General features: G+C 70.7%; 50 protein-coding genes, 1 pseudogene and 1 riboswitch (1 of these 52 only partly in view). Of the genes and pseudogenes, 36 read left to right on the plus strand and 15 right to left on the minus strand.

The genetic code is table 11. The features are described from left to right. The first annotated feature begins 209 nt into the window (after window positions 1–209). From ACZ4U4_RS29045 to ACZ4U4_RS29090, 10 genes are all read left to right on the plus strand, one after another. Window positions 210–818 (plus strand): CDP-alcohol phosphatidyltransferase family protein, encoded by a 609-nt coding sequence (locus ACZ4U4_RS29045; RefSeq protein WP_467880343.1) that lies wholly within the window; start codon window positions 210–212, stop codon window positions 816–818. A 115-nt stretch (window positions 819–933) separates the two neighbouring features. Beyond that, entirely contained in the window at window positions 934–3,429 is a 2,496-nt protein-coding gene (locus tag ACZ4U4_RS29050; protein ID WP_467880346.1) for a sugar phosphate nucleotidyltransferase, read from the plus strand. Between the two features lie 75 nt (window positions 3,430–3,504). Then, window positions 3,505–4,443, plus strand: a complete 939-nt coding sequence (locus ACZ4U4_RS29055; protein WP_467880348.1) for a DUF881 domain-containing protein — start codon at window positions 3,505–3,507, stop codon at window positions 4,441–4,443. Beyond that, window positions 4,440–4,772 (plus strand): small basic family protein, encoded by a 333-nt coding sequence (locus ACZ4U4_RS29060; protein WP_030282870.1) that lies wholly within the window; start codon window positions 4,440–4,442, stop codon window positions 4,770–4,772. The genes ACZ4U4_RS29055 and ACZ4U4_RS29060 overlap by 4 nt, the downstream gene beginning before the upstream one ends. Window positions 4,773–5,068: 296 nt before the next feature. Beyond that, window positions 5,069–5,962 (plus strand): DUF881 domain-containing protein, encoded by an 894-nt coding sequence (locus tag ACZ4U4_RS29065; protein WP_467880351.1) that lies wholly within the window; start codon window positions 5,069–5,071, stop codon window positions 5,960–5,962. A gap of 130 nt (window positions 5,963–6,092) precedes the next feature. Further along, on the plus strand, window positions 6,093–6,893 hold the full coding sequence (locus ACZ4U4_RS29070) for an FHA domain-containing protein (protein WP_467880354.1): 801 nt from the start codon (window positions 6,093–6,095) through the stop codon (window positions 6,891–6,893). Between the two features lie 17 nt (window positions 6,894–6,910). Next, entirely contained in the window at window positions 6,911–7,657 is a 747-nt protein-coding gene (ftsR, locus tag ACZ4U4_RS29075; RefSeq protein ID WP_467880356.1) for a transcriptional regulator FtsR, read from the plus strand. A gap of 53 nt (window positions 7,658–7,710) precedes the next feature. Then, a complete protein-coding gene (locus ACZ4U4_RS29080; RefSeq protein ID WP_006606439.1) occupies window positions 7,711–8,184 on the plus strand; it encodes a bifunctional nuclease family protein in 474 nt (157 codons plus the stop codon). A 279-nt stretch (window positions 8,185–8,463) separates the two neighbouring features. Continuing rightward, on the plus strand, window positions 8,464–9,009 hold the full coding sequence (locus tag ACZ4U4_RS29085; RefSeq protein WP_467880538.1) for a MerR family transcriptional regulator: 546 nt from the start codon (window positions 8,464–8,466) through the stop codon (window positions 9,007–9,009). An 86-nt stretch (window positions 9,010–9,095) separates the two neighbouring features. Then, window positions 9,096–10,808, plus strand: a complete 1,713-nt coding sequence (locus ACZ4U4_RS29090; protein WP_467880360.1) for a DNA polymerase IV — start codon at window positions 9,096–9,098, stop codon at window positions 10,806–10,808. Window positions 10,809–10,855: 47 nt separating this feature from the next. Here the strand turns inward: ACZ4U4_RS29090 and ACZ4U4_RS29095 are convergent, their stop codons facing one another. Then, complete coding sequence (locus ACZ4U4_RS29095; RefSeq protein WP_467880362.1) at window positions 10,856–11,236, minus strand: PRC-barrel domain-containing protein; 381 nt, start codon at window positions 11,234–11,236, stop codon at window positions 10,856–10,858. A gap of 114 nt (window positions 11,237–11,350) precedes the next feature. Then, window positions 11,351–11,448, plus strand: a riboswitch (glycine riboswitch). A gap of 187 nt (window positions 11,449–11,635) precedes the next feature. Between ACZ4U4_RS29095 and gcvP the strand changes: the two genes are divergently transcribed. Further along, a complete protein-coding gene (gene gcvP / locus ACZ4U4_RS29100; RefSeq protein ID WP_467880365.1) occupies window positions 11,636–14,521 on the plus strand; it encodes an aminomethyl-transferring glycine dehydrogenase in 2,886 nt (961 codons plus the stop codon). 61 nt (window positions 14,522–14,582) lie between these two features. On the opposite strand, the gene ACZ4U4_RS29105 is transcribed toward gcvP, so the two are convergent. After that, window positions 14,583–14,789 (minus strand): DUF5999 family protein, encoded by a 207-nt coding sequence (locus tag ACZ4U4_RS29105; RefSeq protein WP_345082447.1) that lies wholly within the window; start codon window positions 14,787–14,789, stop codon window positions 14,583–14,585. Between the two features lie 371 nt (window positions 14,790–15,160). After that, entirely contained in the window at window positions 15,161–15,748 is a 588-nt protein-coding gene (locus tag ACZ4U4_RS29110; protein ID WP_467880368.1) for a hypothetical protein, read from the minus strand. Window positions 15,749–16,279: 531 nt separating this feature from the next. Between ACZ4U4_RS29110 and ACZ4U4_RS29115 the strand changes: the two genes are divergently transcribed. After that, window positions 16,280–17,854: a glutamate-cysteine ligase family protein gene (locus ACZ4U4_RS29115; protein ID WP_467880371.1), complete on the plus strand. Its 1,575-nt coding sequence runs from the start codon at window positions 16,280–16,282 to the stop codon at window positions 17,852–17,854. 556 nt (window positions 17,855–18,410) lie between these two features. Here the strand turns inward: ACZ4U4_RS29115 and ACZ4U4_RS29120 are convergent. Continuing rightward, complete coding sequence (locus ACZ4U4_RS29120) at window positions 18,411–20,198, minus strand: substrate-binding and VWA domain-containing protein (RefSeq protein ID WP_467880374.1); 1,788 nt, start codon at window positions 20,196–20,198, stop codon at window positions 18,411–18,413. Window positions 20,199–20,501: 303 nt separating this feature from the next. Between ACZ4U4_RS29120 and ACZ4U4_RS29125 the strand changes: the two genes are divergently transcribed. Both ACZ4U4_RS29125 and ACZ4U4_RS29130 read left to right on the plus strand, forming a co-directional pair. After that, window positions 20,502–21,245 carry a CPBP family intramembrane glutamic endopeptidase gene (locus tag ACZ4U4_RS29125; protein WP_467880377.1) on the plus strand — a complete coding sequence of 248 codons (744 nt, stop codon included), beginning with the start codon at window positions 20,502–20,504 and terminating at the stop codon, window positions 21,243–21,245. A 336-nt stretch (window positions 21,246–21,581) separates the two neighbouring features. Then, entirely contained in the window at window positions 21,582–22,913 is a 1,332-nt protein-coding gene (locus ACZ4U4_RS29130; protein WP_467880379.1) for a flavin monoamine oxidase family protein, read from the plus strand. A 352-nt stretch (window positions 22,914–23,265) separates the two neighbouring features. Here ACZ4U4_RS29130 and ACZ4U4_RS29135 read toward each other — a convergent pair whose 3' ends face one another. Further along, complete coding sequence (locus ACZ4U4_RS29135) at window positions 23,266–24,090, minus strand: PhzF family phenazine biosynthesis protein (protein ID WP_467880382.1); 825 nt, start codon at window positions 24,088–24,090, stop codon at window positions 23,266–23,268. Window positions 24,091–24,246: 156 nt separating this feature from the next. On the opposite strand from ACZ4U4_RS29135, the gene ACZ4U4_RS29140 reads away from it, so the two are divergent. From ACZ4U4_RS29140 to ACZ4U4_RS29155, 4 genes are all read left to right on the plus strand, one after another. Beyond that, window positions 24,247–25,023: a TnsA-like heteromeric transposase endonuclease subunit gene (locus ACZ4U4_RS29140; protein WP_467880385.1), complete on the plus strand. Its 777-nt coding sequence runs from the start codon at window positions 24,247–24,249 to the stop codon at window positions 25,021–25,023. Continuing rightward, window positions 25,020–27,101, plus strand: a complete 2,082-nt coding sequence (locus ACZ4U4_RS29145; protein ID WP_467880388.1) for a Mu transposase C-terminal domain-containing protein — start codon at window positions 25,020–25,022, stop codon at window positions 27,099–27,101. Before ACZ4U4_RS29140 ends, ACZ4U4_RS29145 begins: the two co-directional genes overlap by 4 nt. After that, complete coding sequence (locus tag ACZ4U4_RS29150) at window positions 27,098–28,141, plus strand: TniB family NTP-binding protein (RefSeq protein WP_467880391.1); 1,044 nt, start codon at window positions 27,098–27,100, stop codon at window positions 28,139–28,141. Before ACZ4U4_RS29145 ends, ACZ4U4_RS29150 begins: the two co-directional genes overlap by 4 nt. Before the next feature lie 1,264 nt (window positions 28,142–29,405). Continuing rightward, on the plus strand, window positions 29,406–30,068 hold the full coding sequence (locus ACZ4U4_RS29155) for a PadR family transcriptional regulator (protein ID WP_467880394.1): 663 nt from the start codon (window positions 29,406–29,408) through the stop codon (window positions 30,066–30,068). Window positions 30,069–30,180: 112 nt separating this feature from the next. Here ACZ4U4_RS29155 and ACZ4U4_RS29160 read toward each other — a convergent pair whose 3' ends face one another. Next, on the minus strand, window positions 30,181–30,609 hold the full coding sequence (locus ACZ4U4_RS29160) for a type II toxin-antitoxin system Rv0910 family toxin (RefSeq protein WP_467880397.1): 429 nt from the start codon (window positions 30,607–30,609) through the stop codon (window positions 30,181–30,183). A gap of 458 nt (window positions 30,610–31,067) precedes the next feature. Here ACZ4U4_RS29160 and ACZ4U4_RS29165 point away from each other — a divergent pair, with 458 nt between their 5' ends. Together ACZ4U4_RS29165 and ACZ4U4_RS29170 are read left to right on the plus strand one after the other, a co-directional pair. After that, on the plus strand, window positions 31,068–31,550 hold the full coding sequence (locus tag ACZ4U4_RS29165) for a peptidase (protein WP_467880541.1): 483 nt from the start codon (window positions 31,068–31,070) through the stop codon (window positions 31,548–31,550). A 218-nt stretch (window positions 31,551–31,768) separates the two neighbouring features. After that, window positions 31,769–32,746: an EamA family transporter gene (locus tag ACZ4U4_RS29170; RefSeq protein ID WP_467880399.1), complete on the plus strand. Its 978-nt coding sequence runs from the start codon at window positions 31,769–31,771 to the stop codon at window positions 32,744–32,746. Between the two features lie 194 nt (window positions 32,747–32,940). Here ACZ4U4_RS29170 and ACZ4U4_RS29175 read toward each other — a convergent pair whose 3' ends face one another. Continuing rightward, on the minus strand, window positions 32,941–33,600 hold the full coding sequence (locus ACZ4U4_RS29175; RefSeq protein ID WP_467880402.1) for an FMN-binding negative transcriptional regulator: 660 nt from the start codon (window positions 33,598–33,600) through the stop codon (window positions 32,941–32,943). 9 nt (window positions 33,601–33,609) lie between these two features. Then, window positions 33,610–34,338, minus strand: a complete 729-nt coding sequence (locus ACZ4U4_RS29180; RefSeq protein ID WP_467880405.1) for a pyridoxamine 5'-phosphate oxidase family protein — start codon at window positions 34,336–34,338, stop codon at window positions 33,610–33,612. A 35-nt stretch (window positions 34,339–34,373) separates the two neighbouring features. Between ACZ4U4_RS29180 and ACZ4U4_RS29185 the strand changes: the two genes are divergently transcribed. Beyond that, window positions 34,374–35,705, plus strand: coding sequence for an aminotransferase class I/II-fold pyridoxal phosphate-dependent enzyme (locus tag ACZ4U4_RS29185; RefSeq protein WP_467880408.1), 1,332 nt, complete (start codon window positions 34,374–34,376; stop codon window positions 35,703–35,705). Between the two features lie 79 nt (window positions 35,706–35,784). On the opposite strand, the gene ACZ4U4_RS29190 is transcribed toward ACZ4U4_RS29185, so the two are convergent. Further along, the gene (locus ACZ4U4_RS29190; RefSeq protein WP_467880411.1) at window positions 35,785–36,906 is read right to left on the minus strand and encodes a DMT family transporter; all 1,122 of its coding nucleotides are present in this window, start codon (window positions 36,904–36,906) and stop codon (window positions 35,785–35,787) included. Window positions 36,907–36,980: 74 nt separating this feature from the next. Here ACZ4U4_RS29190 and ACZ4U4_RS29195 point away from each other — a divergent pair, with 74 nt between their 5' ends. Next, window positions 36,981–37,931, plus strand: a complete 951-nt coding sequence (locus ACZ4U4_RS29195) for a LysR family transcriptional regulator (RefSeq protein ID WP_467880413.1) — start codon at window positions 36,981–36,983, stop codon at window positions 37,929–37,931. An 84-nt stretch (window positions 37,932–38,015) separates the two neighbouring features. Here the strand turns inward: ACZ4U4_RS29195 and ACZ4U4_RS29200 are convergent, their stop codons facing one another. Further along, a complete protein-coding gene (locus ACZ4U4_RS29200; protein ID WP_467880416.1) occupies window positions 38,016–39,554 on the minus strand; it encodes an acyl-CoA synthetase in 1,539 nt (512 codons plus the stop codon). 337 nt (window positions 39,555–39,891) lie between these two features. Further along, entirely contained in the window at window positions 39,892–40,386 is a 495-nt protein-coding gene (locus tag ACZ4U4_RS29205) for a pyridoxamine 5'-phosphate oxidase family protein (RefSeq protein WP_467880419.1), read from the minus strand. A 461-nt stretch (window positions 40,387–40,847) separates the two neighbouring features. On the opposite strand from ACZ4U4_RS29205, the gene ACZ4U4_RS29210 reads away from it, so the two are divergent. Both ACZ4U4_RS29210 and ACZ4U4_RS29215 read left to right on the plus strand, forming a co-directional pair. Next, window positions 40,848–41,516, plus strand: coding sequence for a cysteine hydrolase family protein (locus tag ACZ4U4_RS29210; protein ID WP_467880422.1), 669 nt, complete (start codon window positions 40,848–40,850; stop codon window positions 41,514–41,516). Window positions 41,517–42,171: 655 nt separating this feature from the next. Next, the gene (locus ACZ4U4_RS29215; protein WP_467880425.1) at window positions 42,172–42,768 is read left to right on the plus strand and encodes a restriction endonuclease; all 597 of its coding nucleotides are present in this window, start codon (window positions 42,172–42,174) and stop codon (window positions 42,766–42,768) included. Window positions 42,769–42,895: 127 nt separating this feature from the next. Here the strand turns inward: ACZ4U4_RS29215 and bla are convergent, their stop codons facing one another. Then, window positions 42,896–43,816 carry a class A beta-lactamase gene (gene bla / locus ACZ4U4_RS29220; protein ID WP_467880427.1) on the minus strand — a complete coding sequence of 307 codons (921 nt, stop codon included), beginning with the start codon at window positions 43,814–43,816 and terminating at the stop codon, window positions 42,896–42,898. 158 nt (window positions 43,817–43,974) lie between these two features. Between bla and ACZ4U4_RS29225 the strand changes: the two genes are divergently transcribed. The 8 genes from ACZ4U4_RS29225 (at window position 43,975) to ACZ4U4_RS29260 (ending at window position 51,617) form a co-directional block, all read left to right on the plus strand. Next, window positions 43,975–44,868, plus strand: a complete 894-nt coding sequence (locus ACZ4U4_RS29225) for a LysR family transcriptional regulator (protein ID WP_467880430.1) — start codon at window positions 43,975–43,977, stop codon at window positions 44,866–44,868. 192 nt (window positions 44,869–45,060) lie between these two features. Beyond that, on the plus strand, window positions 45,061–45,963 hold the full coding sequence (locus tag ACZ4U4_RS29230) for a serine hydrolase (protein ID WP_467880433.1): 903 nt from the start codon (window positions 45,061–45,063) through the stop codon (window positions 45,961–45,963). Window positions 45,964–46,854: 891 nt separating this feature from the next. Beyond that, on the plus strand, window positions 46,855–47,682 hold the full coding sequence (locus ACZ4U4_RS29235) for a HipA family kinase (RefSeq protein WP_467880435.1): 828 nt from the start codon (window positions 46,855–46,857) through the stop codon (window positions 47,680–47,682). Beyond that, complete coding sequence (locus ACZ4U4_RS29240) at window positions 47,679–48,074, plus strand: DUF3037 domain-containing protein (protein ID WP_467880438.1); 396 nt, start codon at window positions 47,679–47,681, stop codon at window positions 48,072–48,074. Before ACZ4U4_RS29235 ends, ACZ4U4_RS29240 begins: the two co-directional genes overlap by 4 nt. A gap of 246 nt (window positions 48,075–48,320) precedes the next feature. Further along, entirely contained in the window at window positions 48,321–49,085 is a 765-nt protein-coding gene (fabG, locus tag ACZ4U4_RS29245) for a 3-oxoacyl-ACP reductase FabG (RefSeq protein ID WP_467880441.1), read from the plus strand. 29 nt (window positions 49,086–49,114) lie between these two features. Beyond that, a complete protein-coding gene (locus ACZ4U4_RS29250; protein ID WP_467880444.1) occupies window positions 49,115–49,885 on the plus strand; it encodes an SDR family oxidoreductase in 771 nt (256 codons plus the stop codon). 212 nt (window positions 49,886–50,097) lie between these two features. Further along, window positions 50,098–50,778, plus strand: a complete 681-nt coding sequence (locus tag ACZ4U4_RS29255; RefSeq protein ID WP_467880447.1) for a uracil-DNA glycosylase — start codon at window positions 50,098–50,100, stop codon at window positions 50,776–50,778. Between the two features lie 176 nt (window positions 50,779–50,954). Further along, the gene (locus ACZ4U4_RS29260; RefSeq protein WP_467880449.1) at window positions 50,955–51,617 is read left to right on the plus strand and encodes a hypothetical protein; all 663 of its coding nucleotides are present in this window, start codon (window positions 50,955–50,957) and stop codon (window positions 51,615–51,617) included. Window positions 51,618–51,700: 83 nt separating this feature from the next. Here ACZ4U4_RS29260 and ACZ4U4_RS29265 read toward each other — a convergent pair whose 3' ends face one another. Next, the gene (locus ACZ4U4_RS29265; RefSeq protein WP_467880451.1) at window positions 51,701–52,159 is read right to left on the minus strand and encodes a hypothetical protein; all 459 of its coding nucleotides are present in this window, start codon (window positions 52,157–52,159) and stop codon (window positions 51,701–51,703) included. A 312-nt stretch (window positions 52,160–52,471) separates the two neighbouring features. On the opposite strand from ACZ4U4_RS29265, the gene ACZ4U4_RS29270 reads away from it, so the two are divergent. The 4 genes and pseudogenes from ACZ4U4_RS29270 to ACZ4U4_RS29285 form a co-directional block, all read left to right on the plus strand. Next, a complete protein-coding gene (locus ACZ4U4_RS29270) occupies window positions 52,472–53,395 on the plus strand; it encodes a Gfo/Idh/MocA family protein (RefSeq protein ID WP_467880454.1) in 924 nt (307 codons plus the stop codon). A gap of 69 nt (window positions 53,396–53,464) precedes the next feature. Next, entirely contained in the window at window positions 53,465–53,689 is a 225-nt protein-coding gene (locus ACZ4U4_RS29275; RefSeq protein ID WP_467880457.1) for a class I SAM-dependent methyltransferase, read from the plus strand. A gap of 578 nt (window positions 53,690–54,267) precedes the next feature. Next, a complete protein-coding gene (locus tag ACZ4U4_RS29280; protein WP_467880460.1) occupies window positions 54,268–55,167 on the plus strand; it encodes a collagen-like domain-containing protein in 900 nt (299 codons plus the stop codon). Between the two features lie 210 nt (window positions 55,168–55,377). Further along, a pseudogene (locus ACZ4U4_RS29285) lies at window positions 55,378–55,512 on the plus strand (gfo/Idh/MocA family oxidoreductase); the annotation flags it as partial. Here ACZ4U4_RS29285 and lnt read toward each other — a convergent pair. Both lnt and ACZ4U4_RS29295 read right to left on the minus strand, forming a co-directional pair. Next, on the minus strand, window positions 55,478–57,037 hold the full coding sequence (gene lnt, locus ACZ4U4_RS29290) for an apolipoprotein N-acyltransferase (protein WP_467880463.1): 1,560 nt from the start codon (window positions 57,035–57,037) through the stop codon (window positions 55,478–55,480). The pseudogene ACZ4U4_RS29285 and the gene lnt overlap by 35 nt on opposite strands. Window positions 57,038–57,219: 182 nt before the next feature. Beyond that, on the minus strand, window positions 57,220–57,237 hold the end of the coding sequence (locus ACZ4U4_RS29295) for an ABC transporter ATP-binding protein (RefSeq protein WP_467880466.1). The gene runs 1,896 nt beyond the window's last position; 18 of the gene's 1,914 nt are visible here — the last part of the coding sequence; its start codon lies off the right edge, out of view; the stop codon is at window positions 57,220–57,222.

Consider the following 57,237-nt stretch of genomic DNA (forward strand, 5'->3'; position numbering starts at 1 on the left):
CCGATGGTACTGCAGAGGGGACTCTGTGGGAGAGTAGGACGCCGCCGAACAATTATTCAGCTCCGGCCCCCGGAAATCAGTGATGGTTTCCGGGGACCGGAGCATTTTTGCGTTTCAGAGGCGATCTTCGGACCCAGAGCACACCCCGATCGGGCCGGCAGGTAAGGTCAGGGGGCATTGTCGGCACATTTCCCACAGGAGGCCCCCGCGTGGAGGTCCAGGAGACGCGGGTCCAGACGGATCGCGTCCTCACCATCCCGAATATTCTGAGCATGGCGCGCCTGGTCGGCGTGCCGGTGTTCCTGTGGTTGATTCTGTGGCCGGAATTCGGCGGGCCCAACGCCGATGGCTGGGCGCTGTTCGTCCTGGCCCTGAGCGGAGTCAGCGACTACCTCGACGGTAAGCTCGCCCGCCGCTGGAACCAGATCAGCAGCCTGGGACGCATCCTCGACCCGGCCGCGGACCGGCTGTACATCCTTTCCACCCTCGTGGGGCTCACCTGGCGGGAGATCCTGCCGCTGTGGCTCACCGCTGCGTTGGTGGCGCGGGAACTCATGCTGCTGGTCGCCGTCGGATTCCTGGGCCGGCACGGATACGGTCCGCCCCAGGTGAACTTCCTCGGTAAGGCCGCGACGTTCAACCTCATGTACGCCTTCCCGTTGCTCCTTCTCAGTGAGGGAAGTGGCTGGCTTCGTACGCTCGCTGCTGTTTTCGGATGGGCTTTCGCCGGATGGGGTACGGCGCTCTACTGGTGGGCAGGAATCCTCTACGTGGTTCAGGTCCGCAGGATCATCAGGGCGGACGCCACAGCCGACTGAGCTCGCCGAACAGGCAATACCAGTGCCACCCCGGCGCCCGTACGTGAGAACAGTGGGCGATCCAGACGGGTGAAGTCGGCAAGACCGTCGTCTCTTAGAGGAGGACGCTTCCGACATGAAGGCCGTTGTGATGGCCGGTGGCGAAGGCACACGTCTTCGCCCCATGACGTCCAGCATGCCCAAACCCCTGCTCCCCGTGGCCAATAGGCCGATCATGGAGCACGTACTGCGGCTGCTGAAGCGGCACGGTCTCACCGAGACCGTGGTAACCGTGCAATTCCTCGCCTCACTCGTCCGGAACTACTTCGGCGACGGCGAAGAGCTTGGCATGGAACTCACCTATGCCAATGAGGAAAAGCCGCTCGGCACCGCGGGCAGCGTCAAGAACGCGGAAGAGGCCCTGCGGGACGATGCCTTCCTCGTCATTTCCGGTGACGCCCTCACCGATTTCGACCTCACCGACCTCATCCGCTTCCACAAGGAGAAGGGCGCCCTCGTCACCGTCTGTCTGACGAGGGTCCCCAACCCCCTCGAGTTCGGCATCACCATCGTCGACGAGGCCGGCAAGGTGGAACGGTTCCTGGAAAAGCCCACCTGGGGCCAGGTCTTCTCGGACACCGTCAACACGGGCATCTACGTCATGGAGCCCGAGGTTTTCGACTACGTCCAGCCCGATGTCTCCGTCGACTGGTCGGGCGATGTCTTCCCCCAGCTGATGAAGGAAGGCAAGCCGATCTACGGCTATGTCGCGGAGGGGTACTGGGAGGACGTCGGTACCCACGAGAGCTATGTGAAGGCGCAGGCCGACGTCCTGGACGGCAAGGTCGACGTAGAAATCGACGGCTTCGAGATCTCGCCGGGCGTATGGGTGGCCGAAGGCGCCGACGTCCATCCCGACGCCGTACTGCGTGGCCCGCTGTACATCGGGGACTACGCCAAGGTCGAAGCGGATGTGGAGATCCGCGAACACACGGTCGTCGGCTCCAATGTCGTGGTGAAGAGCGGTGCGTTCCTCCACAAGGCCGTCGTGCACGACAACGTCTTCATCGGGCCCCGGACCAACCTCCGCGGCTGCGTCGTCGGGAAGAACACCGACATCATGAGCGCCGCCCGGATCGAGGACGGCGCGGTCATCGGCGATGAATGTCTCGTCGGTGAGGAATCGATCGTTCAGGGCAATGTGCGGGTCTACCCGTTCAAGACGATCGAGGCCGGTGCCTTCGTCAACACGTCGGTGATCTGGGAGTCGAAGGGGCAGGCGCATCTGTTCGGCGCCCGCGGGGTCTCCGGAATTCTCAACGTGGAGATCACACCGGAGCTGGCCGTGCGACTGGCCGGCGCCTATGCGACGACCCTCAAGAAGGGCGCCACGGTCACCACGGCACGCGACCATTCCCGAGGCGCCCGGGCGCTCAAACGCGCCGTGATCTCCGCGCTCCAGGCCAGCGCCATAGACGTACGGGACCTGGAGAACGTGCCGCTGCCGGTCGCCCGGCAGCAGACCGCGCGGGGTAGCGCCGGCGGCATCATGGTGCGTACGACGCCGGGGGTTCCCGACTCCGTCGACATCATGTTCTTCGACGCACGCGGCGCCGACCTTTCCCAGGCCGGGCAGCGGAAACTCGACCGCGTCTACGCCCGCCAGGAATACCGCCGCGCCTTTCCCGGCGAAATCGGTGATCTGAGCTTTCCGTCCAGTGTCTTCGACTCGTACACCGGATCGCTGCTGCGGGCCGTCGACACCGAAGGGCTTGCGGAATCCGGGCTGAAGGTCGTCGTCGACGCGTCCAACGGCAGCGCCGGGCTGGTTCTGCCGAGCCTGCTGGGCCGTCTCGGGGTGGACGCTCTCACGATCAACCCCGGCCTGAACGAGGCACGGCCGACCGAGACGGGCGAGGCCCGGCGGAAGGGACTCGTCCGGCTCGGGGAGATCGTCGCATCGGCGCGGGCGGCGTTCGGGGTGCGGTTCGACCCGGTCGGCGAGCGGCTGTCGCTGGTGGACGAGCGGGGCCGGATCATCGAGGACGACCGGGCGTTGCTGGTGATGCTCGACCTGATCGCCGCGGAGCGCCGCAGCGGCCGGGTGGCGCTGCCCGTGACGACGACCCGTATCGCCGAGCAGGTCGCCGCGTACCACGGCACCCAGGTCGAGTGGACGACGACGTCGCCGGACGATCTGACGCGGGTCGGGCGGGAGGACGGCACGGTCTTCGGTGGCGACGGCCGTGGCGGGTTCATCATTCCGGAGTTCAGCAGCGTCTTCGACGGCTCTGCCGCGTTCGTGCGGCTGCTCGGGCTGATCGCGCGGTCGCAGATCACGCTCAGCCAGATCGACGCGCGCATCCCGCGGGCACACGTACGGCGCCGGGACGTGGCGACGCCTTGGGCCGTCAAGGGCCTGGTCATGCGGAACGTCGTCGAGGCCGCCGGGGACCGGTCCGTGGACACCACCGACGGTGTGCGGGTGGTGGAGGCGGACGGCCGATGGGTGCTGGTGCTGCCCGATCCGGCGGAGGCGGTCACGCACCTGTGGGCGGAGGGGCCCGACGAGACCTCCGCGGACCGGCTGTTGGACGAGTGGTCAACAGTGGTTGACGGCGCGGGCCGCTGACCTGCACCCCACCGGCGTGCCGCCATTCGGCGCGCCGGTGGGGCCATTGGGAGACCACATGGGCGACGTGCGACGATGTGCGGCATGTCGCAGCAGCGCCCCGAACGGAGCACCACCAGGAGACCGGCCGCGCGCCCCGACGCGTCCATGTCGCTGCTGACCAACGTGATGGACCACAGCCTCGACGACGGGTACGCGGAGGCCGCCGAACGCAAGGCGGCCGCGGGCGTCGGCGGCGGTCTGCCACGTACCCTGCGGGCGAAGTTGGGGCTCGCCGCCGGACTCGTGCTCGCCGCGGTGGTGGTCACCGTGGGCGCCGCACAGGCGCGGATATCCGCACCGACGCTGGCGAAAGAGCGCGAAGAGCTGATCAACCGCATCCAGAAGGGCACCGACGAGGCCGACGCGCAGCAGCACCGGGTCGATGCCCTGCGCGACTCCGTCGACGCCAAACAGCGCGAGGTGCTCCGCCACCACGGTGGGGACAAGGCGGAGCTGTTGGCCCTGCTGGCCGGATCCACGCAGGTCACCGGCCCCGGCGTGAAGCTCGTCATCAACGACGCCAAGGACGCGGAGTCGGGGAGCGGCGGCGGCCCCCGGGAGAGCAATGGTTTCTCCGACACCGGGCGGGTACGCGATCGGGACATGCAGCGTGTGGTCAACGGCCTGTGGCAGTCCGGGGCGGAGGCGATCTCCGTGAACGGCCAGCGGCTGACCTCCCTCTCGGCGATCAGAGCCGCGGGAGACGCCATACTGGTCGACAACAAACCGCTGGTACCGCCGTACACGGTGCTGGCGGTGGGGGACGGGCAGCGGCTCAGCGCCGCGTTCCAGGACAGCGTCGACGGCCGGTATCTGCACGTGTTGCAGGAGGACTACGGCGTGCGCACCAGGATTTCCGCGGAGGGTGAGGTCACCCTGCCGCCCGCGCCCAGTTTGATCGTACGCACAGCACAACCGCAGACCGGCGCCGAGAAGGCGGACGGCGCCGACACAGGGAAGGGCACATCGTGATCGCCGTATTGGGGCTCATCGTGGGGGTCGTGGTCGGGCTCGTGGTCCGGCCCGTGGTGCCGACGGTGGTCGAGCCCTACTTGCCGATTGCTGTGGTGGCGGCGCTGGACGCCGTGTTCGGCGGGCTGCGCGCGATGCTGGACGGCATCTTCGACGACAAGGTCTTCGTGGTGTCGTTCCTGTCGAACGTCGTGGTCGCCGCCCTGATCGTGTTCCTCGGGGACAAGCTCGGCGTCGGCGCCCAGCTCTCCACAGGCGTGGTCGTGGTCCTCGGCATCCGGATCTTCTCCAACGCCGCCGCGATCCGCCGGCACATCTTCAGGGCGTGAGGCGGATGGCGAACGACGAGACACCCGAGCCGGAACGTTCGGCCACCGACGGGACACCGCGCCCCGGGGGAGACACACCCCCTGAGCCCGGACCGCGCCCGGAGCGGAAGCCCGGCGGGGAGGTCGAGCGCCGCCCCCGGCCCGAGAAGCCCGTACGGCGTCCGCAGTCCGAGGCGCCTGCGCGCGGTGAGCCCCCCGAGGCGGATGAGGCTCCCGTACGCCGTGAGCTTCCGGAGGCGGCGGGCGAGGCGCGGGCGGCCGAACGGCACGGGCGACGGCCGGCGGACCGGCGGCCGATGCCGCCCGAGAGCCGGATGCGGCCGGAGGCCGATGCGGACCAGGAGGGCGAGCCCGGCTCCCGTGAACCGGCGGACGGCGGCGCGGCTTCCGAGAGTGCCTGGGGCGGCGGAAGTGGCCACGGTGGACGGCCCGGCGGCGCGGCGGAGGGCGGTGACGGCGGGGAACCGCCGCTGACCGGCCGCCAGCGGCTCCGTGCCGGCCTGTGGCCGCCGCGGTTGACCCGCGCTCAACTGATCGTCGCGGTGCTGCTGTTCATTCTCGGTCTGGGCCTGGCGATTCAGGTACGTTCCACGAGTGACAGCAGTGCGCTGCGGGGTGCGCGCCAGGAGGACCTGGTACGCATCCTGGATGAACTGGACAACCGCTCGCAGCGGTTGACGGACGAACAGCGGCGCCTGGAAGGGCAGAAGACCGAGCTGGAGAACAGTTCGGACCAGGCCGAGGAGGCGCGTAAGCAGACCGTGGAGAAGGAACAGCAGCTGGGCGTGTTGGCCGGGACCGTCGCGGCCCAGGGGCCCGGCATCGAACTGACCATCAGCGACCCCACGCACTCCGTGGAGGCGGACAAGCTGCTCGACACGATCCAGGAGCTGCGCGCCGCGGGTGCCGAGGCGATTCAGGTGAACGACGTCCGTATCGTTGCGAACAGTTACCTCTCGGATGTCCGCGGCGGAGTGGAGATCGACGGCAAGAGGGTCACGCAGCCGTACCGTTTCAAGGTCATCGGGAAGCCGCAGGATCTGGAGCCGGCGCTGAACATCCCCGGTGGCGTGGTGCAGACTCTGGAAAAGGAGCAGGCCACGGTGGGTGTTGCGGGTGAACAGAAGATCATCGTGGACGCCTTGCGAGAGGCGAAGCGGCCTGACTACGCTCGGTCGTCATCGCAGTGAGAGAGACGCGTATGGGGATGGCCCGGGAAGGGCATGAGGTAGCGGGGGGTCGACGCACCGTGTATGGGGCGTGTGAGGGAAACTGTCTGGAGGCCGCGGACGTTCACAGGACGTCCGGATCGGCCGGTGTGTGCATCGAGGGTTCGTCCTGCCCCACGGGCGGGTCTGTTTCGTACAAGGGGAATCGCCCGTGAAGTTGTTTGGAAAGCTGTTCGGCAAGAGCGCACGCCAGGAGGGCGACAGCGGCACTGCGCGGCACCGCGCGCAGCGTCAGCCCGAGGAGAGCGGCGCCGGAGCGGATCGTCCGCTCTTCCGTGACGAGGTCGCGGGTGGTTCCGGAGCGGGTGCTGGTGACTCGTCCGGTGCCGGTCGCATAGGCGCTCAGGACGCGGCGGCCTCGGCCTGCCCGAGGTGCGGTCACCGCAACGCCGAGGCGGGCAAGTTCTGCTCGCAGTGCGGTGCGCCGCTGCGTGCGGGCGCACAGCCCGAGCGCCCGTCCGAGACGACGTCGACGATCTCGATCTCGGGTATCGAGGCGTACGACGGCGAGACCACGGGGCAGAACCTGAGCCCCGCGCTGTCGCCCGAGGCGCAGGCAGCGGTCGACGCGCTGCCGCTGGGCTCCGCCCTGCTGATCGTCCGCCGGGGTCCCAACTCCGGCAGCCGTTTCCTGCTGGACGGTGAGCTGACGACGGCGGGTCGCCATCCGCAGAGCGACATCTTCCTGGACGATGTGACGGTCTCCCGCAGCCACGTGGAGTTCCGTCGCGGTCAGGACGGTGTCTTCACGGTCGCCGACGTCGGCAGCCTCAACGGCACCTACGTCAACCGCGAGCGGATCGACTCCGTCGCTCTCGCCGGGGGCGACGAGGTCCAGATCGGCAAGTACCGCCTGGTCTTCTACCCGAGCCAGCGGGGCGCGGGGATCTGACCGGCCAGGGAAGGCATATGCGTCACACACCGACAGGTGGTGCCGGTACGTCCGGCACCACCTCCTCGGACGGCAAGCCGGTGAGCATCGGTGCGGTGCTCGGCCTGCTGCGCGAGGAGTTCCCCGAGGTCACGATCTCCAAGATCCGTTTCCTGGAGGCCGAGGGACTCGTCGAGCCGACGCGTACGCCTTCCGGGTACCGCAAATTCACCACCGCCGACGTCCAGCGTCTCGCGAGCGTGCTGCGGATGCAGCGCGACCACTACCTCCCGCTGAAGGTCATCCGGGAGCACCTCGACGCCCAGGAGCGCGGCGAGGAGCTTCCGCTGCCCGCGCCTGCGCCCTCCAGGGACCTCGTGGAGGGCGTCCCCGAGGTGGGCGAGGAGCGGCCTGCGACGGCCCGGATGGGGCGCGCCGAGCTGCTCGCCGCCGCCGAGGTGGAGGAGGCGGAGCTGGCCGAGTGGGAGTCGTACGGCCTGGTCACGGCCGATGCGGAGGGCAGATTCGGCGGCGAGGCCGTCGGCATCGCCCGGCTCGTCGCGGACCTCGGCCGTTTCGGGCTGGAGCCGCGGCATCTGCGGGCCGTGAAGGCGGCCGCCGAGCGCGAGGCCGGCCTGGTGGAACAGGTCGTGGCGCCGCTGCGCCGGCACCGTAATCCGCAGACCAGAGCACATGCGGAGGCCACGGCCAGGGAGCTGGCCACGCTCTCCGTGCGGCTGCACGCCGCGCTCGTCGAGAGCGCGCTGCGGACCCATCTCCCATGAGCAAATACCTGCCCGACTACCCAAACCTGCCGGGCACGTCCTAGGGTTGCTGTGTGAACGAGCTCGACGTCGTGGGTGTCCGGGTGGAAATGCCTTCCAGCCAACCGATCGTGCTCCTGCGGGAGGTGGGAGGCGATCGTTACCTGCCCATTTGGATCGGGCCGGGGGAGGCCACCGCCATCGCCTTCGCCCAGCAGGGCATGGTCCCTGCCAGGCCGCTGACGCATGACCTTTTCAAGGACGTGCTGGAAGCGGTGGGCCAGGAGCTGACGCAGGTCCGCATCACGGATCTGCGCGAGGGGGTGTTCTACGCCGAGCTGGTCTTCGCCAGTGGGGTGGAGGTCAGTGCACGACCGTCCGACGCGATAGCGCTGGCGCTGCGCACCGGTACGCCGATCTTCGGTACCGACGGTGTGCTGGACGACGCGGGTATCGCCATTCCGGACGAGCAGGAGGACGAGGTGGAGAAGTTCCGCGAGTTCCTCGATCAGATCTCGCCCGAGGACTTCGGCACCAACAGTCAGTGACAGCAGCCGGTGGCCGGTTCCCACAGATCTCCGTGAGAACCGGCCACCGGCTCATTCTTTTCGGCCAACCAGCCAGGCTTTCCCCGCCTCGGGTCACGAGAAACCACTCGTGGGGTGATTATCACTCGGCGTGGCGAGCGCGGCGATCGTTGACGCACCCCGAGTGACTGCATACCGTCGATATGGCAGGTCCCGTCCGGGACGTGGAGGACGGAGGGCGGCGTGGCAATCACCGGTGACGGTACGGCGGAGGGGGCGTTGCCGCTCCCTCCGAAGGTGGTGGCGGACCGCACCCCGGTACAGCCCACCGCGGTGGCGGCGGAGCCCGGCACGGCAGTCATCGGCTATCGCGGCCCGACCGCGTGTGCCGCCGCGGGCATCACCTACCGGCAGCTCGACTACTGGGCACGCACCGGCCTGGTGGAGCCGAGCGTCCGTCCGGCGTACGGCTCGGGGACCCAGCGGCTCTACAGCTTCCGGGACGTCGTCGTCCTGAAGATCGTCAAGCGGCTGCTGGACACCGGCGTCTCGCTCCAGAACATCCGTACCGCGGTGCAGCACCTGCGCTCCCGCGGGCTGGCCGATCTGACGCGGATGACGCTGATGAGCGATGGCGCGACGGTCTACGAGTGCACCTCACCGGATCAGGTCGTCGATCTCCTCCAGGGCGGTCAGGGCGTCTTCGGTATCGCCATCGGCGTGGTGTGGCGGGACGTGGAGAGCGCGCTCTCCCAGCTGCACGGCGAGCGGGTGGACACCGGCGAGACCCTGGTCGGGCAGAATCCGCACGACGAGCTGGCCCGGCGCCGCAACCGCGCGGGCTGAGCCCGGGCCGTCCCAAGACGGCCTTCGCCGGATGCTCCGGCCCTGCTCCGGGCCGATTGTCAGTGGTATGCGGCAGCATCGGTCGTGTGAGACGAGCGCCGACGATCCTGCATCTCGACATGGATGCGTTCTTCGCGGCCGCCGAGCAGGCGGCCAAGCCCAGCCTGCGCGGTAAGCCGGTGGTCGTGGGCGGGATCGGGCCGCGCGGCGTCGTCTCGACCGCGTCGTACGAGGCGCGGGTCTTCGGGGTGCGGTCGGCGATGCCCACGGCCCAGGCACGTCGGCTGTGCCCCAACGCTGCCTATCTCAGTCCCCGTTTCTCCGTGTACCGGCGGGTCAGCGACAGCGTGATGCAGTTGCTGCACGCGCTGTCGCCGCTGGTCGAGCCGTTGAGCCTGGACGAGGCGTTCGTCGATCTGGAGGCCGGCGGTGTCGCCGCCGATACCACCGCCGCCCGTGCGGTCGGCGAGCAGCTGCGGCGCGACATCAGGGCGGTCACGGGGCTGACGGGTTCGGTGGGGCTGGCCGGGGCGAAGATGCTGGCCAAGATCGCCTCGGAGGCGGCCAAGCCGGACGGCCTGCGGATCATCGAGCCGGGCACCGAGCGCGAGCTGCTGGGGCCGATGACCGTCCGCACCCTGCCGGGTGTCGGACCGGCGACGGCCGAGGCACTGCGCAGGGCCGGGATCACGACCGTCGCGGAGACCGCCGAGGCGGGGGAGGCGGAGCTGGTGCGGCTGCTGGGGAGGGCGCACGGGACGGGGCTGTACGCGATGGCGCTGGGCCGGGACGACCGGCCGGTTGTCGCCGAGCGGGACGCGAAGTCGGTGTCGGTGGAGGACACCTTCGAGGTCGACCTCACCGACCGCACCCGGGTCCGCAACGAGCTGGTGCGACTGGCCGAGCGGTGTGTGCAGCGGCTGCGGGCCGCTGGCCGTTCCGGCCGCACGGTCGTGATCAAGGTGCGGAACTACGACTTCTCGACGCTGACGCGGTCGGAGACGCTGCGGGGGCCCACCGACGACCCGGCGGTGGTGCGGGAGGCCGCCGTCCGCCTGCTGGACCTGGTCGACACCACCGGCGGCGTGCGGCTGCTGGGGGTGGGTGTGAGCGGCCTTGCCGACTTCACCCAGGAGGATCTCTTCGCCCAGCTGGCCACGGCGCAGGAGGCCATCCAAGAGGCCCGGCAGGCCCAGGTGGCGGCGGTGGAGGGCGAGGAGGGGGGCGGGGCGGAGCCGGAGGAGGAGCGCCCGCGCCACTGGCATCCGGGGCTGGACGTCGTCCATGACGAGTACGGCGCCGGGTGGGTGCAGGGCAGCGGGGTGGGGCGGGTGACGGTGCGGTTCGAACAGCCGTGGTCGGCGCCGGGGCGGGTGCGGACCTTCGCCGTCGACGATCCGGCGCTACGCCCCGGGGACCCGCTGCCGCTGGTCGGCGGTGCGCCGACGCCGGATCCCGTACGGGGCGAGGCGGGGGCGGAGGCTACGCCGGGCACGGGCGGAGAGGGCGGCGCGAGCGGGATGCCCGGCGGTCCGATATCCAGATCCGGGCGTACCGATCCGGACGGCCTGGAGGCGGACGAGGCGGCGCCGGGCCGGGTGGAGCCGGGAGGGACGGAAGCGGGTGGCCAGGAGCCCGGCCGCCCGGAAGCGAGTCCCCAGGAGCAGGGCCGGGATTGCCGGGACCAGGGCTGCCCGGAATCTGACCAGGCAGGGGCGTCGTCCGGTGGTGAGCACGTACGGGAGGTGGATGCGCGCAGTCCGTCGTCTGCCACAGGAAACGCCTGCCACAGCTCGTAACCCGTGAAGCAGACGCGGAAAGGGAAGTCCGTACGCCGGGACGGCGGTCAGCTGTCCGACCCCGCGATGTTGCCGAAGTTCTTGTCGGCAGGGGGGCGGTTGACGTCCGTCGGGGAGGCGATGTCCAGCCGGTAGTGGTGGTAGAGCTGGAGTTCCTGCTCGGGGGAGAGGTGGCGGCCGACGCCGAAGTCGGGGGCGTCCTTGATCAACCTGCGGTCGTAGGGGATGTGCAGGGCGTCGTCGACCAGGCGGCTCGGCTCCAGAGGGACGAAGGCGTCGCGGCTGAAAAGTCCGGTGCGTACTGCCGCCCATTCGGGTTCGCCGGTCGCATCGTCGAGGTAGACCTCGTCCACGGTCCCGATCTTGGTGCCTTGGCGGTCGTATGCCTTGCGGCCGATCAGGCTCCGCGGGTCGATATCGGTTTGCACGGCCCCTCCAACTGTTCGCAACTGCCTTGTGACACCTACCAAACGGCACATCTCTTATGTCGGCCACTCGAAGGATCCCCCGGATGACGCGCTGGTAGGCTGGCAAATGGCCGCTGACCCCGTGCGGGAGAGTCCACGTCGTTCCGCGGCGCGGACGCCGAAGGAGCAAATCCTCCCCGGAAACTCTCAGGCACATGTACCGCTCGGACGAGGTCACTCTGGAAAGCAGGGCGGGCCACGGACGACGCAGCGCCGGAACCCCTCCTCACCGACGGTGAAAGCCGGGCCGCAGCCGCGGGCCGGTGAAGCTCTCAGGTTGAGATGACAGAGGGGGAGGCCGTCCGGGCACCAGCGCCGTGGTGCCCCTCGTAGGTCGTTGAGACCAGGAGGCCCCCGCAGATGACCACCCATCGCACCCCCTTGACCGAGCTGGAGCGCGGTACGCCCTTCGAGCACCGGCACATCGGTCCGGACCACGAGGCGCAGGCGAAGATGCTCGCGCAGGTCGGATTCGGTTCGCTGGACGAGCTGACCGCGGCCGCCGTACCCGATGTGATCAAGAGCGCCGAGGCGCTGGGGCTGCCGCAGGGCCGCTCGGAGGCGGACGTCCTCGCCGAACTGCGCGCCCTCGCCCAGCGCAACCAGGTCCTGTCGTCGATGATCGGCCTCGGCTACCACGGCACGTTCACGCCGCCGGTGATCCTGCGCAACGTCATGGAGAACCCCGCCTGGTACACGGCGTACACCCCCTACCAGCCGGAGATCTCGCAGGGCCGTCTCGAGGCGCTGCTGAACTTCCAGACGATGGTCGCCGACCTCACCGGCCTGCCCACCTCGGGCGCATCGCTCCTCGACGAGGGCACCGCCGCCGCCGAGGCCATGGCGCTCTCCCGGCGCGTCGGCAAGGTCAAGCAGGGCGTCTTCCTCGTCGACGCCGACTGCCTGCCGCAGACCGTCGCCGTCATCCGGACGCGCGCCGAGCCCACCGGCGTCGAGGTCGTCGTCGCCGACCTCACCGACGGCATCCCGGCCGAGATCGCCGAGCGCGGCGTCTTCGGCGTGCTGCTGCAGTACCCGGGGGCGTCCGGTGCGGTCCGTGACCCCCGCGCGGTCATCGCGCAGGCCCAGGAGCTGGGCGCCGTCGTCACCGTCGCCGCCGACCTGCTGGCCCTGACCCTCCTCACCTCGCCCGGCGAGCTGGGCGCCGACATCGCGGTGGGCACCACCCAGCGCTTCGGCGTCCCGATGGGCTTCGGCGGCCCGCACGCCGGCTTCATGGCCGTACGCGAGAAGTTCGCCCGGAGCCTGCCCGGCCGCCTCGTCGGTGTCTCCGTCGACGCCGACGGCACCAAGGCGTACCGCCTGGCCCTGCAGACCCGTGAGCAGCACATCCGCCGCGAGAAGGCCACCAGCAACATCTGCACCGCGCAGGTGCTGCTCGCCGTCATGGCCGGAATGTATGCGGTCTACCACGGCCCGGACGGGCTCGCCGCCATCGCCCGCCGCACCCACCGCTACGCCACGGTCCTCGCCGAGGGCCTGAAGGCCGGCGGCGTGGAGCTGGTGCACGGCGCGTACTTCGACACCCTGACCGCCCGGGTGCCGGCCCGCGCCGCCGAGGTCGTCGCCGCCGCCCGGGACGCGGGTGTCAACCTCCGCCAGGTCGACGCGGACCACGTCGGCATCGCCTGCGACGAGACCACCGGCCGGACGCAGCTCGCCGCCGTCTGGCGTGCCTTCGGTGTCTCCGGCGACGTCGAGCAGCTGGACGCGGTGGCCGCCGATGTGCTGCCCGAGGGCCTGCTGCGCACCGACGACTACCTCACCCACCCCGTCTTCCACCAGCACCGCTCCGAGACCGCGATGCTGCGCTACCTGCGCCGCCTGTCCGACAAGGACTACGCGCTCGACCGCGGCATGATCCCGCTCGGCTCCTGCACGATGAAGCTGAACGCGACGACGGAGATGGAACCGGTCACCTGGCCGGAGTTCGGGCAGCTGCACCCCTTCGCCCCTGCCGAGCAGGCACAGGGCTACCTCACGCTCATCCAGGAGCTGGAGGAGCGGCTCGCCACCGTCACCGGCTACGACAAGGTCTCCCTTCAGCCGAACGCCGGCTCCCAGGGCGAGCTGGCCGGTCTGCTGGCGGTGCGCGCGTACCACCGCGCCAACGGCGACGAGCAGCGCACCGTCTGCCTCATCCCGTCCTCGGCACACGGCACCAACGCCGCCAGCGCCGTGATGGCGGGCATGAAGGTCGTCGTCGTCAAGACCGGCGAGGACGGCGAGGTCGACACCGAGGACCTGCGCGCCAAGATCGACAAGCACCGCGACGAGCTGGCCGTCCTGATGGTCACCTATCCGTCGACCCACGGTGTCTTCGAGGAGCACATCACCGAGATCTGCGCCGCGGTGCACGACGCGGGCGGCCAGGTCTACGTGGACGGTGCCAACCTCAACGCGCTGGTCGGGCTGGCCGAGCCCGGGAAGTTCGGTGGCGACGTCTCGCACCTGAACCTCCACAAGACCTTCTGCATCCCGCACGGCGGCGGTGGCCCGGGTGTCGGCCCGGTCGGCGTCCGCGCGCACCTCGCGCCGTACCTCCCCAACCACCCGCTGCAGCCGACCGCGGGCCCGGAGACCGGCGTCGGCCCGATCTCGGCCGCCCCCTGGGGCTCGGCCGGAATCCTGCCGATCTCCTGGGCGTACGTCCGTCTCATGGGCGGCGAGGGGCTCAAGCGCGCCACGCAGGTCGCGGTGCTCTCCGCCAACTACATCGCCAAGCGTCTGGAGCCGCACTTCCCGGTGCTCTACACCGGGCCCGGCGGGCTGGTCGCGCACGAGTGCATCATCGACGTCCGGCCGCTGACGAAGGCCACGGGCGTGAGCATCGACGACGTCGCCAAGCGGCTCATCGACTACGGCTTCCACGCCCCGACCATGTCGTTCCCGGTGGCCGGCACGCTGATGATCGAGCCGACCGAGAGCGAGGACCTCACCGAGCTGGACCGTTTCTGCGACGCGATGATCGCCATCCGTGCGGAGATCGAGAAGGTCGGCAGCGGCGAGTGGGACAAGGACGACAACCCGCTGCGCAACGCCCCGCACACCGCGGGCGCGCTCGGCGGTGAGTGGGCCCACCCGTACACCCGCGAAGAGGCAGTCTTCCCGGTCGGTGTCGTGGCGGCGGAGAAGTACTGGCCGCCGGTCCGCCGCATCGACGGCGCCTTCGGCGACCGCAACCTCGTCTGCTCCTGCCCGCCGCTGACGGAGTACGACGGCTGACGTCCGCGCAGCGATGAGGGCCCTCGGCGATCGCGCCGGGGGCCCTTTGACGTGCGACGGGTCAGACGGTGGTGGCGACCCGGGGCGTGCCGTCCGGACGGTGCGGGGCGATGACCTGACCGTCCGGCAGAAGCTCACCGGTGTCCTCGAAGAGGAGGACGCCGTTGCACAACAGGCTCCAGCCCTGCTCCGGGTGGTGCGCCACGGGATGTGCGGCTTCCCGGTCGCTGGAGTCGGCTGACGGGCAGGGTGGCTGGTGCTGACACATGGGCATTGTCTTTCGCTGCGGATGGGTGATCGTCGTCGTGCGGCTCGATGAGCGTGAAGTGGTCATGGCCGCTTCCCCCGTTTCCTTCGGTTGGACTCAGTGTTGCCCCGTGGACGGTTTTCCGCAGGGATTTCGCAGCAGTGGTACGCACTCGATACGGACGTGTCACCCGTGCGGGCGGTTGCTCCCAAATGCGCACCGTGTCAGGGGGGTTGGGGGAGAGGTGGCGGACGGTGTCACACGGGGTCGCACAGCAGGGCGCCCCGTGGCCTCGGGGGCTCACGGGGCGCTCGGTCGCGCGGTGCGTACGCCGTGCGGAATGCGCCGGTGCGGTCGGGCGGTGTCACTCCGACGGGCGCTTCCGTCCGGGGTCAGGCGGTGGAGCCGAGGAGCGGCGGCGGGGCGAGACGCTCGCTGAGCCGGGGCAGCAGATCGGCCACCCGCTGCGGGAGGTGCGCGGCGATCCCGGGCGGCGCGGGGGCGAGCGGCACCAGGAGATCACCCGCGGCCGGCAGCCCCGAGGTGCCGTCGGAGGCGATGTCGTGGTGCAGCCACAGCGTCAGCATGTACAGCTCCGGTACGGAGAGCAGTCGCGGCTGGTACCCGGCGCTGAGCGATTCGGCCTGGTGCAGGGCCTGTTCGGTCGCCGTGACGTACGGGCCGCCGCAGAAGTGGGCGAAGACCCAGCCGTCCGCCGTCAGCCGTGCCTCGGCGGCCGCCACCGGCCGTCCGCCACCGACCACCAGGAAGCGCCAGCCGGCCAGCCGGGTGCGGGGCGGGGTGCCGGTGCGGCCGATGCCGTCGAGGATGTGGACCGGGAGCGGGTGGTCGGTGCTGAGCGGGCCCTGATGCGCGCGGAGCGCCGCGGGGCGGGCCTCGCGGACGGCGGTGGGCGAGCCGAGGGCGGTGAGTACGCTGCGCAGGGCGGGCGCGGGGGCAGCGGGTACATGCAGCGGCATGGTGGTCGCCTCTCACTTGGGAGACACGGTGCGGCACGGCAGACGCGGACGGCGTTGTCAGCGTGCGGGGTCGGAGCCGGGCGCGTATCTCCGCGCAGGGGCGCGCAACGCGACACGGGGCCCAAGTCTCCGCCTCGTGAACGGAGTTTATACGACATGTGTTCCCACGGTGTTTCCGGTAAACGCTCCCGTGATTTCCGGCAAGGGGTAATCCGGACCCCTTGTGGAGACGTTTCCTCCTTCTTTGTGCGGAGGGTGGGCAAACCGCCTCGATATTCTCCGGTCAGGCGGTAGTCCGAATCTTCCCGGTGGAACTCCAGGGGAATTGTCTGCGGCTGTTGTCGCCGCAATATGCCACAGGTACGTGCCGGACTCTCCGTCACTTCGAGCCTATCGGCAGCCGAACGCCCTTGAGGCGTTATGGATCAGATCACCGGGGCATCATCGACCGTGACGCGTGCCCCGGTGGTGCCGGGGACGGCCCCGGACGGCCCGTGGCTGCGGGCCGTCCTCTGGAGGAAGGACCCTTCGATGGGGGAGAAGGTCGCCGCGGACGGCATCGGCCTGGCGGACCGGGAGCGTTATCGAAGAAAGCTTCAGGAGTGTCTTGAGGGGTTGGCGAGGCTGCTGGGGGAGAAACGATTCGACCGGCCGAAGAATCTGGTGGGCCTGGAGATCGAACTCAATCTTGCCGGGGTCGACGGACTGCCCCGGATGTTGAACTCCCAGGTGTTGGAGCGTATCGCCAGCCAAGATTTCCAGACCGAACTCGCCCGCTGCAATCTCGAAGTGAACATCGCCCCGCACCGACTGCACGGGCAGGTCTTCGAGCAGCTCGCCGAGGAACTCCGCACCGCACTCTCCTATGCCGACCGTAAAGCCCGTGAAGTGGCCGCCCGGATCGTGATGATCGGTATTCTGCCGACCTTGGAAACCACTGATCTCACCGCCGCCAGCCTCTCCGAGAACGACCGTTATTTCCTGCTCAACGACGAAATGCGGGCGGCCCGCGGCGAGGACTTCGCGCTCGACATCGAGGGCGTCGAACGGCTCGTCGCCCGCTCGCCGTCGATCGCCCCGGAGGCCGCGTGCACCTCCGTACAACTGCATCTCCAGGTGACGCCCGGCCGGTTCGCCGCGGTGTGGAACGCGGCGCAGGCGCTCGCCGCCGTCCAGGTGGCCGTCGGCGCCAACTCGCCGTTCTTCTTCGGCCGTGAGCTGTGGCGCGAATCGCGGCCGCCGGTCTTCCAGCAGGCCACCGACACCCGGCCGCCGGAACTCCAGGCGCAGGGCGTACGGCCGCGCACCTGGTTCGGCGAGCGCTGGATCGATTCGGCATACGACCTCTTCGCGGAGAACGTGCGGTACTTCCCGCCCCTGCTGCCGCTCTGCGGAATGCAGCATCCCCTGCGCGTCCTCGACGCGGGCGGCGTCCCCGATCTGGCGGAGCTGGTGCTGCACAACGGCACCGTCTACCGGTGGAACCGGCCGGTGTACGCGGTGGTCGACGGCGTACCGCATCTGCGGGTCGAGAACCGCGTGCTGCCGGCCGGTCCCACCGTCGCCGATGTGCTGGCCAACACCGCCTTCTACTACGGGCTGGTGCGGGCGCTGGCCGAGCAGCCGCGTCCGGTGTGGACCCGGCTGCCGTTCACCGCCGCCGCGGAGAACTTCGCCGCTGCCTGCCGCCACGGCATCGACGCCACGCTGCGGTGGCCACGTCCGGGCCGGGGCGGGGTGGCGGAGATACCGGTGACCCGGCTGGTCCGGCAGGAACTGCTGCCGCTGGCCGCCGCCGGGCTGGATGCCTGGGGAGTCGAACCGGCGGACCGGGACCGCTACCTCGGCATCATCGAGGAACGCTGCGCCCGCCGCGCCAACGGCGCCTCCTGGCAGACCGCCGCCTACCACCACGCGCGGGAACAGGGCCTGGACCGCGGGGCCGCGCTGGCCGAGATGACCCGCCGCTACGGCGAACTGATGCGGTCCGGCGAGCCGGTGCACACCTGGCCCGTCGCCTGGGCCGCCGTCCGCCGGACCGTACCGTCACCGCGCCGCGCGGAGGCGAACCGGTGGGCGAGCGAGGAGGGTGCGGACGGCGGATGAGGCGGCGGGGCGGCGCGCGTCGGCGGCCTCACCCTGGGTATCACGAGGCGTCCGGCGGCTCAGGAGCCCGGGGTGAGAAGTGGTGGCATCCGACGTGCCGCCTTGCTGCGTCCGGCCCGCCGCACAGACGTAGTGGGCGGGGCGGACGACGGCAGTGGCAGCGGTGGCGCCGATGCCGGGCAGTCGGCGCTGGTGCGTGTCGTCGGGGTCGGCGAGCACGGGTCCGGCGGCCGGGGGCGCTGGGCCGATGACGGCGATGCCCGGGTTCGGGTCCGGCAGGGGTGCTGGATCCAGCCGGGGGAGGGCGTGTTCGGGGACGAGCAGGCGGAAACCTCGCCGGTGAGCTTGTCGAGCAGAGCCGCCCTGCGGCCGTCGCCCGTGCGCCCTTGGACCGACAGTCGGCCTCCGCCGGGGGCGAGCAGGCCGGGGCTCGAGATCCAGCAGACGGATCCGCTTCGGTTCCTGCAGCGCGAGGTGACGGTAGGCGTCGGGCGCTCTTTTTTGCCATGCGCCGCCCCGATAAATTCCCAGCTTGGACCCGTTGACTGACCGTGTGCTACCTCTGTTCCGTGCTGCCCGCCGCGACGATGGCCTGCCGGATCACCTCGTCGATCTGCGACGGGTCCTGGACCTCGTGGGCGGAGCCGCCGGTCGGGGCGACCATACGGTCCAGTGCCGGCATGTCCGCCTCCGGGCCGAGCGCGAGGGCGATCAAGGGTATCGGCCGCCCGGGATCCGTCAGCTTCTTCAACTGCTCCAGCAGCCCGTCCAGGCCGATGCTGTTGGCGTCGTCGTCCGCGCCGTCGGTGACCACCACGACCGCATTGAACTTCCCCTCCGCGTACGACGACCGGGCTTCGCGGTACGCGGCGAGCGTGGTGTCGTACAACCCTGTGCCGCCGCCGGGTACGGGGGCGAGCGTCTGCAGGGCGGATGTGAGGCCGTCACGGTGGCCGGCGTTGCCGGAGTCCCGGCTGCCGAGCCGGGTGGTGGGGGACAGCTCCAGGTAATCGCGGTCACCGTCGAGCAGCGTGGCGAACTTCCACAGTCCTATCTCGTCGTCGGGCGTGAATGTGGCCAGCGCCCGAAGCAGCGAATCCCTGGCCAACGCCATCCGGGACCGGCCCCCGCTGCCCGGCACCGTGAGCGCCATGGACGATGAGGCGTCCACCACCGTGGTGAGCCGGGTGTTCTCCACGGTGACTGTCCACACCCCGAGCAGCGCTTGTATTTCCTTGGCGGAGGGCAACGAGGCGGCGTCCTGGGTGTACGGCTGCGGCGCGCGGCCGCCCGCAGCGCGGGTCACCTTCTCATCCGCTCTGCCATGGCCCGCCCGGAAACCGTGGGCGCGCAGCACCTGCTGGCCCTGGGGCGTGGCCAGCAAGGTCATGAAGCGGGTGGCGGCGCGGGACTGACCGGCTTCGAGCTGGTTCTCGTCCACGAGGGTGTACGGGTAGTCGAGCTGCGCGGTGCCGTCCTGGGGGTAGAAGAGCTCCAGCCCGGGCCCGGACGCGGCGCGGTTGTGTGCGAACGCGGCCTGTTCCGAGAGAAGCACGGCCTGATTGCGGTGCGGATCGGCCGTCTCGGCTTCGGAGGCGTCGCGCGGCAGTGTTGCGGCGAGCTTCTCGTCGTCGTCGGCGAGGTGTCGGTGGAGCACCTTCGCGACGTCGGCCGTCCGGGTCTGTGCGGTGTCGGCATCTTCGCCCGCTTCGTCCTTCCGGTAGGCGGCGTCGATACGGGAGAGCGCGAGGAGCCCCGTGGCGCTGCGCGCGGGATCGGCCATGCCGAGCGGCAGTGTGCCGTCATCGGCGGCCTTCGCCATCTCGGCCCAGCCGTACGTCTTCTTCGGCCAGCCCAGCTTCTCGGCGGCGGTGGGTACGGCGCCCAGTGCGAGCGGAGAGGCTGCGCTCGTCTCGCTGGTGGTTAACGGCGTGCCGCTGGCCGCGTCCACACGGTCCGTCCAGAGGGTGGAGTCCGGTATCCAGACCTGGAACTCGGAGTGCGCCGGACGTTGGGCGAGCGAGTCGGCGACCTCCGCCCCGGAGCGCGCCGTCACCTTGACGTCCAGGCACTTCCCGTCGGTACGCGCCTCATCACGTCGCGCCCGGTCCGCCACGTCGTCGAGGGCAGGAGCGATGTCGGGCGAGGCGACGACGTCGAGCCGGACGGTGTCGCCGCCGCACGGTTTGCCGAACGGCAGCAGCTCGCTGTGGAGCACCACCACCGTGCCCGCCGCGAGAGCGAGGACCAGCCCGGTGGCAAGAACGATGGTGCGGCGGCGCGCGCCGGGCCGGGCCCCCGCGCCGTCCGGTTCGGAGCTGTCGGGCAAGCTGTGACGTCCCATCGCGGTAGCGCCTCTCCTGCGTCTCGGAACTCGCTCGGGACTCGGCGGAGGCGGGTCACACCACGTGGACGGCGCCTGCCCCGGCCTGTCGCGCGATCTTCGTACCTGCTGCGGCGACCCTAGCCGGGCAGGCACGGCATGGGCGGCGGTATCGCGGAAGTGGTGGAAGTGATGGATGGGCAGGCACGGGCGGGAGTGGAGAAAGCGGTGGAAGTGGAGAAAACTGTGGGGTCGGATGTGGATGTCCCTGGCGGGGCCGACGTACCCGATGACGGGCGGCCGGGGGAGTTTCTGCCCCGGAAGATGCTGCGGAACGAGACGCTTCTGGTGCTGGCCCTCTCGCTGGGGGCCAGCGGGGTGTCCGCGCTGATCAGTTTCCTCGGCGCGCTGACCCGGCCCGAAGGTCTCAAGGCGCAGGCTGCGACGCTGAACGGCTCCCATGCGCCCGGCCGTCCGTGGCTGGACCTCGCCTGGCAGCTCTTCGGGATCGCGACGGCGCTGGTGCCGGTGGCCCTGGTGGCGCATCTGCTGCTGCGGGAGCGCGTGGGCGGGCTGCGTGCGCTGGGGTGCGACCGGCGCCGTCCGGGGTTCGACCTGGGGCGCGGTACGGCGCTTGCGGCGGTGATCGGCGGCAGCGGACTGCTGCTCTACCTGGGCGCGCGGGCGGCGGGCTTCAACCTCACGGTGGTGCCCGAGGCGCTGCCGGATGTGTGGTGGAAATTCCCGGTGCTGATCGCCTCCGCCGTGCAGAACGCCGTCCTGGAGGAGGTGATCGTCGTCGGCTACCTGCTGCGCCGCCTGGGACAGTTGGGCCGGCCGCCGCTGGCCGCGCTCGCCGCCAGTGCCGTGCTGCGCGGCTCGTACCACCTGTACCAGGGCATCGGTGGTTTCGTCGGCAACATGGTGATGGGCGTGATCTTCGTCCTTCTCTACCGGCGGTGGGGCCGCGTCGGCCCGCTGATCGCCGCGCATGCCCTGATCGACATCGTGGCCTTCCTGGGATATGCGCTGCTCGCAGGCCGGGTGGACTGGCTGCCGACGCTGTAGGCGCGAGACGCGGAGTGGGCTGCGCGGGGCCGGTGCGGGCCAGCCGTTCCGCCTGGTGGGCGGCTCGTACGAGGAGAGTGGTCCGCCGACCCGGGGCGTGGGGTGCACATCCACTGTCGGCGGGCCGACCCTGTGGGGATCGGAGTGCGGAGGTGGTCCGACAACGGTGGGCTTCCGCGGCGGCGGCCCTGTGGGGCCGGTTGCCCATACCGGGTGAACCAGGCCACGAGGGGTGTGGCGCGTGCCCTGAGCCCGCTGCCCGGCCACGATCCTTGAGGCGCCGTCGGCCCGTACGGCACAGGCCGGGCGGAACGAGACAGGGAAGCGGTGACCGGGGTGAGAAAGCACGATGCGGTGGTTGTCGGCGCAGGATTCGCGGGTCTCAGCGCGGCGCAGGAGCTTCACCGGGCGGGCTGCAACGTCCTCGTGCTGGAAGCCCGTGGCCGGGTCGGCGGGCGCGCCTTCACCCGCTTTCTGCCCGACGGCACCCAACTCGACCTGGGCGGGCAGTGGATCTCCTCCGCTCAGCTCCGGATCAGCGAACTGGTTCGCCGGCACGGCATCGTCACCTACCCGACCCCGGAGTACGGCTCCTCGGTGATCGACTACGACGGGGAACACCTGACCGCACTCCCCGACGAGGTCACCGCACTCCTCCGGGAACTCGACACGCTCTGCGGGCACGTCCCCGTGAAGAGCCCCTGGACCGCTGCCGATGCGGTGGCCTGGGACCGGCAGACCTTCGCCACCTGGCTCGAGGCGACCGGAGCCCCGGAGGCAGCCAAGCGCTACGTCGGCCGGGTCGTCTCCGGCGGGCTCCTCGCCGGGAGCCCTTCGGAGACCTCGCTTCTCGAAACGCTCTTCTACCTGGCCAGCGGCGGGGGGACCGCGGCGCTGCTCGGCTTCCGGGGCGGGGCGCAGGAAACCCGTGTCGTCGGCGGCGCACAAGAGATCGCCGAGAGGATGGCCGCTGATCTGCCCGACGGCACCGTCCGGCTGTCCGAGCCGGTCACCGGCATCGCCCACGACCCCTCCGGGGTCCGCGTCACCACCACGCTGGGGGAGTACCGCGCGGCGCGGGCCGTGATCGCGCTGCCGCCCGTACTCGCCGGGAGTCTCCGCTACGACCCGCCGCTGAGCGCCCTGCGGGCAGGCGTCCTTCAGCACATGACGGCCGGCACCGCGCTGAAGGTCCATGCCGTCTACCCCGAGCCCTTCTGGCGGGACGAGGGGCTGTCGGGAGTGTCGACATCGGCGACGGGCGTGCTCACGGAGACCGTTGACAACACGCCGCCAGAGGCCCCGAGGGCGGTGCTGACGGCATTTGTCTACGGCGACGAGGCCGCTCACCTGCGGACCCGCCCGTACGGGGAGCGCCGGGAGAGCATCACCCGTCGGCTCGGGGAGCTGTTCTCCGAACGGGCGGCGGAACCGGAGGAGTTCATCGAGTTCGACTGGCTCGGGCAGGAGTGGACCCGGGGATGTTTCTCCGGGCACTTCACGCCCGGCGGATGGACGGCCTTCGGCAGCGCGCTGCGTCTGCCGGAAGGGGCACTGCACTGGGCGGGCACGGAGACGGCCGTGCACGGGAACGGGTACTTCGAAGGGGCCGTCGAGTCGGGGCATCGCGCGGCGCGGGAAGTGCTTCACGCCCTCGGCTCCTTCTGAGGCGGCATCGAACGGTCCGTGGCCCCGTGCTGCGTACCCGTCCGGCCCGTTGGGCGGTTCTCTCCCCGGCAATTCCGATCGGCCGGTCCCTGAACAGATCTGTGACCTGCGGTGCAACATGCCCGTTCCCCTTCCCCCGTCAGCTCCCCGTGCCGGCCGTCGCATTCCGACGGTGACCGGATCTTTCACGAAGAGAAACACCGCCGTCCCGCAGTTGGTTGCCGCGAATCACCGCGAGCGCCGGGAAGTGGCGGAAGCGGCGGTCTGACAGGCGTCCGGACATGCCCGGATGCCGCACGCATCAGGGTGCCCCGGAACGGCCCCGCGGCCCGGGGCATTCCCTCCCTACAGCTCAGGGCATGGCGAGGAGCTCCCCGTCGATCACGGTGACGGCGGAGCCGGTGAGCAGGGTGCGGTCGCCGCTAAGCCGGGTGCGGACGAGGCCGGTACGGGCACCCCCTTGCAGGCTGGCGAGGGTGGGCCGGCCGAGCCGCTCGGCCCAGAACGGTGCGAGGGCGGTGTGCGCGCTACCCGTCACCGGATCCTCGTTGATACCGACGTTGGGAAAGAAGCAGCGGGTCCGGACGTCGTAAACGGAGTCGGGCAGGTCGGCGCGCGCGGTGGCGATCACGCCCCGGCCGTCCTGCCTGGCGAGCGCGGCGAAGTTCGGCGACAGTCCGTCCACGGTCTCTTCATCGGCCAGTTCGACCAGCAGGTCGCCGACCTGCGGACCGGTGTCGTACGCATTGAGGATCGGCACGCTGCCCAGCCCGTGGGCGACCGCCGACGGAACCTTCACGGGCGTGAGCGGGGCGGTCGGGAAGTCCATCGTGAACGTGGCGTCGTCGTTCGCGGTCGTGGCCAGGACGCCGCTGCGGGTGGCGAAGCGGACCGTGCCGGTGGCTTTGCCGGTGGTGTGCAGGACGTGCGCGGTGGCGAGGGTGGCATGCCCGCACATGGTGACCTCGGTGGTCGGGGTGAACCAGCGCAGCGCCCAGTCCGCCTCGCCGCCGGGCGGCAGGGGATGGGCGAACGCGGTCTCCGACTGGTTCGCCTCCCGGGCGACGTCCCGCATCCAGTGAAGGGACGGGAAGTCGTCCGCATCCAGAAGGACGACTCCCGCCGGATTGCCGGTGAACGGGCGGGTGCTGAACGCATCGACGATACGAATCCTCATGCGGAAGACCCTAGGCCACCCACTCCGACGCAGATCAGGGCCAATTCCGAAAAATTGGTCTGCCTTCGGGGGTGCCGATGACCTGTGACAGCGAACCTTGAGCGATTGCCAACGAAGATTGAGCGACGCTAGTTTGTGACACCGAACATTGAGTTGTTGGCGCTCAGTCATGGTTGGTGGCGGGTGGGGGAGTTAGCTCGGGCGCTTCAATCGGAAGCGCTGACTGCCTTTGAACTGGGCTTTCTTGATGGCGGGGTGCGCCGGTGCGAGCCGCTGGGAGCAAGTTGGGACGTCCGATTCGAGGATGTCGAGCCGGTCCGCGAGTTCAGCTGGCGCAAGGAGGCCCGCGGGTTCGCGGGCTGGTACTACTCGTCGACGCTTCGGGACCACGTCGGCTATGAGTCGTGGCTGGAGCGCGACCGGCTGGTGCTGCTGGACCGGGATCCGCAGGTCATCGGCATCGCATCGCAGCCGTTCTGGCTCCATTGGCGTGATCAGTCCGGTGGCCGCCGGCACGCCCCGGACTACTTCGTCCGTCTGGCCGACGGCCGGGCCCGCGTCGTCGATGTCCGCGCCGAGGACGACATGGACGACGCGACAAGAGAGGCCTTCGCGGCGACCGCGGACGCTTGCCGCGCGGTGGGCTGGGAGTTCGAGTGGGCGGGCAGGCCCGAGCCCGTGTTCATGGCGAACATCCGCTGGCTCGCCCGCTACCGCCGAGTCCGCTGCAGCCGTCCCGCCTGGATCGCGGACGGGCTGCGGGAGACATTCCGCGAACCAAAACGAATGTGGGAAGGGGCCGAGTTGGTGGGCGATCGACTGCAGGTCCTGCCGGTCTTGTTCCACCTGCTGTGGTCCGGAGCCCTGGCAACCGATCTGGTCACCCAGGTGATGGGGACCGACAGCCTTGTCTGGACGGAGGCCGGCGGATGAGCGGCCTGACGCGACCGCCGGTTCTTGCGGTGGGCCAGCGGATCCGGTTCGACGGACAGGTGAGGGGGGTCCTCGAGGTGACCGCCCAGGCGGCGACGCTGGAGGACGAGGAGATCTCGCACCGGGTGGTCGCGTTGATCGACTTGTTCGAGGCGCCTGACTTCGAGGTCCTGTTCCAGCCCGAGCGTCGGCCCCTCCCGCAGGTTGGGGTGATGGACGGGTTTCCCCCTGACGTGGTGAAGCAGGCGCTTTGGTGGGAGGGCCACATCCTGGAGGTCCTGCATGGGCTGCCACCGGATGCGGAGCCCGGCACCGAGCCCCGGCCCGGTTACGGACCGGGATCGTCGGTGACGTCCCGCGAGAAGGTGAAGGCGGCCGAGCTCACCGCGCTGGGGCACCCGGTCAAGCCCAACACGGTCGGCTGGAGGCGACGCCGCTACCTCTCGGACGGGCTGGTCGGCCTGGCCGACCACCGGCCGGTCCGAAAGCGCAAGGAGTTCGGGGAGGTGCCCTACGCGGTCGTCGAAGCGATGCGGCAGGCGATCAGAGAGGGCGTCGACACCTCGACTCGCAACGGCTCCTACCTGATCTGGCGAACCGGGGAGATCTTGCGCGAGACCGGCGGGGAACAGGCCGATCTGCCGACCCAGCGGACGCTCTACCGGCTGCTGGAGAAGCTCACGAAGGGCACCCACGCGACCGGCTCGGCCCGCACTCGCCGTTCGGTGGCGCATGGGGCCAACGCGCCGTTCGGCGAGCTGACGGTGTCGGCACCGGGCGAGGTGATGCAGATCGACTCCAGCCCGCTGGACGTGCTGGTCCGCCTCGACAACGGGGTCGTGGGCAAGGTCGAGATCACCGGGATGATCGACGTCGCGACCAGGACCCTGTCGGCGGCGGTGCTGCGGCCCACCACGAAGTCGGTGGACGCGAGCATTCTGCTGGCCCGCACGGTCACCCCGGAACTGATGCGGCCGGGCTGGGTGGACGCGCTGAGGATGTCCCGATCAGTGCTTCCCCACCGCAGGCTGCTGGCCCTGGACGAGCGGCTGGAGCACGCGGCTGCGAAGCCGGTGATCGTCCCGGAAACGATCGTCTGCGACCACGGGAAGGTGTTCATCTCGCGCAACTTCCGTTCCTCCTGCCGGTTCCTGGAGATCGACTTCCAGCCCACCTTGAAGGGGGCGCCCTTCCAGAAGGGCCACATCGAGAAGATGCTGGACACCGTCTCCCTCCAATTCGCCCAGTTTCTACCGGGCTTCACCGGCCGCAACACCGACCGCCGCGGTCGCCGCCCCGAGGAAGAGAACCTGTGGTCCTTGCCTGAGCTGCAGGAACTGCTGGACGAGTGGATCGTCGCCAAGTGGCAGAACCGCCCGCATGACGGCCTGCGCGACCCCGACCACCCGGGGCGGCTGTTCACGCCGAACCAGAAGTACGCCGCCCTGGTCGAGGCCAGTGGCTATGTCCCGGTCGCGCTCAGTGGCCAGGACTACGTCGAACTCCTCCCCGCGGCCTGGCGGGCCGTCAACTCCTACGGCATCCGGATCAACAACCGCACCTACGACAGTGCCGGCCTCGGCCCGATGCGTCGGCGTGACTCCGGCGTCACTGCCAAGAGGGGGCTCTGGGAGGTGCACCGCGACCCCTATGACGTCTCCTACGTCTGGGTCCGAGACCACCGCGGCGACGGCGGCTGGGTCCGCGCGACATGGAAGTACCTGAACCGGGCCCCGGTCCCGTTCGGTGACCTGGCCTGGGACCACGTCAGCCACCAGCTGCCCAAGGCCACCGAGGAGGAACTCGCCCAGGCCGTCGCGGACCTGCTCACCCGAGCCCACGCAGGTCCCGACCAGCCGCCCGCGAAGCAGACCCGCACGCGCAAGGCCGGCAAGGCCGATCGCCGCGTCGCCGCCCGCACCAAGGCCGCCCCCGCGGCGACACCGCCGCCGGCACCGTCTTTGGAACCGCAGCAGGAACCCGCCCCGGAAGAGCCGGTGGAGGACGAGGACACGCTGGCCGAGGTGATCCCGCTGGGACTCTTCGACCCGCTCGAAGACCCCTGGAAACGCTTGTGACGACGATGGTGGACGGGACTGACGGTCCGGACGACGACTTCGGGCAGCAACTGACGGTCCTGCCCGGTTGGCGTGAGTTCGTCGCGTCCGCGGCCGACACGCCTATGACCCTGCTCACCCGGGACGATTACGACGCCTTGCCGAAGGAGGAGAAGTACGACTACGACGAGGACCGGCTGGATCACCACGCCCGCCTCCAGGTGATCGCGACCTCCACTGTCCGCAAGACAGTCACCTGTGGCCGGCGGCTGACGATCCTGAACCGCGGGGCGATCAGCGCCCGCCGGGGCCTGATCGTCTCGGGGCCGGCCAACACGGGGAAGACCATCGCGCTGACCCAGCTCGGCCTCGCGCACGAACTCCAGGACCGCCGCCGCCATCCGGGGCAGGACGAACGCATCCCGGTCATCTACATCACCGTCCCGCCCTCCGCGACACACCGGATGATCGCGGCGGAACTCGCCCGGTTCCTCGGACTGCCCGTCCTTCGCAGCTCGAACGCCACGGACCTCACCGAAGCGGTGGTCGGCGTCTGCACCAAGGCCCGGACCAGCCTGATCCTGGTCGACGAGATCCACAACATATCCGGGATGACCCGCAACGGGGCCGAGGCAACGGACACGCTCAAGTACTTCTCCGAGCGCATCCCCGCGACGTTCGCCTACGCGGGCATCGACATCGAGGACTGCGGTCTGCTCGCCGGGCTGCGGGGCGACCAGGTCGCCGCCCGCTTCACCTCGGTCGACACCCACTCGTTTCCCTACAACGCGGAGTGGAAGGCACTGGTCGCTCAGATGGAGGCCAACCTGCTGCTGCACCAGCACAAGCCAGGAACCCTCACCCGGCTGGACCGCTTCCTGCACACCCGCACCGGCGGCATGATCGGCACCCTGTCCCACCAGATCCGCGGCGCCGCCGTCGACGCCATCCTCACCGGCACCGAGAAGATCACCAAAGCGGGCCTGCTGGCAGTCGACCTGGACATCGCCTCCCGCCGCAAGCGCCCCGGCAACCCGCCGAAGCCGAACTCCGAGCAGTGACCGCACCCCTGCACGCCGGCCAGCCGATCGCCAAGCTCCCTTTCCAGATCCGGCCCAACCGCGGCGAGGGCGGCAGATCGTTCATCACCCGTCTCGCCCACGCGAACCACCTCCCACCCGCCTACCTGCGGAAATGCCTGACGGAGCCCCCGCACCACCGCGGGGTCCCGACCTGGGATCGGCTCGCCGCGGCCACCGGACGCGACCCCGTCCAGCTCCGCCAGATCCTGGAGACGATCGAATGCGCCGAGTGCGGCACTGCGATTCCCCCGCGGTCGAGTTTCGGCGTCAAACCGCGAACCTGCTCAACGAAATGCCGTCAGAAGAAGTACCGCCGAGGCGTTGTCATAAGAACCGTCCCCTGTCGCATCTGCGCGAAGCCCATGCGGGTCCAGCTGGGACAACGGCGCTTCCTGTGTTCCTCACCCTGCCGCCGCACCGCCTACCTCCGACGCAAGCAGCCGAACACCTCGACGGACACCGAGGCCGGCAGCGAGCCGCAGCCCGGGCAATGCGTCATCTGCGAACGCCCCCTCCCTCCCCGGTCCCCATCCAGCCGTCGCACCTGCTCAGCGGTCTGCCGCAACAAAGCCTCCCGCTGGGACAGGCAAGCCCGACGGAGACCCGTCAGCCACAGCGAGCGGAACTACTGCGGCCAATGCGGGATGGCGTTCCGGACCAATCAACCGAGCCGCCGCTGGTGCTCGCCAGCCTGCCGCCAGCGGGCAGCCCGCGAACGCAGATCACCATCCTCGCGGCCGAACACGGACTCGATCACCGCCTGCCGCCGCTGCGAGGCATCGTTCCAGAGCCCAAAGCGATCCCCCTGCCCGTGGTGCTCAACCCAGTGCTGGGAAGCAGAACTCGCCGACCGGCGCCAGCAGGAAGCCTGCGGCGTCTGCGCTGAATCGCTTAAGGGACGCAGACCAACGGAGACTCGACGCTGGTGCTCCTCAGCCTGCCGCCAGCGGGCGACCCGTTGGCGAGCCGAACTACACGAACGACAGCTCAGCTGACCTGCGGATATCAATCTTCGCTGACACTACGCGCCGAGTGCTCAATCTTCGCTGGCACAAACGCACCACTCATCAACCTTCGTTGGCAATCGCTCAAGGTTCGCTGTCACAGGTCAGCCGACCTGGGGCCGCGAGTCCTTGCCGAACGAACAGTACCGATATATCGTTGACGCATCGCGACCGGTCAACGGGAGATCGGTCGATGCCCGGCAAGCCACTGGGCTGCCGGCTGACGAAAGGACATCCTCATGCGACCCCACGGACATGGACACGGACAGGAACACGGCTTCGGTCGCGGCCCCTGGGGCGGCGGTCGCCCCGGCGGTCCCGGTGGCCGCGGCCCCGGTGAGGCAGGCGGCTTCGCCGGCTTCGGTGAGCGGTTCGAGGGCCGTCGCGCCTTCGGCCCCTTCGGGCCGCCCTTCGGCGGGCCGCAATTCGGCGGCGGCCGGGGGCGTGGCGGGCCGCGCGGCCGCGCCCGGCGCGGTGACGTGCGCGCCTCGATCCTCGCGCTGCTCAAGGACCGCCCGATGCATGGCTACGAAATGATCCAGGAGATCGCCGAGCGCAGCGGCGGAGCCTGGAAGCCCAGCCCCGGCTCGGTCTACCCGACCCTCCAGCTCCTGGAGGACGAGGGGCTGATCTCCAGCGCCTCCGAGGGGGGCAAGAAGCTCTTCTCCCTGACGGAGGAGGGGCGCGCGGAGGCCGACGGCGGTCCCGACGCCCCCTGGGAGGACGCGGGACGCGGCGTCGACTGGGAGGCCATGAACGAGATCCGCAAGGCCGGTGGCGGTCTCGTCGACGCCTTCCGGCAGGTCTGGGCCACCGGCACCCCTGAGCAGCGGGAAAAGGCGATGGCAGTGGTCAACAAGGCACGGAAGGAGCTGTACCTGATCCTCGCCGAAGAGGACTGACGGCCGAGGGCGCGCAGTTCCCGCCCCGGCGCGCGGATATCCGCCCCCGGCGTGCATGGGCGGCCGTGCGCCGGGGCTTCACCGCGCACCATGACGCGCTCATCGGGGTGTGTCAGGCGATGAGTGCCGCGAGTTCGTGGAGCGATGTCTCCAGCGCCGAACTCGCGGAGGTCTTGAGCTTCCCGGCCATCAGGGACACCGCGGCGCCGGTGAACTCCCCGTCGATGCGCACCGTCGTCGCCTCGCCGTCGGGCTCCAGCGCGTACCGCATCGCCAGCGTCACGCCCATAGGGCCCTTGCCCCGGATCTCCAGTAGTCGTTCCGGCAGCAGCTCCTGCACCGTCCAGTGGACCTCGGCCGGGAAGCCCATCAGCTTCATGTTCTCCTCGTATTCCGCACCCGCCCGCAGAGGATCCGGCCCGCCCCGGGGGAAGTCGGTGTGCGTGGCGTTCCACCGGCCGTAGTTGTCGAAGTCGGTGAGCTGCTCCCAGATCGGCCCGGCCGGAGCCTCGATGCGGGCCTGCGCGGTGACTGCGGCCATACGACCACCCCTTTTTGGTGACGACATGCCTGACGGGTCCGCGGAACGTAGCCGCGCCGACTGCAACCTTCAAGGCTGATGGCTCGTCAATGTCTACGGGGCATGAGCCACCTCTGGTGCCTCCGAAGGGCGTGGTGCCGCGGTCACTCGCCGGATTCCTGCGGTGGGACGCCGCGGCGGATTGCTGTCATGGATGGCATTCCAGGGGCCGTTGTGGGGGAACGCCGGGAATCTGCAGCTCAGTCTTTTCCGGCGAAGAAGGGGAAGCCTGGATATTTCACCCTTGTGGTGCCCCCTTCTCCTCCTTACGGAGGAGAAGGGCCGGGCTTCTCCCCAACCACGGTGGGATGCGCAAATGCTTCCCGCCGGGGATGCCCGGGCCTTTCGCGGCTGGTGGGGTGGTAGGCGTGCAATACCGTGCTGCGAACAGCGGCGGGGAGGTCCCCGCGCGGGTGGATATGGACGCACAGCTCACCGTTGAGCTGGCGTCGGTGATATCCGCTGCCCGCCGACGGGCCACGCGGGACGGTGATCGTCAGGTCGACACCGCGCACCTGCTGCACGGCCTGCTGGAGTGGGACCCCGCCGTACGGGACGCCTTCGACGGCGGGTCGCCCCAGATCGCCCGGCTCCTCGGCTACCTCGTCCAGCGCAGCATCGGCTACGGGCTTCAGTGGCATGGCACCGTCGAGGACTCCGGCGCGGTACCTGTGGTGGCCGAGGGCGGCGTACCGGGGTGGTCGCCCGCCGCGGCCGCCGCCATGGACGGCGCCCTCGACCGCGCGCACGCCCGCTACGACCTCCGCGCGGGGTGCCTGGATCTGTTGGCCGCTTTGGTGGACGACCCCGAGTCCCGTGCCGTGGAGGTGCTGCGCCGGGCCTCCGTCGACACCGCACGACTCGCGGCTCGCCTGGACGGACAAACCGCCGACCTGGGGTGATGGCCACCTGACGGCTGCCTGGCGGACCGGGAAACACAGAGCCGGTAAGCGGTGACTCCGCCGATGACGGCTGTCATGATGACCCGATGCACGCGTCTTCGGGGAGCCCCGCCGCCATGAACGCCCGGCCGGGGCAGGCCACTCATGGTGCCGCGGCATCGTCCGCGCACCCTCCCACCCCTGGGGCGGAAGGGCCCCCGACAGCCTCGGGCCGCGGAATGAGCCTGACTCTCGCCCTGATTTCCGCCGTCGCCTTCGGCGGCTCCGGAGTCGCCGCCAAACCCCTGATCGAGGCGGGACTGGAGCCCCTGCACGTCACCTGGCTCCGTGTCGCGGGCGCCACGTTGGTGATGCTTCCCGTCGCCTGGCGCCACCGCTCCCTGGTACGGCGGCGCCCCGGGCTGCTCGTCGGCTTCGGGCTGCTCGCCGTCGCGGGCGTTCAGGCGTGCTACTTCGCCGCCCTCTCCCGCATCCCCGTCGGCGTCGCGCTCCTCATCGAGTATCTGGCGCCCGCCCTGGTGCTCGGCTGGGTCCGCTTCGTGCAGAAGCGGCCGGTCACCCGCGCCGCCGCGATCGGTGTGGTCCTTGCCGTCGGTGGCCTGGCCTGTGTGGTCGAGGTGTGGTCCGGCCTCAGCATCGATGCGCTCGGGCTCGCTCTCGCCCTCGGCGCCGCCTGCTGCCAGGTCGGCTACTTCGTTCTTTCGGACCACGGAACCGACGGCGAGGACACTGTCGATCCGCTCGGCGTCGTCGCCTACGGGCTGCTGATCGGCACCATCACCCTCACTGTGATCGCCCGGCCCTGGGGAATGGCATGGTCGGTGCTCGGCGGAACGACCTCGATGAACGGCACCCGTGTCCCTGCCGTGCTGCTGCTCGCCTGGATCGTGCTGGTCGCGACCGTTCTTGCCTATCTCACCGGTGTGGTGTCCATCCGCCGGCTGTCGCCCCAGGTGGCCGGTGTGCTGGCCTGTCTGGAAGCGGTGATCGCGACGGTCCTGGCCTGGGTGCTGCTGGGTGAACATCTCTCCCCTCCGCAGATCTTCGGCGGCGTCGTGGTGCTGGTCGGTGCCTTCATCGCACAATCGTCGACTCCGACCGCCGGACGCACGGAGGAGACCACCGTGGTCGCCGGGGCGCCCGGAGCCGTGACCGCCGGCGACGCGGAGATGACGGGCGAGCGTGGCCACCGGTAACCGCTGTCTGGCGGAAGAGGCGCGGGTGCACGCCGATTGGCGGATGTGCCGGTTGGCAGGGAGTACCCCGGTGCCCTCGGCAGATCCGCTGCCCGATTGACGAAGAAGAGGGCCGTCGCCCGGGGCGGCGAACGGCTGGTCACACCGACTGCCGAACCCCGGGCTGCCTGTCGTCAGTGCAGGCCGCGGGCGCCTCACGGCCTCCGGCTGCGCCCCTCGCGAGCGACTGCGAGACGGCGTTGCTGGTGGACGCGGGCAGCGGCGTCCCCGGGCGCATTCCGATCCGCCAACCGATCGGATATCCGCTGCTGGACCGCTTCGGACCGCTTGCCGGCGTACTTGAATTTGGCCCGCACTTCCTGGACCTCCAGGAGCAGCCCCCGGATTCCCGCCAGCTGACGGCCGTACGGAGCCTGGTCGGCGGCGACCGGCGCGGAACCGCCCTCGGGCTGGAAATGATTCAGCTGCCGTTGCAGCAGCACGGCCTTGGCCTCCGGGGCATCCACGATGCGGGCGTGACAGGTGAGTTGGACGGCGGCGTAGAAACTCGTGGGGACGCCGTGCTCGGGCGGCTCGTCCTCGGCGGCCTGCCACGGGCCGGGGATGAAGGCGTAGTCGTCGACCACGCTCAACAGCACGGTCGGCGCCGCTTCCAGCGCGGGCCAGATCGGATTCGGCCGGGCGAGATGGCCGACGACCTGACCGCTCCCGGGCGCGTATGCGAAGTGCATCGGCTGCACGAGCGGCGGCGCGCCCGACGGGCCGTTGACCGCCAGCTGGCCGAAGTCGTGCCCGGCGAGCCAGTGCTGCCATTCGCCGTCATCGGTCGGGGCGTCCCAAGGATGGATCAGCACGGAAGACTCCTATCGCGCGGTGAGATACCCCGGCTCGGGAATGGCCGGGCCCTGGGAATCCGCCGGTATGGGCGTGCCGTACACGGGGGTCACGGGAAGCACGCCTGCCCAGTGGGGGAGTGCCAGGTCCTCGGGCTCGTCGTTCGGGCCGCCGGTGCGGATCTTCGCCGAGACCTCATGCAGATCGAGTCGGATGACGGCGGTGGCCGCCAGCTCCTTGGCGTTGCCCGGGCGGGAATCGGCGGACCTGCCGGGGAGGACGTGGTCGACGAGGGCGTCGAGGGCCGCGGTCTTCTCCTGCGGGTCGGTGACCTGATGGGCGGTGCCGTGTACGACCACGCTGCGGTAGTTGATGGAGTGGTGGAACGCGGACTTCGCGAGCACCAGGCCGTCCACATGCGTCACCGTGACACAGACCGCGAGGCCGGGATCCGGCTGCCCGGCTGCCCGCAGCGGTCGCGAACCTGTCGAACCGTGCAGGTAGAGACGGTCACCGACCCTGCCGTAGAGCGTGGGCAGAACGACCGGCGCGCCTTCCCGCACGAACCCCAGATGGCAGACGTATCCCTCGTCGAGGATCGCGTGGACGGTCTCCTGGTCGTAGGCGGCGCGGTCGGCGGACCGGGTGGGAACGGTCCGCTCGGTCGGCGCGTACTCCAAGGGGACATCGCCGGAAGATGCGGTGTCCGGGCCCGGCGAAGGGATCTGCGGGCGGTGGCGCGACGGGGTCTGGGACATTGCCAACTCCATTGCACTAGTGCATAATCAACTTTGTGCTAGAAGAGTATCGGATCGAAGGGCGGCGCGCATCGGAAATTGCCGCCAGTGTCGAGCGAGCCGTCGGTGCCGGTGAGCTCCAGCCGGGCGAAGTCCTTCCTCCACTGCGGGAGTTGGCCGTCTATCTGGAGGTGAATCCGAATACGGTCGCCGCCGCGTACCGCACACTGCGGGATCGCGGAGTGATCGAGACGGCCGGGCGGCGCGGCAGTCGGGTACGCCCGCGTCCTGCGAGCACGGCGCGTGATGCGATCCGGGTCGAGGTGCCGCCGGGCGTCCGGGACGCCTCCGCAGGAAACCCCGATACGGCGCTCCTTCCCCCCTGGGGAGAGGCGGTGGCGGCCGCCGCGGTGCGCGGTGCCGGACGGCCGGTGCTCTACGGCGCGCCGCCGGTGGACGGCGCCCTGGAGGAGATGGTGCTCGCTGCGCTGGCCGAGGACGGCGTTCCGGCCGGGCCGATAGCGCTGACCAGCGGTTCGCTCGACGCCATCGAGCGCACGCTCAACGTGTATCTGCGGCCGGGCGACACGGTGGCGGTGGAGGACCCGGGCTGGGGCAGCCTGCTCGACCTCATCCCGGCGCTCGGTCTCCGCGCCGCCCCGGTCGCCGTCGACGACGAGGGGCCGCTGGTGGCGGAGCTGGCCCGGGCGCTCGACCAGGGGGCGCGGGCCGTCGTCGTCACGGACCGGGCGCAGAACCCCACCGGAGCTGCCGTGAGCCGGGCGCGCTCCGCCGAATTGCGGAGCCTGCTGGCGGCGCACCCCGGAGTCCTGCTGATCGAGGACGACCACGGCCACGGCATCGTCGACCTCCCCCTCCATCCGCTTGCAGGCGCCACCGACCACTGGATGCTGGTGCGCTCGACGGCCAAGGCGTACGGCCCGGACCTGCGCCTGGCAGTCATGACCGGCGATCCGGTGACCGTGGACAGGGTCCGCGGCAGACAGCGTCTCGGGCCGGGGTGGGTGAGCCACCTGCTTCAGGACACCGTCGCCCACCTGTGGCGAAGTTCCGCTGTCGATCCGGCAGTGGTGGCCGCGGCGTATGGCGAGCGACGGAACGCCCTGATACGCGCACTCGCGGTGCGTGGGGTGCCCGGCCACGGCCGGAGCGGCATGAACGTCTGGGTGCCGGTGCCCGATGAGACGGGAGCGGTCGCCCGCCTGTTGCACGCCGGGTGGGCGGTGGCACCCGGTGCGCGCTTCCGTATGCAGTCACCACCCGCGATCCGCATCACGGTCTCGGGCCTGACCTCGGCCGACATCGAGCCGTTGGCCGCGGCGGTCGCGGCTGCCATCGGCTCCGGGGAGGCGCGGCGCTACGAATGACCGAGGGGCCGCACGAAGGCGGCCCCTCGGATAGGGGCTAGGTGGCCGGACGCGCGCGGGCCGACCACCGAGCCGTCGGTCAGCGTTCTTCCGGCGTCCCGCCTGCCAGAGCCGCATCGGGAAGAAGCACGGGTGCACCGGACTGCGGTGCGACGGGCGGATCGGTGGGGGAGACGTCTGCGTGTACGGCAGTGCCGGTCTGCTCCGTGGCGCGCGGAGGCGTTGCGGAGGGGCCCGGGCCCGAGGCCACGACAGGTGAAGGGGCGGAGCGGCGCGGCTTGCTCTGGGTGAGGGCGGCGCCGGCGAGCACGATCAGGGCGCCGACCGGCGTGTTCCAGCTGAGTTGCTCACCCAACAGCACCACCCCCGCGGCCGTGGCGATCACGGGGATGAAGTAGGTGACCATCTGCGCGGTGGTGGGGCCGATTTCGGCGACCAGCCCGTACTGCACCAGGAACGCGAGGCCGGTGCCTAGTGTGCCGAGCGCGATCACGGAGAGCACGGGCCAGAGGGGGAAGGAGGTCGGAGTGCTGGTGAAGAGCGGCGTGACCACCGCGAGCTGTGCGGTTGCCAGCAGCAGCTGTGCGCTGGAGACGGAGAGGTGGGAGTCCTGGGCCCCGCCGAGGGTGCGGCGCACGTAGATCCAGCCGATCGGGTAGCACAGGGAGGCGCCGAGAGCCATGGCGGTGCCCGTCAGATCCGTGCCCGTGAAGCCCTGCCAGGCACCCAGCACGGTCAGAACGCCCAGGAACCCCACGCCCAGACCAGCTACCCGACGGCGCGTGGGGCGGTCCTCGGACAGGGCGACCACCGACAGGGCCATGCCCCACAGCGGCGAGGTGGCGTTGCAGATGCCGGCCAGTGTGGAGGGAATGGTCAGCTCGGCGAAGGCGAAGAGCGAGAAGGGGAGTGCGTTCAGAAAGAGCGCCGCCACCGTCAGGTGCGCCCAGGTCCGCACCGAGCGCGGTAGCCGCTGACGCTTCACGACGAGCACGACCAGCAGCACCGCGGCGCCGCACGCCACCCTGCCGAGGGTCACCTGGAGCGGCGCGAAGCCCTCTGTGCCGACCTTGATGAAGAGAAAGCTGAAGCCCCAGATCAAGGCCAGAACTGCGAAGCGCAGCCGCCAGCCGGTGGGCGAGGAGGTGGCTGTTGAAGTAGGGGCGACGGCGCGCGTCGCGCGAGAGGCGGTGGTGCTCATGCGCACCACGATGAGCTGTCCAACGTCGTAGCACAAGCGAGAATGTATGGGGGGTATCGCTTAGCATTGCTTACATGTTGAACCTCGATCGCCTCCGGACGCTGAATGCGGTGGCGCGGCACGGATCGGTGAGTGCGGCGGCTGAAGGGCTGCATGTGACGACATCGGCCGTCTCCCAGCAGATCGCCAAGCTGGAGCGGGAAACCGGGCAGCAGCTGCTGGCGAAGAACGGTCGTGGTGTCCGCCTGACCGACGCGGGCCGCTTGCTCGCCGATCATGCGGCCCGCATCCTGTCCCAGGTCGAGTTGGCGGAGGCGGAGCTGGAGGCGCGTCGCGGCCAAGCCGTCGGGGAGCTTCGGCTCGGCGCCTTTCCGACCGCCGCCCGAGGGCTCTTCCCGCCCGCGCTCGTGAGGCTGAGCCGAGCCCACCCGCAGCTCCGCTCCCGCCTGACGGAGATGGAGCCGGACGAATCGGTGCGGGGAGTGGTGCGTGGAGACATCGACCTCGCGGTCGTACTGGACTGGTACAACCGCCCGCTCTCCCTGCCCGACGGTCTCGCCAAGGCTCCGCTGCTGGACGATCCGGCGGATGTGGCGATGCCCTCGAACCATGCGCTGGCCCGCCGCCGCACCGTCGAGCTGGAGGATTTCTCCGACGACGCCTGGATCTCCTGGCCGCAGGGGGAGTTCTGCCATGACTGGCTGATGTTCACCCTGCGCAGCAAGGGCGTCGAGCCGCGCATCGCGCACATGGCCGAGGAGCACCACACCCAACTCGCCCTGATCGCCGCAGGCCTGGGCGTGGCGGTCGCGCCACGTCTGGGGCGCGGTCCGGTTCCGGAAGGGGTGAGCGTGGTGCCGGTGGGGCACGCCATGCGTCGCCATGTCTATGCGATCTGGCGCGCGGACGCGGACCGCCGCCCCTCCATCCGCGCTGCCGTCAACGCTCTGCAGACGGCGGGCAAGGAGGTGGAAGGAGCGGCGGATCCTTTCTCGGCCGGCCGCCCGGGCGGCGGAAGCGGATGAACGGCGGGGTGCTGTGGACACCACGCAGCCCGGAGACGTGCCGCCCAGCACCGAGCGGTGCCGGGGAAGCTGCGGACCGAGTTGTCACCTGCCCAGTTGACGCTTGAGGATCTTTCCCATGTCGTTGCGCGGGAGCGCGTCCAGGAAATGCACGGTGCGCGGCCGTTTGTGCGGGGCCAGTTGGCGGGCGACGTGGTCGGACAGCTCATCGGCGGAGGGCTGCGCGCCATCGGGCGTCATGACCACCCAGGCGACGATCCGCTCGCCGAGGTCGTCATCCGGCTCACCGGTGACGGCCGCCTCGGCCACCGCGGGATGCGCCAGCAGCACATTCTCGATCTCGCCGGCGCCGATCTTGTATCCGCCGCTCTTGATGAGGTCGGTCGCCTTCCGGCCGACGATGCGGTAATTGCCGTCGGCGTCCCGTACCGCCATGTCGCCGGTACGGAACCACCCGCCGTCGAACGCCTCGGCGGTCGCGTCCGGGCGGTTGAGGTACTCGACGAAGAGGTTCGGGCCGCGCACCTGGATCTCGCCCACCGTTTCGCCGTCGTCGCCCTCGATGACCTGGCCCGTCTCGTCGACCAGGCGGAGATAGACGCCGGGGAGCGGCACCCCGACCGAACCGGTGGCCGGAGGCCCGTCCGCCCGCACGCTGGTGTTCATCAGCGTTTCCGACATGCCGTACCGCTCGATCACCCGGCGGCCGCACGCCGCGGTGATGCGTGTGTGGTCGGTGAGCGGCAGCGCCGCCGACCCGGAGACCAGCAACCGTGCAGCGCCCAATGCCTTGGCGAGCGCCGGATCGTCACCGGCCTCCACAGCGAGACGGTGGTACATCGTCGGCACGCCGAAGAACATCGTCCCGCCGTCGGACAGGCCGCGGGACACCCCCTCCGACGTGAAGCGGCCCAGATGGTGGAGGCTGCCGCCACGCCGCAGCGGTCCCAGGACGCCGAGGATGAGGCCGTGGACGTGGAAGAGCGGAAGGGCGTGGACGAGCACATCGTCGGCCGTCCACTGCCAGGCGTCCTCCAGCGCGTCGAGGGTGTGCGCGAGGGCGCGGCGGGGCAGCACGACCCCCTTGGGCGGTCCCGTGGTGCCGGAGGTGTAGACGATCAGAGCCGGAGCTTCTTCTCCTGGTTCGTGCGGGAGTACCGGCACTTTGTGGGGAGCCGAGGCGCTCGATTCCCGAGTCGGATCCGGTTCGCTCGCCGACCCGCCGTCCGCGATGATCTGGCCTGTCTCCGGCGCGGATGGCTGCTCGGCGGTGCCGATTCTGACATCGAGACGGGGGAGCACGGCGAGGGCATCGGGCAATGCGGCGCCCGGTTCGGTGAGGACGAGGTCGGGCGAGCTGTCCGCCACGATGTGGGCCAACTCGCTCGCACCGATTTTGGGGTTCACCGGAATCGCCGGCACCCCGGCCAGGAGCGCCGCGACCACGGCCACCGATGTCTCCAGGGTCGGGGTCGCCCACACCGCGACGCGCGTCCGGCCGCCGAGACGCTCGGCGAGCGGAACGGCGGCTGCGCCGAGTTGGCGGTAATTCAGCCGGCGCTCGCCGAAGCGCAGCGCCGGTGCGGAAGAACCGTCACGCAGCGCGGGGAAGAACACGTTCACCGCAACTCCTCCATCCTCGTCGGCGCCCGGCGGCAGAGGGCCGCGGCTACCGACTGACCGCCGCGGCCGACATGGCGCGGACGGGTCCTGTCGAGCTGACCCCTCAACTGTCGCAGAGACCACTGACATCGCATGCACAAGGCGGCAGTTGCGCCCTGCCGGCTCGGCTCGTGCCGAGGGCGGTTCAGGGGCGAGTCAGGGAAATCCCCGAGCCGGATCGGGGATTTCCCTGATGAAGGGCGACAGCGTCAGAACTTAGCTTGAAGGCATGAGAGAAACCGAGATGCGACGAGCAACACGCTTGCCCGGACTGGATGAAGGGGCGGTGCGAGTGCGGTCAGCCGGTCGGCATTTTCCGGAAGTCCCAGGAGACGGCGGAGTCCGGGACGAGACGCAGCCAGGCATGACGTCCGTCGTGCGGCATGCTCTCCATACCGAAGTACTTGAACGCGAAGAGCTGCTCGGGAGCATCGAGTGCCGGGCACGGCTGACCGGTACGCGGCGCCTCCCCGACGAACACGGCCCGGCCGGACAGTTCGACGCCGCGCAGCTCACCGTATGCCTCGCCGTCGTCGATCACCACGGAGATCCGAGGGTCGTCCCGCAGTTGCCTCCACCGCTTGCTGCGGGTGAGCGAATACAGCCAGAGCGCGGTGCCGTCCCAGACGAACCACAGCGCGCCGACGTGCGGAGCGCCGTCCCCGCTCACGGTGGCGACGCGACAGGTTCGCTGCGCGGTGAGAAAGGCGTCGCGCTCGTCCGCCGTCATCATGATCCGACGCCCGCGCCGCTGGGTGTCAGCGGTGCCGCCGTCATTCGTGGTCTCCGTCATCGATGAATCGCCTCCGTCTTGGCCGTCGACTTGAGGTGGGCTGTGCAGTGAGTAGTAGGGGGTGGTCGGGAAGTTCGTGACATCCGCGCTTGATGTCGGCCTGGGGTCCGACGCAGGGCCGGGTGGTGTGTCGGGCTTGACTGGGACGCCGCAGTCACGCGTGGTACATCCGTCGGCCAGCACGGGCCGATCGCCGATGCCGGCCAGACCGCCATGAGCGGGCTCGTGCCCCTGCCCCGTATCGACCCCGTACGGAAATGACGCGGCGTTCCTTGCGCCGTTGATCCTTCGAACCTTGTCAATTGAAAACTGATGCAGCGTCAGGAATGATGCGGGCGCGCGAGACCGGATGCAAGGGCATGCGGTGAGGTCTCCGGTGGGCCAGGTGAGGTCGGGGAACGAGCCTGGACCGCCGGGGAGCCGCTCCGGAGGTCGCTGAGCGCGCGAAGGGTGGGGTGGGGATGGTTGTGGATGCGCGGCTGATGGCGCAAGTGGATCCGGCGACCACGGTGTTGCTCACGGTGGAATGCCAGCGGGGCGTGGTGGGCACGGACAGTGCGCTGCCGGAACTTGCCGCCGCCGCACGGGAGTCAGGGGCGCTGGGTAATGTGGCGCGGCTGGTCGACGCGGCGCACGGGTCCGGAGTGCAGGTGGTGCATGCGCTCGCGGTGCGGCGCCCGGACGGCCGGGGGGCCAGCCGCAACGCCAGATTGTTCCGGGCCGCCGAGCGGTTGCCCGTACAGCAGGTCATGGGCACCTCCGCGGCCCAGGTCGCCGCGCCGATAGCGGTCTCGGAGGACGACCTCGTGGTGCAACGGCTGCACGGCCTGTCGCCGCTGGCCGGTACGGATGTCGACGCCCTGCTGCGCAACCTCGGCTGCCGCACAGTGGTGATCGCTGGAGTGTCGGCGAATGTGGCGATCCCGAATACCGTGTTCGACGCGGTCAATGCCGGATATCTGGCAGTGGTGCCCGAGGACGCGATCGCGGGTGTGCCCGCCGCGTACGTTCCTGAGCTGGTCCGTCACTCCCTGGCTCTGGTGGCCACGGTGACCCGGACCGTTGACGTGGTGGCGTGCTGGGGAGGGCCGCAGCGGCCCGTTGAGAGTACTGATGCAAGCCCTGTGTAGAGCTGAAAGCGACCGGTGAGGAGGTGAGGTGGCCGTGGGAGCGTGGCCAGGTCCCCTGGCATGTCCATGGGTCAGGCCGAGACCATAGGCGACCTGGACGTAGTTCGCACTCGTCGCCTGCGAGGCGACGTCGAGCAGGTAGCACACCAGCAGGTAGGGCCGGCCTGGAGCGGCGCGGAGGTCCGGCCGGGCGGCAGGCTACGTAGGTCGGGTACCGGCACCTCGCTGACGGCATGGCCGCCGGGGGGGGGAAGGCGCGGCGCCCCTAGGGAAACACGCGACCTTCTCGGCCAAGGGGCGCAGGGGCGGTGGTGAGTTCGGTAACTGCCGCTGATTGCACGGCCGTTCAGATCGGCCGCCATCCCACAGGATGCGAGGGTGGTGAAGGGCGGCAACCAGGTCGGCCGGGGGCGACAACCAGCCAACGTGAAGGGCTTTCCGCCGGTCGGATGTAGGGGCCCAGCACACTGCAGGGATTGCCCGGCAGGCGCCCGACCGGATGCGGCCTGCCTCCGTCGAAGCGGGGAGACCGATGGCTGCACCGGTACGACGACGTATCTCGACCCGTAGTCGTCGGGGCGGTGGTGTGCGAAGGCCCTCCGCCACCCGCCGTCGGCCGGTTGCGCGGGCCCGGCGGCGTACCGTGCGGCGGCAGATGCGTGAGGCCACCCCGGGGCGCCTCGCCGGTGCTGTGGGGGTGCTCCTCGTCGTGATCGCGGTGATCCGGGCGTATCCCGTCCTCTGCGGTCTCCTCGCGGTCCTGGTGCTCGGGGCGATCGTGACCGTCCACCAGGTACGCGGCGGCAGCTTTCCGGGACCGAAGGTGCGTGCCGACGCCCGTACGGGTGCCACGCACAGCATCGCGGTGTATCAGCACATGAGCGGTAGCCAGTTCGAACATGCCATCGCGGATCTCGCGCGTCGGGATCCGGGGGTCCGCGCGGCCACGGTGTCCGGGGGCGCCAACGACCGGGCGCTCGATGTCCTCGTACAGCTCACCGACGGCCGTCGGATCGCGGTCCAGTGCAAGCGGTTCGCGGCGGGAAATCGGGTGGGCGCGCCCGTCGTGTACGAGGTGAACGGGACCTACCGCGCCTACCACCGCTGCGATATCGCGCTCATCGTCACGACCAGCGACTTCACTCAGGACGCACGGCGGGCCAACGCCGAACTCGACCACCCGCTGCGCCTCGTCGACGGCCGGGCGCTGGGCCGGTGGGCCGCCGATGGACGCCCGCCCTGGTACCCGTAGGGCGAGCGGAGGACGGCCACTTCCGGGCAGAGCATGGGCAGTGCCCGGGCGGGGCCACACCTCGTTCCGGTGCGACCCCGCGTGCATGGTGCGATCCTCCTTGCTGGCAGCCGCCGGCGGCCTTCGGTCACTTCAGGGTGCGGGCGACCACCGACGCGGCCTCGGCAATGATCTTGTCCTCGGGGGTGGCGTCCTCCGCCTTGTGGCTGGACAGGATCGACACGACGATGGGGGAGGAGTGCTCGGGCCACAGGACGGCGATGTCGTTGCGGGTGCCGTAGTTGCTGCCCATGCCGGTCTTGTCGCCGACCACCCAACCCTTGGGCACACCCGCCCGGATGAGGGTGTCGCCCGTGGTGTTGGTCCGCAGCCAGGTGGTGAGCTGGGTGCGCTCCGCCGGGCGCAGCGCCTCGCCGAGGACGTAGGCACGCAGATCCTTGGCCAGGGCCCGGGGCGTGGTCGTATCGCGGGTGGACTTCGGGTCCCAGGTGCTGAGCAGCGGCTCGAGGCGTTCCATCCGCGTCACATGATCGCCCTGCTTCTTCAGCGCCGCATTGAGGCCCTTGGGCCCGCCGAGCTTGTCGAACAGCAGATTTGCGGCGGTGTTGTCGCTGTAGCGGACGGCGGCGTCGCACAGCGCGCGGAGCGTCATACCGGTCTTGACGTGCTTCTCCGTGACGGGGGAGTTGGGGACCAGGTCGTCCTGGGAATAGCGGACCACGTCGTTCATCCCGTTCAGCGTGCGCTGCTTCAGGACCTCCCCGGCGGCCAGCGCCTTGAACGTCGAGTTGAAGGGGAAGCGTTCGCCGTCGCGGTAGGCGACCTCGCGGCCGGTCCCGGTGTCGATGGCGTAGACGCCCAGCCGTGCGGAGAACTTCCGCTCCAGCTGCTTCAGGTCCTGGGCGAACGGGCGGGCGGCGGATGGCGTCGCCTTCGGGGACGCCGATGCCTCCGCCTCGGCGCTGCCGGCGCCGCAGGCGACGAGCGGGACGAGGAGAAGCGCGGCGAGCGCGCCGCGAGCGGCACCCCGGGTACGGGACGGCTGCATGGTCTGACCTCCTGGCGCCTTGAGGGCAGGGCGCATCGGGGACGGGCGGGCCCGTCCCGGTGGGTGATCGGGATTGTGCAGCCACTCTTGCCCCCGCCCGTCATGCGGTCCAATACGCCGACGCGCGGTTCCATGCGGATCTGGCATAGAGTCCCGCCGTGGATCTGGTGGGAGCGTGCAGTGCATTCGTCAGCGTCAGCGAGCGCGGCAGTTTCACCGTGGGGGCGGCGGCCGCGCGGATGTCGCAGTCGGTGGCGAGCCGGCGCGTTGCCGCGCTGGAGGAGCACTTCGGGGAGAAGCTGTTCGAGCGCACCGCACGGCGCGCGGTGCTGACCGCGTTCGGCCGCGAGATGCTGCCTGTCGCCCGGCAACTCGTCCAGGCCGCCGAGGTGCTGCTGCACGAAGCGGAGGCCGCCCGCAGCCGGCCGTGGCGGCTCGCGGTCCCCGCCGTCTGCCCGACCGCCGACCGGGCCCGCCTCGTCGCGGAGGCGCGTGGGCACGGCATCACCCTCGACCTGCGTCCCGAGGCCCCGGCGCGGCGGCAGGAACTCCTCCACGCCCACCAGGTGCGCGCCGGAGTGCTCGCCGTGCCGCCGGACGGCGCGCCCTGGACGGTGCTGCTCGGCCTCGCCGCCGCGGACGGATCCGGTCCACGCCGCGTCCACCTCGAAACGCTGCGGGTGGGCCGCGCCGCCACCGGCCCGGCCCGGCGTGTCTGGATCCAGCCGGAGGACGACGTGCCGCACATCCGCGATCCGCTCACCCGGCTGCGGGACGCGGTGGGGCTGCGGCCGGCCCAGCTCGTTACCGCGAGTGATCTGACGACGGCGGCAGCCGAGGTCCTGACCAGCCGGGACCTGCTGCTCTGCTCCCCGGCGCAGGCCACGGAACTGGACCTGCACTGGCGGCCGCTCGGCGGGATCACGCTGGCCCGCGGCTATGCGCTCGCCGCCGCGGAGGGCTCCGGAAGACACATGGAGGCCCGGCTGGGCGATGCCCTCGCCCGCTGCCTCGGCGCCGACCGTGCCACCGGCACCAGGGCGGCCTCATGAGATCCGATCACGCGGACGGCGGCGACGTCCGGACCGGCCGGTTGCGCCCCTCGGACCGTCCCGTGCCGATCAGCGCCTGACCCTCTCCTCGGCGGTTCGCCTGAAGCCGTCGCCGCCCCGCCCTCCCGCAGGCCCCGGCGCCCACCGCCCGGAGCGCTCCACCGTCCCCGCCCCTACCGCTCGGAGTCGTCCATGAATACCGAAGCGTTGCTGCGCGAGCTGCGTCGTGACCTGCACGACGGCGGGTTGCACGGCTGTCTCCTCGTCCGTGATCTGCACACGGGCGAGGAGGTGGGGATCGAGCCGGACGCTCAGCTGCCCGTGGCCTCACTGGTCAAGGTGCCGCTGGCGCTGGCGACGATCGAGCGCATCCGGCGGGGCGAACTCGACGGCGCGACGATGCTGGACGTGGCACCGGGCCGGATCGCCACGCCCGGCCCCACCGGGCTGAGCCGCTTCCGGCATCCCGTACGGATAGCCCTCGACGATCTGCTCTACCTCAGTACCTGCGTGAGCGACGGGACGGCCGCCGACGCGCTGTTCGGCCTCACCCCGCCCAGCCGGGTCGCCGCGATTCTCCAGGAGTTCGGCCTGGTCGGGATCACCGTCCGGCACGGGATGCGCGAGCTGTCCGAGACGCCCGAGGAGCGGTTCGACGCCGGGCAGGCCCATCTGGCGCACGCCCTCGCCATCGACGCGGGCACCAGTGGCCGCGGCCACCGCGTACCGCAGCTCGACACCACCCGCGCCAACACCGGCAGCGCCCGTGCCTATGTCGATCTGCTCCAGGCGCTGTGGACGCCGTCGGTGATCGCGCCGGAGGTCGCCGGGCGTGTCCGGGAGCTGATGAGCCACCATCTGCTCCGGCACCGCCTCGCGCCGGACTTCAGCTCCGATGCCACGACCTGGTCCTCCAAGACCGGAACGTTGCTCAACCTCCGGCACGAGGCAGGGGTGGTCGAGCACGCCGACGGGCAGATCTTCGCGGTCGCCGTCCTCACCGAGTCGCTGGTCCCGGCGAGCGCCCAGCCCGGCGCCGAAGCCCTCATGGGCCAGGTGGCCCGCCGCCTCCGGGATCACCTGCGGGAGCTCTGAGCCCGAGGGGCAGCCCGGCCTGCGGCACCCGCCGCACCTTCTCTGAGCTGCATGGATCGACACCAGCAAAGCAACAGCAGCATGTCGTCGGAGCGTCGGAGCGCCGGAACTCCCCGACGGCGCCGACGAGTTCTGATCAGCCAAGCCCCCGCCGCATCGCCCCCGGAAGCCCCCGGGACGGCGGCGCCCGGCGCACCCGCGTACCACTCCGCTCCACGACCGGGCCTCCACGCGCCCCGCGGATCCGCCCGGGGGCCGGAAACAGCCTCCCCGCACGTCCCGCACCCCGTGCTCACATGGGCGGAAGAGGGAAATCGCCACGGACGGGACGAGGAATACCGTGAAGAAACGCCTCTCGGCGACGGCTGTTTCCCTTTCACCGGCCGGTCGGTCTCCAACCAGAGCAGGTTCGTGACGACCTTCTACAGCGACATGGGCTGCTACGGCGAGACCTTCAAGCTCAAGCCGGGCACGTACTCGGCCAAGACTCCCTGGAAGGTTGTCAGCGTCAGCTACTGACGCCCCGGGTGTCGCATCCCCTCGGCGGCGAGCCCGCCGCGTAAGGACGGAGCCCTGCCGAGGAGATCCGGCAGGGCGCCGTCGATCGCCGCGCAGCGGAGGCCCGCCATCGGTCGGCCGTCCGCGGGCCGGACGCCGCGGTCGGGAGTGGCAGTTGGAGCACGGTCACGGCGTCGGACGCCTGCCCCGAGAGGCGGCCGAGGTACCCGGAGGCAAGGCTGCACGGCCGTTCGTCGGACTGCTCGGGGATGGGAATGAGGGCTGTCGGGAAACTCCCGGGATTCCCCCGAGGGGCGATCCGGGGCATTCGGGTTTCCGGTCGCGATGCCGGTCCGTCGATTCTCAGGTGCGCATGCCGTATAGCCTGGGGAAATGTTGACCGAAGTCATCGCGACCCGCTACGTCACGCCGTTGCGTGAAGGCGGGTCGCTGCCGGGGATCGTCGAGGCCGACGACTGCGGCACGTATGTCATGAAATTCACCGGTGCGGGGCAGGGGCGGAAGACCCTGATCGCCGAGATCATCTGTGGGCAGTTGGCGCGGCGGCTGGGTCTGCGGGTGCCGGAGCTGGTGCAGATGCAGCTCGACCCGGTGATCGGCCTGAGCGAGCCCGACCAGGAGGTCCAGGAGCTGCTCAGGGCGAGCGGCGGGCTCAACCTCGGAATGGACTACCTCCCGGGATCCCTCGGCTTCGACCCGCTCGCGTTCGAGGTGGGCGCGCGCGAGGCGGGCCGTGTGGTGTGGTTCGACGCGTTGATCAACAACGTCGACCGGTCCTGGCGGAACCCGAACCTCCTGGTCTGGCACGGCAAGTTGTGGCTGATCGACCACGGCGCCACGATGATCTGGCACCACAACTGGCCGGGCGCGGAGAAGGCCGCGGTCAAGCCGTACGACGCGACCGACCACGTGCTGGCCACCTTCGCGCCCGATCTCACCTCGGCCGCCGCGGAGTTCGCCCCGCAGATCACCGAGGAACTGCTCACCGAGGTCACCGCGGACGTCCCCGACGAGTGGCTGGCCGACGAGCCCGGCTTCGCCTCCCCGGACGAGGTGCGCGCCGCGTACGTCCGGGCACTGCTGGCCCGCGCCGAGGTGATCGGCGACCACATCACCCTGGGGGAACGCACCCCGGACGGACCGTCCCGGGCGCCGGAGTGGCTGGCCGGCAAGCTCCCTGCGCGGAGGGCAGTGAAGTGACCGGACTGCACAACGGGCGCGATGTCTTCGAGTACGCGCTCCTCAAGGTGGTGCCCCGCGTCGAACGCGGCGAGATGATCAACGCCGGGGTGGTCGTCTACTGCCACGCCCACCGCTTCGTCGAGGCCCGTACCCATCTGGACGAAGCGCGGCTGCTCGCCCTCGACCCGGCCGCCGACGTGGAGGGCGTACGCGCCGCCCTCAGCGCCGTCGAGGGTGTCTGCCACGGCGGCGCGCTGGCGGGCCAGGCGGCGGGGGACGACGCCGGGCGCCGCTTCCGCTGGCTGATCGCGCCGCGCAGCACCGTCGTCCAGCCGGGCCCGGTGCACACCGGCCTGACCTGCGACCCCACCGGCGAGGCCGGACGGTTGCTGGAGCTGCTGGTGCGCTGAGCCGCAGAAGGACCGGCGAGGAAGCCGGAGCGGGGCCATGGGCCGCGCTCCGGCTTTTCCCATGGGCGGGTGGTCGTGCGCGGGTGAGGTGCGTAACGGCGCGGCGATGGGCGTTGACAGGGGGTGGCCGGGCTTCTAGCGTCACCGGTGCTGGAGATACTAAGCGGTTGCTCACTACGGGCACGGTGCGGCACACCGCTTGTCGAGGCTGGATTTCGAGGCTTTACGAGGTTAGGGAGCACCCGCATGTCCACCACCACCGAGCAGCGCGTCGCCATCGTGACGGGCGCGGCCCGCGGCATCGGCGCCGCCACCGCGGTCCGGCTGGCCGCCGAGGGCCGCGCCGTCGCCGTACTCGACCTCGACGAGGCGGCCTGCAAGGACACCGTCGACACCATCACCGCGGCCGGTGGCCGGGCCCTCGCCGTGGGCTGCGACGTCTCGGACGCCGCGCAGGTCGAGGCGGCCGTGGCGCGCGTCGCCGCCGAACTCGGCGCGCCCACCGTCCTCGTCAACAACGCCGGTGTCCTCCGCGACAACCTGCTGTTCAAGATGAGCGACAGCGACTGGGACACCGTCATGAACGTGCACCTGCGGGGCGCGTTCCTGATGGCGCGCGCCTGCCAGAAGCACATGGTGGACGCCGGGTTCGGCCGCGTCGTCAACCTCTCCTCCAGCTCCGCGCTCGGCAACCGCGGCCAGGTCAACTACTCCGCCGCCAAGGCCGGTCTCCAGGGCTTCACCAAGACCCTCGCCATCGAGCTCGGCAAGTTCGGCATCACCGCCAACGCCGTCGCCCCCGGCTTCATCGCCACCGACATGACCGCCGCCACCGCCGAGCGCGTCGGCATGGGCTTCGAGGACTTCCAGGCGGCGGCCGCCACCCAGATCCCGGTGCGGCGCGTCGGCGAGCCGGCGGACATCGCCAACGCCATCGCCTTCTTCACCGGCGACGCGGCCGGCTTCGTCTCCGGCCAGGTCATGTACGTCGCCGGCGGACCGCTCAACTGACCGCACCACCCCACCGGGAGAAACGACACATGACCGAGCAGCACAACGCGCTCCCCGCCCTCTCCGGCAAGGTGGCGCTGATCACCGGCGCCAGCCGCGGTATCGGCTACGGCATCGCCGAGACGCTGGTGGCCCGCGGGGACCGGGTGGTCATCACCGGCCGCAACGAGGACGCCCTCAAGGAGGCCGTCGAGCGGCTCGGCGCGGAGCGCGCGATCGGCGTCGCGGGCAAGGCGCACGACGAGGCCCACCAGGCCGTCGCCGTCGAGCGGGCGATGGAGATCTTCGGCCGCATCGACTACCTCGTCAACAACGCCGGGACGAACCCGGTCTTCGGCCCGATCGCCGATCTCGACCTCGGCGTCGCCCGCAAGGTCTTCGAGACCAATGTGATCTCCGCCCTCGGCTTCGCCCAGCGCACCTGGCACGCCTGGCAGAAGGAGAACGGCGGCGCGATCGTCAACATCGCCTCCATGGCCGGGATCGGCGCCTCGCCGTTCATCGGCGCGTACGGCATGAGCAAGGCGGCGATGGTCAACCTCTCCCTGCAACTCGCGCACGAGTTCGCGCCCGTGGTCCGGGTCAACTCCATCGCACCCGCGGTGATCAAGACGAAGTTCGCCGCGGCGCTCTACGAGAACCGCGAGGAGGAGGTCGTGGCCTCCTACCCCATGGGGCGGCTGGGCGTGCCGGAGGACATCGGGGGCGCCGCCGCGTTCCTGCTCTCCGACGCATCCGGCTGGATCACCGGCCAGACCCTCGTCGTCGACGGCGGGCTCCTCCTCAACTCCGGGGTGTAGCGGGGCGACGGCCGGGACGCCCGGCCACCTCAGCGGCGGGACGCCGGTCACTGCGGGCCGGCGTCCCGCGTCTTTTCCCTGGTCAGGAGGGTGGGATGAGGGCCGCGGGGTGCCGTCCGGCCCCGGCCGGTCACCGCGCGTTGCCGCGTTGTCAGTGGTCGCCGGTAGGTTCTGGAGTGCGAGTTACGGAACGCACAACGGAGGTTGTTCACGTGGTCACCGACACGCTGCCCGAGTCCTGGCGCGGCGCCCTCGGCGAAGAGCTGGCGAAGCCCTACGTCAAGGAGCTTGCCGACTTCGTGGCGCAGGAGCGGGCCCAGGGGCCGGTCTACCCGCCGCGCGACGAGGTCTTCGCGGCGCTGGAGGCCACGCCGTACGACCAGGTGAAGGTCCTCATCCTCGGCCAGGACCCGTACCACGGCGCAGGCCAGGGCCACGGGCTGTGCTTCTCCGTGCAGCCCGGCGTCAAGACCCCGCCGTCGCTGCGGAACATCTACAAGGAGATGAAGGAGGAGCTGGGCCACCCCGTGCCGGACAACGGCTATCTGATGCCGTGGGCCCGCCAGGGCGTCCTGCTGCTCAACGCCGTGCTCACCGTCCGGGAGGGCGAGGCCAACTCCCACAAGGGCAAGGGCTGGGAGAAGATCACCGACGCCGTCATCCGCGCCGTCGACGCCCGCCCCGATCCGGCGGTCTTCGTCCTGTGGGGCAATTACGCGAAGAAGAAGCTGCCGCTGATCGACCAGGACCGCCATGCGGTGGTGCAGGGCGCGCACCCCTCGCCGCTGTCCGCCAAGAAGTTCTTCGGCTCCCGCCCGTTCACCCAGATCAACGAGGCGGTCGCGGCCCAGGGCCACACCCCGATCGACTGGCGCATCCCCGACCTGGGCTGACCGGCCCGGGCCCGGTCCGGCGCGTCGGCGGGCGGGGCCGGTGCGCGGTGTACCCCGAGCGGCTTCCGTGGGCGTCCGGGCGTGGCGCCCACACCGCGCGGGGGCGGCGCCCGGCGGTTAGCGTCGGGAAGCAGCGGCGGGTGGCGAGGCCGCAGCGGACCGATGTGGGAGCGAGCGTGACGGAGCGGCAGCAGGAGCGGACGGTCGAGGGCGGCGTCCCGACCCGGATCGGCCAGGCGGTCATGCTGCACCGCGCCGGAGACCGCGAAGAGGCCCGCAACCGCCTCGCCGCCCTCTGGCACGAACTCGGCCCGTCCGCCGACCCCCTCCACCGCTGCACCCTCGCCCACTACCTCGCCGCCACCCAGGACACCCCGCAGGCCCGCCTGACCTGGGACCTCACTGCTCTGGAGGCGGCGGAGGGGTTCGTCACGACCGGACGGGCCCGCCGGATGCCGGAGGGTGGGGGCGACGAGCCGTGCACCGGGCCGTACGGGGGAGAGGCGGGAGCGGCGGGGACCGGCGTGTCGGGGGTGGCCGGAGCCGGGCGGAAGGCCGACGGCCCGGGCCGCGACGACACCCGGAGCGAGGGCAGTGAGCCCCGGGCCGCCGTCACCACCGACCGGGCGCTCGCCGCCCTCCGGGCGCTCTTCCCCGCGCTGCATCTGAGCCTGGTCGCCGACTACGCCGCGCTGGCCCGCCCCGGGGACGCCCGGACACACCTGCTGCGGGCCCGAACCTGGGCCGCCGCCCTGCCCGACGGCGCCCACCGCCAGACCCTGTACGCCGACATCGATCGCCTCGGGGCACGGCTGGACGGCGGCCCGGGCCGGGGCTGACCGGGCCGCCGTCCAGCCGGACCGGCTCCCGGTCCGGGCGCCGCCGAAGCGCGCCGCACCGCCGTCGCTCCCGGCCCGCCGCGTCAGCCGTACGTCTGCCGGCAGATCCGCAGCGCCGCGCCGTCGCCCTGCCAGCGGCCGTACTTCCGTCCCAGGGCGCACAGTTCCGCACCGGCCGACAGGCCGTCGCCGAGGCGCGGCAGCCGGGAGGGCACGGGCGGCGCGGGCACGTGCTCCCGGTGGGACGCGGGCGGGGGCAGCGGCCGGGCGCCGCCCGTACCGCCGTGGGCCCCGCCGTAGTGGTGCGGGAACCCGCCGGGCGGCGGCGTGGCCCGGCCGGCGGCGTCGGACCGCCGGGGCGCCGGTTGCGTGGTCACCGGCCCGATCCGGCCCTGCGGGGGCAACGGCGCGGCCGGATCGGGCCGGCCGGTGGGGGCGGGAGGCGTCGGATGATGGCCCGTCGGGACCGGTCGGGAGGGGAGCGTCACGCAGCCGGTGGTGGTCGCCGCGACCACCACAGAGAGGACCACGAGAGCGGACAAACGGTGCATCCTTGCAGCTTTTCCCGGCCCGGACGGGCGTGGGAAGTCCCCGCAGGGGTGATCGCGCGCGCCCCGGGGCGACGCGAGGAGCCGTCGGCTCGCCGGGAGCGCCGCCGGGCCGGGAGCACGCTCCGGCACCCGGGCCGCCCCGCCGCCCGGCCGGACCCGAGCCCCTCGTCCCCGGCCTCCCCGCCCCACCACCCCGCTCCGTAAACTCCGGACGGAGAGCCGGGCACGGGACAGAAGGACGACCGGGCACGGGGCATTCAGACGGCCGTGCAGCGGGCGGGCCGTCCGGGACAGGGAGCGCGTATGAAGGTCGGTTGCATAGGGCTCGGCGACATCGCCCGGAAGGCATATCTGCCGGTCCTCGCCGCGCGGCCCGGGGTGGAGCTGCATCTGCAGACCCGTACGCCGGCCACTCTCCGGCAGGTCGCCGACGCCCACCGGATCCCCGCCGCGCAGTGCCACGCCGATCTGGACGCGCTCCTCGCCGCGGGCCTCGACGCCGTGTTCGTGCACGCCCCGACCGCCGCGCACCCGGAGATCGTCGCCCGGCTGCTGGACGCCGGGGTGCCCACCTATGTCGACAAACCGCTCGCGTACGAGCTGGCCGACTCCCGCCGTCTCGTCGGCCTCGCCGAGAAGCGCGGCGTGGGCCTCGCCGTCGGCTTCAACCGCCGCCACGCCCCCGGATACGCCGACTGCCTCGCCCACCCCCGCGAGCTGATCCTGCTGCAGAAGAACCGCGTCGGGATGCCCGAGGACCCGCGGACGATGGTGCTCGACGACTTCATCCATGTCGTGGACAGCTTGCGTTTCCTGGTGCCGGGCGAGGTCGAGCACATCGACGTCCGCGCCCGGATCCGTGACGGGCTGATGGACCATGTCGTCCTGCAGCTCTCCGGCGGTAGCTGCTCCCAAGCGCGATCCGGCTTCACGGCGATCGGGATCATGAACCGTCTGAGCGGGTCCGCCGAGGAACGGCTCGAAGTCTCCGGACAGGACGCAAAGCGCGAGGTCGTGAACCTTGCCGAGGTCATCGACCACAAGGGGCAGCCGACCCTTCGCCGCCGCGGCGATTGGGTATCGGTCGCCCGGCAGCGGGGCATCGAGCAAGCGGTGCTGGCGTTTCTCGACTCGGTGCGCGCCGGCGAGGTCCTCAGCGCCGCTGACGCCTTGAAGACTCACGAGCTGTGCGAGCGCATCGTGCGCGATGTGACCGAGGGCGTCTGATCGATCGTTTCAGAACGTGGTCGCCGTGGCCCGGCGCGATCACCCGGTCTGCGGTTCGAGGTGGGCTCGATGACGGACCTGGGCCTCCCTGCCGCCTCGGTGGCCGGGCTGTTGGCCTGGCAGTCGTTGATCCACATTCCCGACGACGAGGTGCCGTCCGTGATCGGGCACTTCCATCGGGCGCTGCGGCCGGGTGGGCTGCTGGCTGCGCGATGCCGGATTCGAGGTCGAGGCCCAGGTGCTGCTGGTCCCCGAGGAGAAAGCGTCGCAAGCGATTCTCTTTGTACGGTGTAACTGATCGCTTGCGTACGGTGCGCTGATTTCCGCCAGGGATTGCTTGAAATGGCCTGCGGTCTCATCTGTATCCGCCGTCTGTGCATCTCATTCCGAATTGATCAGTGAGCCGCTATGATCGCCGACGCGGAAAATGGTGCGGTGCGCGAGGCAAGTAATCCGGGCTGGGGGCGGAGTGCGTGTGGAGGTCCCCGTGGTGACGAGGGTCTCTCGTTATTGTTGCGGGCGTCGTGAATTCCGTTTCCGCCTGGAAGTCGCTGTGCGTGAGGATTTCGGGGTCACTGCATCAACTTGTAATTCACTCCCCCGGGTTAAAACCCTATGCTTCCGACGTGTTGATGAATGGTCGATGGCCGTAGGGGTATAAAGGTGGATGAGTGTGATGCGTAGCGATTTTGACGTCGACGCCCCATCCGGTTAACAGATTTCATTTTCGGGGATGCACCGGTCCGGCCGCACGTAATTCTTCCCTGCACCTTCGGCGTGCCGCTCTTCTCTGGCCTCTGCTCCCCGCGTCGCATGCGGGAGCGCTGCCTGTGCGCACCGCGTGTCCCTAGCGTCCGCCTGAAGGAGGAAGTATGGCCACGCCTACCGATCGGAATTCTCCCCTTCTTGTTTTCTTCGGGGATCCGCTTTACCCGGGTGTGCACACCAAGATCATCGTCTACTGGCCGACGCCGGTAGGCGGCGGAGAAGTTGAATACCGCGGCGACGTCGTCGCCGGCCGTCCAGGTTCCTGGCACGGTCTCACGCCTATTTCCGGAGACTGCTGCTGGGTAGGGGATTTCGAGGTGTCTCCCCATGCCTCCCCGTGCGAGGCGGAACTGACGCTCAGGAAGGTGACGGAATGCCGACGCATCACCGTCACGGTCTCCATCACGATCAAAGACCCCCCTCGCGGGGTGCCGGGACCTCGCGGCGAGAAAGGTGACACCGGACCGCGCGGCAGAAAAGGGGATAAGGGAGACGAGGGGGAGCGGGGCGAGAAGGGTGACCGAGGTGATCCTGGACCTCGCGGGGAGAAAGGCGACCCAGGGGAAAAGGGAAGCAAGGGGGAAAAGGGAGGGAGGGGCGATCCCGGCCGGGACGGGGAGAAAGGAGAGCGGGGAGACAAGGGCGACCCGGGTCAACGAGGCCGGAAAGGCGACAAGGGAGAACGGGGCGAGCCGGGTCCCAAAGGCGACAGGGGTGACAAAGGCGATGATGGTGAGCCCGGCCTCCGGGGTGAGTCGGGTGTGCAAGGAGAGCGCGGTGACCCCGGATCTCCCGGCCGGGACGGTGAAGCGGGTGAGCGGGGCGACGCGGGAGAGCCCGGCCCCCGAGGTGAGCAGGGTGACCCCGGCCCCAAGGGCGACCCCGGCCCCCGTGGCGACAAAGGTGAAAAGGGGGACAAGGGGGAACCCCCGGATCCCGGCTCCCTCGAGGAGATGGTCTGCACCATCATCAAGCGCATGGTGAGCGGAATGGAATGCCCGTGAAGCGCAGGACAGGCGCCGAACTGCCGTAAGTTCTGCCTTTCGACCCGGCGTCGAGATCAGATGAGGGTGCCGGGGCGGCGGAGCGCGGCTTGGTCGGTCATCACGAGTGTGTCGGTTCGTGTGGCCAGGCCGCGCCACTGGTTGAGGCGATTGATGCATCGCTCGACGGCGTTCCGCTGTGCAGACACTGCCCGGCGACGGCTTCACGTCATCGAACAGGCGGTGCCGGCCTTCCGCGACGCCGTACGGGCCGGGGAGCGGCCGTCCGCGCAGGACGCGCCGCGCACCCACGAGCTGTGCGAACGGATCGTCACCGGCGCGCTCGCGCGGACCACTGGAGCCTGACCCGCCGCACCGCCACCGGCGCGCCCGCCAGGACCAGCGCCGCCATGGCCGCGTACACCGGCCAGTCGCCCAGCCGGGTGTACGGACTGGTGCCGTGGGCGAGCGGTACGTCGTAGACGGCGGCGGCGCTGCGGTCGGTGGACAGCCGTTCGCCGACCGGTTCGCCCCGGGGGCCGTAGACCGCGCTGATGCCGGTGAGCGTGGCGTGCACCATCGGGCGCCAGGTCTCGGCGGCCCGCAGTGCACCGAGCGAGGCGTGCTGGGCGGGCGCCCAGCTGTCCTGGAACGACGAGGTCGACGACTGCGCGACCAGTATCCGTGCACCGTCGGCGGCCAGGCTCCGGCTCATGTCGGGGAACGCCGTCTCGAAGCAGATCAGCGGGCCGATCGGCAGGCCGTGCGCGGCGGGCAGGTCCATCACCACCTGGTGGGTGCCGCGCATCCGGTCGGTGGCCGCCGCCTTGCCCACATGGGTGGCCCAGCCCAGCAGCGGCCGGGCCGGGATCGCCTCACCGAACGGCACCAGCCGCATCTTGGCGTACCGGTCACCGGTCGGCCCGTCCGGCCCCACCAGCACCGCGCTCTTGTAGACCCCGGGCCGTCCGGCGCGCGGTGCGTCCACCCCGACGAGCAGATCGGCGCCGGTGCTCCGCGACAGCGCGGCGAGCCGCCCGGCCAGCGCCGGATCGTCCGCCGGATCGCGGGTCAGACTGCTCTCGCCCCAGACCACCAGGCGCACGCCCCGGCCCGCCAGCTGCCGGGTCAGCGCCTCGCTGCGTGCCAGCCGCGCGCCGGGGCCGCCGTCCGGGCCCGGCTGGACGATCGCGATCCGCGCGCTGCCGCCGGGCCGCGGCACCGGCGCGGCGTACCAGACGGCCGTCACCGCCAGGGCGCAGACCAGCAGCGCGGCGACGGCGACCGGGCGGGACCGGCGGAGGGCGATCAGCTGGGCCAGTGCGGTGTTCACCCCGACGATCACCAGGCTGACCAGCCAGATCCCGCCCAGGGAGGCGAGCCGCAGGGCGGGCGGCACCTGCCACTGCCCGGCGCCGAGCAGCCCCCACGGGCCGCCCAACTGCTCCCAGGACCGGATCAGTTCCACCATCAGCCAGCCGGACGGCACCAGCGCCAGGGCGGCCAGGGAGCGCCGTGTCCCCGGGGCGCCGCCCAGCAGCGTCCGCACCAGCGGCCCCCACGGCGCCCACAACGCACCCAGCAGCGCCGCCAGCACCACCAGGAACACGTGGAGGCTCGGCAGCAGCCAGTGGTGCACCGCCACCATGAACCCGATGCCGCCGAGCCACCCCTCCAGCGCCGCCCGCCGGTTCGTCGGCGCCGTCCGCAGCAGCAACAGCCACGGGACGAGGGAGACGTACGCGGTCCACCACAGGGACGGGGCGGGGAAGGCAAGGGCCGGGAGCGTGCCGCACAGCAGCGCGGCGCCGGCCCGCAGCCACCGGGACCGGGGGCGGCGCGCGGCCACCGCGTCGGTCGGCGCGGTGGTGGTGGCACTGGGTGTGGCCATGCGTTTCCCCTCCGGCGATGCCGTCCGGGCCCGTTCCGCTCGCGGGCGACGCGGCCAGTCTGCGCGCTCCGGCCCGGCACGGACAGGGGGCGGCGGCGATCCCCACCGTTCCGGGGGCCCGGGGACGGCTGAGCGGCCGAACGCCGCACCCCGCAGGCGGGAGCGCGGCGTTCCGGTCCGGCTCAGCCCACCAGGGAGGA

This window comes from Streptomyces sp. NPDC029159, from assembly GCF_055564055.1.

Coding starts and splice junctions, on each gene's coding strand:
- ACZ4U4_RS29050 (WP_467880346.1), top strand. CDS start 934: ATGAAGGCCGTTGTGATGGCCGGTGGCGAAGGCACACGTCTTCGCCCC.
- gcvP (WP_467880365.1), top strand. CDS start 11,636: ATGACCACCCATCGCACCCCCTTGACCGAGCTGGAGCGCGGTACGCCC.
- ACZ4U4_RS29195 (WP_467880413.1), top strand. CDS start 36,981: ATGTTGAACCTCGATCGCCTCCGGACGCTGAATGCGGTGGCGCGGCAC.
- ACZ4U4_RS29170 (WP_467880399.1), top strand. CDS start 31,769: ATGAGCCTGACTCTCGCCCTGATTTCCGCCGTCGCCTTCGGCGGCTCC.
- ACZ4U4_RS29215 (WP_467880425.1), top strand. CDS start 42,172: ATGCGTGAGGCCACCCCGGGGCGCCTCGCCGGTGCTGTGGGGGTGCTC.
- ACZ4U4_RS29165 (WP_467880541.1), top strand. CDS start 31,068: ATGGACGCACAGCTCACCGTTGAGCTGGCGTCGGTGATATCCGCTGCC.
- ACZ4U4_RS29250 (WP_467880444.1), top strand. CDS start 49,115: ATGACCGAGCAGCACAACGCGCTCCCCGCCCTCTCCGGCAAGGTGGCG.
- ACZ4U4_RS29230 (WP_467880433.1), top strand. CDS start 45,061: ATGAATACCGAAGCGTTGCTGCGCGAGCTGCGTCGTGACCTGCACGAC.
- ACZ4U4_RS29135 (WP_467880382.1), bottom strand. CDS start 24,090: ATGAGGATTCGTATCGTCGATGCGTTCAGCACCCGCCCGTTCACCGGC.
- ACZ4U4_RS29145 (WP_467880388.1), top strand. CDS start 25,020: ATGAGCGGCCTGACGCGACCGCCGGTTCTTGCGGTGGGCCAGCGGATC.
- ACZ4U4_RS29270 (WP_467880454.1), top strand. CDS start 52,472: ATGAAGGTCGGTTGCATAGGGCTCGGCGACATCGCCCGGAAGGCATAT.
- ACZ4U4_RS29065 (WP_467880351.1), top strand. CDS start 5,069: ATGCCGCCCGAGAGCCGGATGCGGCCGGAGGCCGATGCGGACCAGGAG.
- lnt (WP_467880463.1), bottom strand. CDS start 57,037: ATGGCCACACCCAGTGCCACCACCACCGCGCCGACCGACGCGGTGGCC.
- ACZ4U4_RS29235 (WP_467880435.1), top strand. CDS start 46,855: ATGTTGACCGAAGTCATCGCGACCCGCTACGTCACGCCGTTGCGTGAA.
- ACZ4U4_RS29190 (WP_467880411.1), bottom strand. CDS start 36,906: ATGAGCACCACCGCCTCTCGCGCGACGCGCGCCGTCGCCCCTACTTCA.
- ACZ4U4_RS29055 (WP_467880348.1), top strand. CDS start 3,505: ATGTGCGGCATGTCGCAGCAGCGCCCCGAACGGAGCACCACCAGGAGA.
- ACZ4U4_RS29125 (WP_467880377.1), top strand. CDS start 20,502: ATGCTGCGGAACGAGACGCTTCTGGTGCTGGCCCTCTCGCTGGGGGCC.
- ACZ4U4_RS29280 (WP_467880460.1), top strand. CDS start 54,268: ATGGCCACGCCTACCGATCGGAATTCTCCCCTTCTTGTTTTCTTCGGG.
- ACZ4U4_RS29180 (WP_467880405.1), bottom strand. CDS start 34,338: ATGTCCCAGACCCCGTCGCGCCACCGCCCGCAGATCCCTTCGCCGGGC.
- ACZ4U4_RS29155 (WP_467880394.1), top strand. CDS start 29,406: ATGCGACCCCACGGACATGGACACGGACAGGAACACGGCTTCGGTCGC.
- ACZ4U4_RS29275 (WP_467880457.1), top strand. CDS start 53,465: ATGACGGACCTGGGCCTCCCTGCCGCCTCGGTGGCCGGGCTGTTGGCC.
- ACZ4U4_RS29120 (WP_467880374.1), bottom strand. CDS start 20,198: ATGGGACGTCACAGCTTGCCCGACAGCTCCGAACCGGACGGCGCGGGG.
- ACZ4U4_RS29110 (WP_467880368.1), bottom strand. CDS start 15,748: ATGCCGCTGCATGTACCCGCTGCCCCCGCGCCCGCCCTGCGCAGCGTA.
- ACZ4U4_RS29210 (WP_467880422.1), top strand. CDS start 40,848: ATGGTTGTGGATGCGCGGCTGATGGCGCAAGTGGATCCGGCGACCACG.
- ACZ4U4_RS29105 (WP_345082447.1), bottom strand. CDS start 14,789: ATGTGTCAGCACCAGCCACCCTGCCCGTCAGCCGACTCCAGCGACCGG.
- ACZ4U4_RS29115 (WP_467880371.1), top strand. CDS start 16,280: ATGGGGGAGAAGGTCGCCGCGGACGGCATCGGCCTGGCGGACCGGGAG.
- ACZ4U4_RS29160 (WP_467880397.1), bottom strand. CDS start 30,609: ATGGCCGCAGTCACCGCGCAGGCCCGCATCGAGGCTCCGGCCGGGCCG.
- ACZ4U4_RS29205 (WP_467880419.1), bottom strand. CDS start 40,386: ATGACGGAGACCACGAATGACGGCGGCACCGCTGACACCCAGCGGCGC.
- ftsR (WP_467880356.1), top strand. CDS start 6,911: ATGCGTCACACACCGACAGGTGGTGCCGGTACGTCCGGCACCACCTCC.
- bla (WP_467880427.1), bottom strand. CDS start 43,816: ATGCAGCCGTCCCGTACCCGGGGTGCCGCTCGCGGCGCGCTCGCCGCG.
- fabG (WP_467880441.1), top strand. CDS start 48,321: ATGTCCACCACCACCGAGCAGCGCGTCGCCATCGTGACGGGCGCGGCC.